The 49,026-nt window shown below is 55.5% G+C and carries 42 protein-coding genes; 33 read left to right on the top strand and 9 right to left on the bottom strand.

Going from position 1 to position 49,026, the window contains the following annotated elements:
* Positions 1-130: 130 nt before the first annotated feature.
* Positions 131-403, bottom strand: a complete 273-nt coding sequence (locus tag QGT73_RS07095; RefSeq protein WP_280121952.1) for a peptidoglycan recognition protein family protein — start codon at positions 401-403, stop codon at positions 131-133.
* A 209-nt stretch (positions 404-612) separates the two neighbouring features.
* On the opposite strand from QGT73_RS07095, the gene QGT73_RS07090 reads away from it, so the two are divergent.
* A complete protein-coding gene (locus QGT73_RS07090; RefSeq protein ID WP_280121953.1) occupies positions 613-2,607 on the top strand; it encodes a glycoside hydrolase family protein in 1,995 nt (664 codons plus the stop codon).
* A gap of 81 nt (positions 2,608-2,688) precedes the next feature.
* On the opposite strand, the gene QGT73_RS07085 is transcribed toward QGT73_RS07090, so the two are convergent.
* From QGT73_RS07085 to QGT73_RS07055, 7 genes are all read right to left on the bottom strand, one after another.
* Complete coding sequence (locus QGT73_RS07085) at positions 2,689-3,132, bottom strand: tellurite resistance TerB family protein (protein WP_123617314.1); 444 nt, start codon at positions 3,130-3,132, stop codon at positions 2,689-2,691.
* A 137-nt stretch (positions 3,133-3,269) separates the two neighbouring features.
* On the bottom strand, positions 3,270-4,280 hold the full coding sequence (locus QGT73_RS07080; RefSeq protein ID WP_280121951.1) for a 4-phosphoerythronate dehydrogenase: 1,011 nt from the start codon (positions 4,278-4,280) through the stop codon (positions 3,270-3,272).
* Positions 4,277-5,224: a hypothetical protein gene (locus QGT73_RS07075; protein ID WP_280121950.1), complete on the bottom strand. Its 948-nt coding sequence runs from the start codon at positions 5,222-5,224 to the stop codon at positions 4,277-4,279. The genes QGT73_RS07080 and QGT73_RS07075 overlap by 4 nt, the downstream gene beginning before the upstream one ends.
* The gene (purD, locus tag QGT73_RS07070) at positions 5,221-6,618 is read right to left on the bottom strand and encodes a phosphoribosylamine--glycine ligase (protein WP_280121949.1); all 1,398 of its coding nucleotides are present in this window, start codon (positions 6,616-6,618) and stop codon (positions 5,221-5,223) included. Before purD ends, QGT73_RS07075 begins: the two co-directional genes overlap by 4 nt.
* A gap of 100 nt (positions 6,619-6,718) precedes the next feature.
* Positions 6,719-8,317: a THUMP domain-containing class I SAM-dependent RNA methyltransferase gene (locus QGT73_RS07065; RefSeq protein ID WP_280121948.1), complete on the bottom strand. Its 1,599-nt coding sequence runs from the start codon at positions 8,315-8,317 to the stop codon at positions 6,719-6,721.
* 25 nt (positions 8,318-8,342) lie between these two features.
* A complete protein-coding gene (locus QGT73_RS07060; protein WP_280121947.1) occupies positions 8,343-9,287 on the bottom strand; it encodes a serine acetyltransferase in 945 nt (314 codons plus the stop codon).
* Positions 9,288-9,495: 208 nt separating this feature from the next.
* Positions 9,496-11,181 (bottom strand): tetratricopeptide repeat protein, encoded by a 1,686-nt coding sequence (locus QGT73_RS07055; RefSeq protein ID WP_280121946.1) that lies wholly within the window; start codon positions 11,179-11,181, stop codon positions 9,496-9,498.
* Positions 11,182-11,537: 356 nt separating this feature from the next.
* On the opposite strand from QGT73_RS07055, the gene speA reads away from it, so the two are divergent.
* The 28 genes from speA to QGT73_RS06915 all read left to right on the top strand — a co-directional run bounded on the left by speA (position 11,538) and on the right by QGT73_RS06915 (position 41,506).
* Entirely contained in the window at positions 11,538-13,439 is a 1,902-nt protein-coding gene (gene speA / locus QGT73_RS07050) for a biosynthetic arginine decarboxylase (RefSeq protein ID WP_280121945.1), read from the top strand.
* A 110-nt stretch (positions 13,440-13,549) separates the two neighbouring features.
* Positions 13,550-14,347, top strand: coding sequence for a tRNA pseudouridine(38-40) synthase TruA (gene truA, locus QGT73_RS07045; protein WP_341874109.1), 798 nt, complete (start codon positions 13,550-13,552; stop codon positions 14,345-14,347).
* 84 nt (positions 14,348-14,431) lie between these two features.
* Positions 14,432-15,100: a porin family protein gene (locus tag QGT73_RS07040; protein ID WP_280121943.1), complete on the top strand. Its 669-nt coding sequence runs from the start codon at positions 14,432-14,434 to the stop codon at positions 15,098-15,100.
* 228 nt (positions 15,101-15,328) lie between these two features.
* The gene (locus QGT73_RS07035; protein WP_123617323.1) at positions 15,329-15,697 is read left to right on the top strand and encodes an NADH-quinone oxidoreductase subunit A; all 369 of its coding nucleotides are present in this window, start codon (positions 15,329-15,331) and stop codon (positions 15,695-15,697) included.
* Positions 15,688-16,296 carry an NADH-quinone oxidoreductase subunit B gene (locus tag QGT73_RS07030; protein ID WP_280121942.1) on the top strand — a complete coding sequence of 203 codons (609 nt, stop codon included), beginning with the start codon at positions 15,688-15,690 and terminating at the stop codon, positions 16,294-16,296. The genes QGT73_RS07035 and QGT73_RS07030 overlap by 10 nt, the downstream gene beginning before the upstream one ends.
* A gap of 50 nt (positions 16,297-16,346) precedes the next feature.
* Positions 16,347-17,978, top strand: coding sequence for an NADH-quinone oxidoreductase subunit D-related protein (locus QGT73_RS07025; RefSeq protein WP_280121941.1), 1,632 nt, complete (start codon positions 16,347-16,349; stop codon positions 17,976-17,978).
* A 75-nt stretch (positions 17,979-18,053) separates the two neighbouring features.
* Positions 18,054-19,130 (top strand): NADH-quinone oxidoreductase subunit NuoH, encoded by a 1,077-nt coding sequence (gene nuoH / locus QGT73_RS07020; RefSeq protein WP_280121940.1) that lies wholly within the window; start codon positions 18,054-18,056, stop codon positions 19,128-19,130.
* 71 nt (positions 19,131-19,201) lie between these two features.
* Entirely contained in the window at positions 19,202-20,707 is a 1,506-nt protein-coding gene (gene atpD, locus QGT73_RS07015; protein ID WP_123617327.1) for a F0F1 ATP synthase subunit beta, read from the top strand.
* Positions 20,708-20,780: 73 nt separating this feature from the next.
* A complete protein-coding gene (locus QGT73_RS07010) occupies positions 20,781-21,014 on the top strand; it encodes a F0F1 ATP synthase subunit delta/epsilon (RefSeq protein WP_280121939.1) in 234 nt (77 codons plus the stop codon).
* Positions 21,015-21,024: 10 nt separating this feature from the next.
* Positions 21,025-22,137, top strand: a complete 1,113-nt coding sequence (gene atpB, locus QGT73_RS07005; RefSeq protein ID WP_280121938.1) for a F0F1 ATP synthase subunit A — start codon at positions 21,025-21,027, stop codon at positions 22,135-22,137.
* A gap of 65 nt (positions 22,138-22,202) precedes the next feature.
* Positions 22,203-22,451 (top strand): ATP synthase F0 subunit C, encoded by a 249-nt coding sequence (gene atpE, locus QGT73_RS07000; RefSeq protein ID WP_107033115.1) that lies wholly within the window; start codon positions 22,203-22,205, stop codon positions 22,449-22,451.
* Between the two features lie 22 nt (positions 22,452-22,473).
* Positions 22,474-22,971 carry a F0F1 ATP synthase subunit B gene (gene atpF, locus QGT73_RS06995; RefSeq protein WP_280121937.1) on the top strand — a complete coding sequence of 166 codons (498 nt, stop codon included), beginning with the start codon at positions 22,474-22,476 and terminating at the stop codon, positions 22,969-22,971.
* A gap of 44 nt (positions 22,972-23,015) precedes the next feature.
* Positions 23,016-23,561, top strand: a complete 546-nt coding sequence (gene atpH / locus QGT73_RS06990) for an ATP synthase F1 subunit delta (protein ID WP_123617331.1) — start codon at positions 23,016-23,018, stop codon at positions 23,559-23,561.
* A gap of 28 nt (positions 23,562-23,589) precedes the next feature.
* Entirely contained in the window at positions 23,590-25,158 is a 1,569-nt protein-coding gene (atpA, locus tag QGT73_RS06985; RefSeq protein WP_280121936.1) for a F0F1 ATP synthase subunit alpha, read from the top strand.
* 85 nt (positions 25,159-25,243) lie between these two features.
* Positions 25,244-26,128: an ATP synthase F1 subunit gamma gene (gene atpG, locus QGT73_RS06980; protein ID WP_280121935.1), complete on the top strand. Its 885-nt coding sequence runs from the start codon at positions 25,244-25,246 to the stop codon at positions 26,126-26,128.
* A 30-nt stretch (positions 26,129-26,158) separates the two neighbouring features.
* On the top strand, positions 26,159-26,893 hold the full coding sequence (locus QGT73_RS06975) for a NuoI/complex I 23 kDa subunit family protein (RefSeq protein ID WP_280121934.1): 735 nt from the start codon (positions 26,159-26,161) through the stop codon (positions 26,891-26,893).
* 32 nt (positions 26,894-26,925) lie between these two features.
* Positions 26,926-27,441 carry an NADH-quinone oxidoreductase subunit J family protein gene (locus QGT73_RS06970; RefSeq protein ID WP_123617335.1) on the top strand — a complete coding sequence of 172 codons (516 nt, stop codon included), beginning with the start codon at positions 26,926-26,928 and terminating at the stop codon, positions 27,439-27,441.
* 15 nt (positions 27,442-27,456) lie between these two features.
* A complete protein-coding gene (gene nuoK / locus QGT73_RS06965) occupies positions 27,457-27,768 on the top strand; it encodes an NADH-quinone oxidoreductase subunit NuoK (protein WP_123617336.1) in 312 nt (103 codons plus the stop codon).
* Between the two features lie 7 nt (positions 27,769-27,775).
* Positions 27,776-29,746, top strand: a complete 1,971-nt coding sequence (gene nuoL / locus QGT73_RS06960; protein ID WP_123617337.1) for an NADH-quinone oxidoreductase subunit L — start codon at positions 27,776-27,778, stop codon at positions 29,744-29,746.
* A 31-nt stretch (positions 29,747-29,777) separates the two neighbouring features.
* On the top strand, positions 29,778-31,283 hold the full coding sequence (locus QGT73_RS06955; protein ID WP_123617338.1) for a complex I subunit 4 family protein: 1,506 nt from the start codon (positions 29,778-29,780) through the stop codon (positions 31,281-31,283).
* A 17-nt stretch (positions 31,284-31,300) separates the two neighbouring features.
* A complete protein-coding gene (locus QGT73_RS06950; RefSeq protein WP_123617339.1) occupies positions 31,301-32,740 on the top strand; it encodes an NADH-quinone oxidoreductase subunit N in 1,440 nt (479 codons plus the stop codon).
* 147 nt (positions 32,741-32,887) lie between these two features.
* Positions 32,888-33,703, top strand: coding sequence for a glutamate racemase (murI, locus tag QGT73_RS06945; protein WP_280121933.1), 816 nt, complete (start codon positions 32,888-32,890; stop codon positions 33,701-33,703).
* Positions 33,704-33,778: 75 nt separating this feature from the next.
* On the top strand, positions 33,779-36,277 hold the full coding sequence (locus tag QGT73_RS06940) for a DUF4493 domain-containing protein (RefSeq protein WP_280121932.1): 2,499 nt from the start codon (positions 33,779-33,781) through the stop codon (positions 36,275-36,277).
* 19 nt (positions 36,278-36,296) lie between these two features.
* Complete coding sequence (locus QGT73_RS06935; protein WP_280121931.1) at positions 36,297-37,037, top strand: hypothetical protein; 741 nt, start codon at positions 36,297-36,299, stop codon at positions 37,035-37,037.
* Between the two features lie 23 nt (positions 37,038-37,060).
* Positions 37,061-38,215 carry a hypothetical protein gene (locus QGT73_RS06930; protein ID WP_280121930.1) on the top strand — a complete coding sequence of 385 codons (1,155 nt, stop codon included), beginning with the start codon at positions 37,061-37,063 and terminating at the stop codon, positions 38,213-38,215.
* The gene (locus tag QGT73_RS06925) at positions 38,202-39,791 is read left to right on the top strand and encodes a PCMD domain-containing protein (RefSeq protein ID WP_280121929.1); all 1,590 of its coding nucleotides are present in this window, start codon (positions 38,202-38,204) and stop codon (positions 39,789-39,791) included. Before QGT73_RS06930 ends, QGT73_RS06925 begins: the two co-directional genes overlap by 14 nt.
* A gap of 79 nt (positions 39,792-39,870) precedes the next feature.
* Positions 39,871-40,560: a lipocalin-like domain-containing protein gene (locus tag QGT73_RS06920; RefSeq protein WP_280121928.1), complete on the top strand. Its 690-nt coding sequence runs from the start codon at positions 39,871-39,873 to the stop codon at positions 40,558-40,560.
* Between the two features lie 10 nt (positions 40,561-40,570).
* On the top strand, positions 40,571-41,506 hold the full coding sequence (locus QGT73_RS06915) for a glycosyltransferase family 2 protein (protein ID WP_280121927.1): 936 nt from the start codon (positions 40,571-40,573) through the stop codon (positions 41,504-41,506).
* Here QGT73_RS06915 and QGT73_RS06910 read toward each other — a convergent pair.
* Entirely contained in the window at positions 41,500-42,303 is an 804-nt protein-coding gene (locus tag QGT73_RS06910) for a glycosyltransferase family 2 protein (RefSeq protein WP_280121926.1), read from the bottom strand. The two genes, QGT73_RS06915 and QGT73_RS06910, sit on opposite strands and share 7 nt — an antisense overlap.
* 110 nt (positions 42,304-42,413) lie before the next feature.
* Between QGT73_RS06910 and QGT73_RS06905 the strand changes: the two genes are divergently transcribed.
* The 4 genes from QGT73_RS06905 to QGT73_RS06890 all read left to right on the top strand — a co-directional run bounded on the left by QGT73_RS06905 (position 42,414) and on the right by QGT73_RS06890 (position 48,819).
* Complete coding sequence (locus QGT73_RS06905; protein WP_280121925.1) at positions 42,414-43,928, top strand: NAD(P)H-hydrate dehydratase; 1,515 nt, start codon at positions 42,414-42,416, stop codon at positions 43,926-43,928.
* A 44-nt stretch (positions 43,929-43,972) separates the two neighbouring features.
* On the top strand, positions 43,973-45,064 hold the full coding sequence (locus QGT73_RS06900) for a DUF4831 family protein (protein ID WP_280121924.1): 1,092 nt from the start codon (positions 43,973-43,975) through the stop codon (positions 45,062-45,064).
* Between the two features lie 243 nt (positions 45,065-45,307).
* The gene (locus QGT73_RS06895; RefSeq protein ID WP_280121923.1) at positions 45,308-46,393 is read left to right on the top strand and encodes a glycosyl hydrolase 53 family protein; all 1,086 of its coding nucleotides are present in this window, start codon (positions 45,308-45,310) and stop codon (positions 46,391-46,393) included.
* Positions 46,390-48,819 carry a glycoside hydrolase family 2 TIM barrel-domain containing protein gene (locus QGT73_RS06890; protein WP_280121922.1) on the top strand — a complete coding sequence of 810 codons (2,430 nt, stop codon included), beginning with the start codon at positions 46,390-46,392 and terminating at the stop codon, positions 48,817-48,819. Before QGT73_RS06895 ends, QGT73_RS06890 begins: the two co-directional genes overlap by 4 nt.
* Positions 48,820-49,026 lie beyond the last annotated feature (207 nt).

Raw genomic sequence — 49,026 nt, 5'->3', positions numbered from 1 at the left:
GCAGACCTGAAAATAATGCTCGCCGATGCATCTGAATCGCCGCCGGAAGAAACTGAAAACTGATAAGGGGGCTTGTCCTATACAAAAAGTTAGCCCAACTTCTATATTTCAAGAAGTTGGACTCGACTTTTTATGGTTTAGCGGACAGTAATAATATAATGTAGTGATAGCCTATGCCGTCAAAGCCGCGTTGGCGGTGCCAGCAGTCTATATCAGCTACGGTGACGTGTCGGCCGCGCGGGGTGGCGGTGCAGTGGATGATGAGGCGGGTGATGATGCGCATGGGGTGGAGCAGGGGGATTAAGGGTGAGAAAATAGGGTAGATCGGGAGATGTGTTGAGGTGTGTTGAGGTGTGTTGAGGTGTGTGGTGGGGTGTGTTGCCGGTGCAAAGTTACGGTGCATTTTCAGCCCAAAAGGTGCGATAATGTCACGAATATGAAAGAAAATGAGACATAATCCTCTGTGGCGTTGCGTCGGGAAATACATATGATATATGTGTAAATCACTCTTTGTCGGAGTTTGTCTAATTTTGTAACTGTGTAATATTCAGCAATTCAAAAGGATAAAATATGTACCAATCATGTGTAAAGCTATGTGCCGTCGCGGCACTTATGATGCCGTTGGCCGCCTCTGCCCGTCAAGCCACCGCCGTTGGCACCGGCAATCCTTATCTGCCGTTGTGGGAACACCTTCCCGACGGAGAACCGAGAGTGTTTGAAGACCCCGACTGTCTGGGTAAATACCGTGCCTATATAATAGGTTCGCACGATACGAGTTTTGACCGATATTGCGGCTCGGACATACGCATGTGGTCGGCTCCGGTCGATGACCTCACCGACTGGCGCGATGAGGGGGCGATATTCACCTACAGCGTTGGCGGAGAATGGGATATAATGTATGCCCCCGATCTTGTGGAAGTGCCCGACGGCAAGGGTGGCAAGGTGTATTATCTATATCCCCACAGCCGCGGGCCGCGCCGTGAGGCCATGGTGTGCAAGGGCTATCGTCCTGACGGTCCGTTTGTGCCGGTCAACCTCAATGCCGAGGGTACAGCCGTGACCGAGGGGAGTGTGCTGGGCTTTGACCCGTCGATATATATAGAGCATGTCACCGATCCGGCCGATCCTGACAGCAGGACCGGTTTCAGAGCCTATGGATTCTGGGGTTTCCAGCGTTCGCTTGCCGCAGAGCTTGACCAGAACACGATGTATTCAGTGCGTCCCGGCACCGAGACCATTCCCTATTTTATCCCCGCAAGCACCCATCAAGGCACTATACGTGACCCCGAGGGCACTGTGTATCCCGCTCTTATGAGCAATCAGAATCCGCTCGACTTCAACTTTTTCGAGGCCTCGTCGATACGTAAGGTCGGCAATAAGTATGTCATGATTTTCTCTGGCTTTTCAGGTCCGGAGTATGGTCTTGGCAACACCAACTCGACCCTTCGTTATGCCTATGGCGACAGTCCGTTGGGCCCGTGGCGCAGCGGAGGTGTGCTTGTCGACTCGCGCGGCGTGGTGGTCAACCGTGACGGCTCTGCGCTTCAGCTCACCAACGCCGGCCACAATACCCACGGCAGTCTTCAGGAAATCAATGGTCAATGGTATGTGTTCTATCACCGTCCTCCGCGCGGATTTGGCTTCGCACGCCAGGCGATGGTGGCTCCCGTCAACATTGTGTGTGACGAAAAGCCGGTGGCCGAGGGCGGACGTGTGGTCATCACTGGCTATGACCCGTATGCTCCCGATTGCACATGGACGGCCAAGGCTGCTGACGGCAGGGAATATACAGGCGCGGAGGTGACTTCGGAGGGTTTTCAGATATATGGTCTTGACCCTTATAAATATTATTCGGCCGGATATGCCTGCTATCTGTCAAACATCGGTGCGCAGACTGACTCGTGGGACATCTGGGACAACAGTATGCCCGTAGAGATGTCAGGCACTGACATCGTGGGTTTCAAGTATTTCGGATTTGGCGGACTCGACAGGGCCGAGAAGGGACTGAACCCGTTTAAAGGCACTGCCAAAGGCAACAAGACCAGGCTCAACCTTTTCCTTGCACCTGTCACCGACGAGGCTTTCAGCATAGATGTGATGCTCGACGGCCCGTGGGAGGGTGATGTGCTCGGCGGTCGGAAGATTGCCACTGTCAATGTTCCGGCCAAGTCGTCGGGCAAGACACGCCGCTTTACAGCCGATGTGTCGGATGTGGTGGACGGACTTGACAAAAAGCACGCCATATATCTTGTGGCCAATGCAGGCAAAGGCAGCAAAGTGTGTGTGCTCCACGGACTTGGTTTTACACGCAAGGGACAGACCATGAATCTCCCCGAGCCTCCCGGCGTGTCGATACGTGTCAACGGCAAGGAGATTGAACTCCCCTCGACCCCTGCGCGCATGACTGCCCTTAACGGCTATACAGGTTATAACAACTATGAGGTGTCATGCCGTATGCCCTCCGGAAAACGGCCCGAGGTGACCGCTTCGTCCGATAATCGCGCCGTCAAGGTGAAAGTGTCGCAGCCAGATTCATATCCCGGCACGGTCCGCGTCGATTTTGACTACAACGGTGTGGTCAAGACCTATCATGTGACGCTCAAATAGGGAGCCTGGCAGATATGCAAAAAATAAAGAGAGAGGCTGTGTGTGTGACACAGCCTCTCTCTTTATTTTTTGTATAGTCTCTTAAGCCTTGTTCTTGATGATGAGCACCTCGATGATTGAGATGGCGGTCTGCTCGGGGATTTCGAGCAGCTCGGCGAGCTGGTTGATGATCTCCTTCTCTTCGTCCTCTACTACGCCGTCGGCGAGAGCGATGTCAACCGCACAGGCAAAGGCTGTGAGCTTGAGGTCTTCGGGAAGGCCTGTAACCGAAGCCGCTACAAGTGCGCTGGCACCCTGGTTTTTGAGAATGCGGAAAAGTTTGTCGAACATCTTGTCGAAAGCGGGGCTTGAGAAGTTGTCATAGAGACGCAGACGACGGATGTATGATACGATGCCGTCCCACTCCGACTGAGCGATGCTGCCGTCAGCTCCGGCCATGGCGAGTGCTATACCTGCAAATGCTTCCTGTTTGGTGAGCATGTCCTCTTCGGGTACCTGCTTGAAGATTTTATCAAAAAGTCCCATTGTGTTTAGTGCGATTTGGTTTGATTATTGGTTAATGGAAAGATTAGGTAATGCAAATATAATAAATTTATTTTTAATGAAAACAAAAATGCGCGTAAATTTTACGCGCATCTATAATTTTTCAGCAATCACTGAGGTCACATGCCCGGCTCTTCGCGCAGGTGGTAGCTGTTGCGCAGCGACTCGAAGAGTGAGGGGGTGGCGCGGAGTGCACGGGTGTCGGCGAGTATGTCATATGAAATCGTGTCCTCACTTATGGTGTCGGGTACAGGTGATATGGCTGGGGCGTCGGCCTGTAGGGGCGACTCAAGGTTGAGGTAGGTCGACAGCATGTCGAGCACCATCTGTGTGGCGCGTATCTTGCCCTGACGCGAATAGCCTGCGATATGAGGGGTGGCTATCAGTGCCTGTGAGAGCAGGTGCGTGTCAATGTCGGGCTCACCCTCCCAGCAGTCGATGGCTACGGCTCCGATGAGGCCGCTGTCGAGCCCTTCGAGGAGTGCGCGGGTGTCGGTCACAGGGCCGCGGGCTGCGTTGAGCAGCAACGGCGAGCGTCGCAGCGAGGCGATGAAGTCGCGGTCGATGAGATGGTGAGTGGGGTGGGGGCCTGCGAGTGTGAGCGGGGTGTGGATGGAGATGGCGTCACATTCGCGTGCCAGGTCGGCAAGTGACGAGTATGTGTAACGGTCGGGAGCCGATGCCTGGAGAGGAGGGTCATTGACGAGTACACGCATGCCGAGCCCCTCGGCCCAGCGGATGAGTATTGAGCCGACGTTGCCCGCGCCGATGACTCCGAGAGTCACGTCGGCGAGTGGGGCGTTCGGGCCTATGTGGGTCCGGATGGCGGCAAGCACCCATTGGCCTACGGCCGGGGCGTTGCATCCGGGCGCGTTGGCCACGGTGATGCCGCGAGAGGCGCAGTAGGGGAGGTCGATGTGGTCGGTGCCGATGGTGGCTGTGCCGATGAAGCGACATGGTGAGCCGTCGAGCAGCGAGGCGTCACAGCGTGTGCGTGTGCGTGTGACCAGTATGTCGGTGTCGCACATTGTCTCGGACGTTATTTCCGAGCCCGGGAGCATGACCACGCGGCCAAGCGCGGAGAGAGGCTTTTCGATAAAAGGGATGTTGCGGTCAACTACGATTTTCATAATGCAGACCAGATGTAGAGAGCTGTGTAGGCAGCAAGGAGTACGAGTATCACTATATAGCCGCGTCGCGAGGCTGTGGCACGGAAGAAGTGTCCTATCTGGAAGGCCACGCAGGCATTGAGCAGAGTCACATAGTCGGGCAGCGCGGTGAAGTTGATCAGAGCGAGCACGCCCGTGTAGATGCCCAGCAGAGCGAGAAAGCCGTTGTAGGCGCGTGCCCTTGCGTTAAACCCGAGTATGCGCAGCAAAGCCGTGGAGCCGAACAGAAAGCCGGTGACCATCGTCAGTAACACCGTGCATAGAAACGGCCATCCGCCCGGGGCCTGGAGCAGCAGAGCCGGAGGTGTGAAGAAGATGTGGGGCAGACGCGGCAACGGCATGAGTCCGAGTCCGAATACTATCCATGCCGGGGTGATGAGGCCGATGAGCGCGGCGATGATTTTCTTGAACCGCAGGATGCGCATCTGCATCATGCCGGTCATGAAGAGCGGAAAGTAAAAGAGAAATTTCCAGTCGTAGAGTGTGCCGGCCCCGAGAAGACAGAATATCAGAAACACGCGCCTGTCGCTCACCCGCTCATTGTAGAGCGTGAAGAGTATCCACATGCACAGTATCATCACTGCAGCCAGCAGCGATGAGGTGCCCGCAAAGGCGGCTACTCCCGGGGTGGCGGCCGTGATAAAGAGGAAGTAGGCTGCGAAGAACACCGACAGCGTGCGCAGCAGTGTGAAGGTGCGGTTGATGGCTATCATGGCCACACCCGTGGCTGCGAGTATGGCAAAATTGAGCACGCAAGACAGCTCGGGGAATATCCCGAGCCATCCTGCGGGCGCAGTGAGTGAGGGGAGACACCTCCAGGTCATCCACGCCGAGAGGGCGGCAAGGATGCACGCCACTCCGCGCGAACGGAGTATGTTGGTGAAACGTGTCTCTTTTTTTGTCATTTCTTGATTTGGAGTATGGATTTGAGGTCGGCACCTATGTCGCGGCGGAAATATTTGCCCTCATAGTTGATGGCTGCGGCTCCGGCAAAAGAGCCTTTGAGAGCCTCGTCGATGTCGCTGCCGTAGGAGCTGCATGCGATGACGCGTCCGCCCGAGGTGAGGAGTGAGCCGTCGGGATTGAGTTTGGTGCCGGCGTGGAAAAGTATGGTGTCGCCACAGGCGTCGGTGCCGGTGATGACCTTGCCCTTGGCATAAGAGCCGGGATAGCCGCCCGAAACCACTACCACGGTGGTGGCATAGCGCGGGTCGATGGCCAGGGGCATGTCGCCGAGGTTGCCTGATGCTGCTGCCTGAAGGAGCGGGAGCAGATCGGAGGCGATGCGGAGCATCACTACCTCGGTCTCGGGGTCGCCCATGCGCACGTTATATTCGATTACCATCGGCTCGCCGCCTACCTCGATGAGTCCGAGGAAGATAAATCCGCGATAGGTGATGCCTTCGGCGATGAGTCCGTTGACGGTGGGGAGGATGATGCGCTCCTCGACCTTTTTCATGAAGGTCTCGTCGGCAAATGCCACGGGGCTTACCGCGCCCATGCCGCCGGTGTTGGGACCTGTGTCACCTTCGCCGATGCGTTTGTAGTCCTTGGCCACGGGGAGTATGCGGTAGCCGCCGTTGCCGTCGGTGAGCACGAACACCGAGCATTCGATGCCTTTGAGGAACTCTTCGATTACTACGGTGGCCGATGACTGTCCAAACATGCCCGAGAGCATCTCGCGGAGCGACTGCTTGGCTTCGTCGAGCGAGTCGATGATGAGCACGCCCTTGCCGGCAGCCAGGCCGTCGGCTTTGAGCACGTAGGGCGGGCGGAGCTCTTCGAGGAAACGTTCGCCTTCCTCGACAGTCTCGGCAGTGAAGCTGCGGTAGCGTGCGGTGGGGATGTTGTGGCGCACCATGAACTGCTTGGCAAAGTCTTTGCTGCCTTCAAGTGCCGCGCCGGCCTTGGAGGGACCTACGATGAGGGGCGCGCCTTCGCGTCCGGCAAAGTAGTCATATATGCCGGCTACGAGCGGGTCTTCGTTGCCGACCACAATCATGTCGACACCGTTCTCCTTGACAAAGGCGTCGATGGCCTCGAAGTCGAGCGGCGAGAGGCTGACATTTTCGCCATACGCGCCTGTGCCGCCGTTGCCGGGGGCTATGAAGAGTCGACGCAGCATGGGGCTTTGGGCTATCTTCCAGGCCAGGGCGCATTCGCGGCCGCCTGAACCGAGTAGAAGTACTGTGACGGGTGAAGTCTTTTCCTGAAGTGTCTCGCCCGCGTTGAAGGGGCTTTTTTCGGGTTGTGTGCTCACGGGGTATCTTAGGGTATTGAGGGTTGTTTGTATACTCATGTTTTAGAGAGTTTAGAGTTTATAGAGTTTAGAGTTTATGCATAGATCGGTTGTCACAAAATCTAACGATAAACTTTAAACTATAAACTATATAAACTTTTTATTCATCGTTAGATGAATCGGGACGTTTCCAGCGGCGGCGGGTGCGCATGAACGGGCCTTCGGACGGTGGGATAGAGGGCATCTTGGGTGTCTCGCCGAGGCTCTTGAGAGCATGGACGTTGCGGCGGCGTGCGAGCAGTTCCTCGGCCTCCGACTGGTGGTGTGAGCCCATGCGGCGTTCGCCGTCGCGGGCAGTCTCTTCCTTAAATTTACGTCTGCGCTCCTCGTTGCGGGCAAATCCGCCCGATTTCGGACGATATTTCTCGCTCAGCGGTGTGTCTTTGGGCAGGCCGCGGCGTGAGTCGCCTCTCTTGCCGCCCATGCCTTTCTCGCGGGCATCGCGGGTCCATTCGGCATCTGACTTGCGGGCAAATTTTTTGTTTTTGGGTTCGCGGGCCGGGCGGTCGCCCTTGATGGTGCCGCCGGCGGCGCGAAATTCGCTCTTGGAGCCTTCGAAGCTCACATATTCGCGCAGCTCGCAGTCAAGCCCACCGTTCTGGAGCTGTTCGCGCAGCGAGGGTGTGAGGCCGATGTGGGCCAGGCAGTCCTCGTTGGATGATATTACCCATGCGTGATAGCCGCAGAATACTTTCTTGAGCTTGGTGCCGATGGTGCGGTAGAGGTTTTCGATATCCTCGGGATTGATGCGCTCGCCATAGGGCGGGTTGGTGACCATTACGCCGGGTGTGCCTCCTGCGGGAGCCTCGTCCCAATGCTGGAGCGAGCGGACGCGCAGATTGATATACTCGTCCACGCCTGCCGAGAGGATGTTGCGTTCGGCTATGTCGATGGCTTTGGGTGATATGTCGGAGCCATAGATTTTGAAATCATACTCGCGGGGCTCGTCGGTCTCGCCCTCGTGGAGCACGCTGTCAAAGAGCTCGGGATCCCAGTCGCGCCACTGGGTGAAAGGCCATGTCTCGCGATAGGAGCCGGGCTTGATGTCGGCTGCTATCATCGCGGCCTCAATGAGAAATGTGCCCGAACCGCACATGGGGTCGACAAACGGGGTCTCGCCGCGCCATCCGCTCTTGAGGATGATGCCGGCCGCGAGCACTTCGCTGATGGGGGCGTCGGTCTGTGCCACACGCCATCCGCGCTTGTGGAGCGATTCGCCCGATGAGTTGAGCGAGAGGGTGACGCGGGTGCCGTCGATGTGCACATTGAGCATCACGTCGGCGTCGTTGAGGCGCACGCCGGGACGCTTGTCGGCTCCGAAGCGGTCTTTGAACCAGTCGACTATGGCGTCCTTGACGCGATAGGTGACGAAGCGCGAGTGGGTAAACTCGTTGGAGTGGCTTGTGGTGTCGATTGAGAAGGTCTTTCCGAGCGTGAGCACACTGCCCCAGTCATATTCCTTGACCATCTCGTAGAGCGAGTCGGGGTCGGTGGCTATGAATTTGTAGATGGGGCGCAGGATACTCAGTGCTGTACGGCAACACAGGTTGGCGCGATACATCATGGCGAGGTCGCCTTCAAACGACACCATGCGGCATCCCGGCTGAACGTTTTCGGCTCCGAGCGTGCGGAGCTCTTCGGCAAGGACATCTTCGAGACCCTTGAGGGTCTTGGCTACCATTTCAAATTTTTGTGACATAGACGTATATTGATGACTGGGTGTTTTAATTGTCGTGAGAGTTGGTTGAGGAGGGGTCGAGAGAACGAAAGTTGTCGGCGCGCGGCTGTACGAGTTTCTCGCCGGGCGACACGTCGCGCGTCACCCATAGGTTGCCGCCGATAACGGCACCGTCGCCTATGGTGACGCGGCCGAGTATGGTGGAGTTGGAGTATATCACCACGTCGTTGCCGATGATGGGGTGGCGTGGGATGCCTTTGACCGGGTTGTTGGAGTCGTCGGTTACAAAACTTCGGGCCCCGAGAGTCACGCCCTGATAGAGCTTGACGTTGTTGCCGATGATGGCAGTGGCTCCGATGACCACACCTGTGCCGTGGTCGATGACAAAAGAGTGGCCTATGGATGCACCCGGATGTATGTCGATGCCGGTGTCGGAGTGGGCCAGTTCGGAAATCATGCGTGGGATTACGGGAACTCCGAGCTTGAGCAGGGCATGGGCTATGCGGTGGCTGATGGTAGCGCGTATGCCGGGATAGCAGATGAGTACTTCGTGGGTCGATGTCGCCGCCGGGTCGCCGAGATAGGTGGCGTCGATGTCGGTATCGAGCATGCGGCGAAGTTCGGGCAGGGAGTCGATAAAGCTGTCGGCCGCCTCGGCGGCGCGCCGGTGGAGTTCCGGAAGGATTGTGTCGCAGTCAGTGTCGGCAAAGCAGAGCCCGGCAGCAATCTGGTGGACGAGCAGGTTACGCAACTCGTGGCATGCTAATGTGAGCATGGAGCGCATCACTGAGGGCGATTCGATAGTGTCGTTGAAAAATCCCGGGAAGAGCAGTCCTGACGACAGCTCTACAATGCGTTTGACCGAGATATTGGAGAGCACCGGCTCACCCTCGTGGCGACGCTCGGGACATGCGTGGTGCATGTCGGTATGACTGCACAGGCGGTCCACTATTTCGTCTATCCGTGTACGTGAGAGGGCGGGGTGTTCCATAATTTTAAATTTTGCATGAGGCGAAGAGGTTGTTTTAAAAACAATCTCTTAGAGAGTTTTCGTGTGCAAAGTTACGATTTTTACACGGGATTTTGTGCATGTTTGGAGATACAAAAGGACAAAAGTTACAAAAGAAGCATAAGTTAACAGTTAAAACTTATGCTTCTTTTGTAACTTTTGTCCTTATATAATTAAGGTGGGGGAAGTCTTAGAGAGCGTTAGAGATGTTGAAGCGTGCAAACTCGAGGTCGTTGGCAGCCTGAGAGGCCATGTTCTTGTCGAGTTTTACAGCCTGACGGAGATTAGAGGTCACCATCTGCTCGTTGCCGGTGCGTGCGCCGAGGACAGCCATCAGGTAGTAGGTTGTGGCGTCGGGGGCGTTGATAGCGGCGAGAGTGCTCTTGGCCTTGCTGTAGTCCTTGTTGAGAATCTGGGCGAGGGCGGCATTGTTGCTCTTGTCGTCTCCGAAAGCCTTAACGGCAGCCTTAACGTCGCCCTGCTTGAGATAGAGGAGACCGAGGGCGGGGTTGAGGTCGTTGAGGCCGGCAGCCTTGCCAAACGAGTTGTTGGCGGCGCGGAGGTCGTTGTTGACGAGAGCTACGAGGCCCTGGTTCATCTGCGACTCGGGAGCGTTGCCGTCAAGACGGGCAGCTTTCTTGAAGCTGGCCATGGCTGCGTCATAGTCGCCCTGCTGATACTGTACCTTGCCGAGATTGTTGAAGCCGCGGAAGTCGTTGGGGAAGAGACGGGTCGCAGCGGCATAGATAGCTTTCTTGCGGTTGAGGTCGTTGGTGAGGGTTGCGGTGTAGAGGAGCTCGTCGACGGTGAGTGTCGAGGGGTCGGTGTCGTAAGCCTTGTTGAGCTCTTCGTCGCTCTTGCCGATAACGTTTACGCTGGCAGTGATGCGAGAGTAGCGGAGCTGGGGCAGGATTTCGTCGGCAAGCTGGTCAAATACGCTCGAAAGGTTGCGGATTTCGCGCTCGCGCTGCTCGGGGTCCTTGTACATCGAGAGGACGCTGAGGATGAGGTCCTTGTCCTGGATGTTGCTGGCGGCTACGAGCTTCTGGAAACCTTCCCAGTCTTCGGGGGTGAAGTTGGCGGTGAGTTCGCCAAACTCGGTCACCTTGTCCTTCTTGAGAGCGTCGGAGAGGTATTTAGAGGTGTTCTTTTCGCGGTTTTCGGCCAGACGGGTGTTGAAGTCGAGGCTACCCTCGGGCGAAGCGTATGACTGGATGTTGATTTCCTCGATCTGACGAGATTCGTCGCCGGAAGCGGCGCGCAGGTCGCGGTGGAGGCGGAGCACTTCGTCGCTCTCAAGCTCGCTCTTGCGGAGGTTGGCCTGGTTGATGAGGAAGTGGATGTCGGCAGAGTATTTTTCGTTGATGATGCGCTGGAACTTGTCGTTGGCAGTGGCGGGAGTAAGAGTTCCGGCATTGGCGAGAGCGGCGGTGGCCACTACGCCGTCGGCAACCTTGACGCGGGGAAGCACATACTGCTTGCCTTTCTGGTCGACGGTGAAGTTGAGGTAGAGCTCTGACTTCTGCATGCCGGGCTGATAGAGATAGTTGACAGGAATGGTGACGGTGCCGCCGTTTTCATAAGAAATCACGGGGTTGTTGCCGCGCACTTTCTCGCCCTGATAGGTCATGGTTGAGGCCATCTCCTCAGTGGTGCCGTAAACGAGCACTGGTGTCACTGATACGGTGGCGTTCTTGACAAAGAACTTGGCCGGGATGTGGCCGGTGACTGTGGCGGGTACATGGGTGCCAACCACTTCGAGGGGGTTGGGGTTGGTGGTGAAATAGTCGGCTGCGAACTGGTTCATCTTCTTGTTACATCCTGTAAGGAGAACGGTCGAACCAACAACGAGCATCAGCCCTGAAAGCTTGTTCATAAGAATTAATGTATGAATGGTTTATGATAATTAGATTTCCCTTTTGTGAAAAGCGCATTAAAAGCCAATGGCAAAGTTAATATCTATATGTGAGTATTGCAAGAGTGAATTGTTAACATTACACAAAATTAAGAGATGCATGTAAGTTATGACACGTCGTGACATAGCTTTCAGACCGGGCAGGGCAGGAGGTCTTGTCCAAAACCGCCCAAAACCGGGCGAGGTTGGTGATTTTGTGGGTAAATTGTGGGTGGATTATTATGAAAATGTGTAACTTTGCCTGTTGATTGCGTCGGTCTGCATTGTCCGGACGCAAGTCAACGTATTATCTAATCTTTAATACCCGTTTTCAGCCGATGAGAAGATGGCGCATTGAGGACAGCGCGGAGCTGTACAACATTAATGGATGGGGACGACAGTATTTCTCCATCAATTCCAAGGGCAACGTGGCCGTGACACCCCGTGAGGGGTATGCCTCCGTAGATTTGCGTGAGGTTATGGACGAGCTGCAGGTGAGAGACATTACGTCGCCCGTGCTCCTGCGTTTCCCCGATATTCTCGACAACCGTATCGAGAAGATTTCAAAGTGTTTCGCGATAGCGTCGAAGCAATATAACTATAAGGGCCAGAATTATATAATCTATCCCATCAAGGTCAATCAGATGCGTCCCGTGGTGGAGGAGATAGTGACTCATGGGGAGAAGTTCAATATCGGCCTCGAGGCCGGCTCGAAGCCCGAGCTGCATGCCGTGCTTGCCACCAATATCAAGGAGAACGCTCTCATTATCTGTAACGGATATAAGGATAAGACCTATATCGAACTTGCTCTGCTGGCCCAGAAGATGGGCCGCCGCATATATATAGTGGTAGAGAAGCTCAACGAGCTGCGCATAATTTCGGAGGTGGCCAAGCGTATGAATCTACGGCCCAACGTGGGTCTGCGCATCAAGCTCGCGTCGTCGGGTTCGGGCAAATGGGAGACCAGCGGCGGTGACCAGTCGAAGTTTGGCCTTAACTCGGCTGAGCTCCTTGAGGCTCTCGACTATATGGATCGCAACAAAATGACCGACTGCCTGAAGCTGATACACTTTCACATAGGCAGTCAGATAACCAAAATCCGTTTTATCAAGAATGCCATCCGAGAGGCCACACAGTTCTATGTACAGTTGTGCCAGATGGGATTTGAGGTAGAGTTTATGGATATCGGCGGCGGTCTGGGCGTCGACTATGACGGCACCCGCAACTCGGCCTCGGGCTCGTCGATGAACTATTCCATCCAGGAGTATGCCAACGACGCTGTGTCGGCTATCGTGGACGCATGCGAGAAAAACGGTCTGAGGCAGCCCAATGTCATCAACGAGAGCGGTCGCTCGCTTACGGCCCATCACTCGGTGTTGGTGCTTGAGGTGCTCGAGACCACCCAGTTGCCAATATGGAAAGACAATAAGGAGATTTCGGAGGACGACCACGAGCTGATACGTGAGCTTTACAATATATGGGACCGTCTTGACCAGCAGAATATACTCGAAAGCTGGCACGATGCGTTGCAGATACGCGAGGAGGCTCTCGACCTGTTCAGCCTCGGACTTGTCGACCTGCGCACCCGCGCACAGATGGAGGAGCTGTTCTGGTCGATAGCGCGCGAGGTGGGCGACATAGCCCACGGCATGCGCCATGCTCCCGAAGAGCTGCGCAAGGTGTCAAAGATGATACCTGACAAATATTTCTGCAATTTCTCACTGTTTCAGTCGCTTACCGACTCATGGGCGATTGACCAGGTGTTTCCCATAATCCCCCTCTCGCGCCTTGACGAGAAGCCTTCGCGCACGTGTACTGTGCAGGACATCACCTGTGACAGCGACGGCAAGATAGCTTATTACATATCGCCCTCGGGCACTACGGTCGGGTCGCTGCCCGTGCATCCCGTGAAGCCCGGCGAGCCTTATTATCTCGGCGTGTTTCTTGTCGGGGCCTATCAGGAGATACTCGGCGACATGCACAACCTGTTTGGCGACACTAATGCCGTGCATATCTCGGTCTACAAGGACCGTTATGAGATAGACCGTATAATCGACGGTGAGACTGTGGCCGATGTGCTCGATTATGTGCAGTTCAATCCCAAGAAACTGGTGCGCAATGTCGAGGCCTGGGTGACCGCCTCGATGAAGGAGGGCAAGATTTCGCCCGAGGAGGGCCGCGAGTTCCTGAGCAACTACCGCTCGGGTCTCTACGGATATACTTATATCGAAAAAGACTAAAATTCAATTAGTAATTAGCAATTAGTAATTAGTAATTTTTTTGAGGCAATTGCCTCTGATTGTAATTGCTAATTGCTAATTACTAATTACTAATTGCTAATTGCTAATTGATTGTGAGGTATTTCATGCGTCTCAGCTATCGTGGGGAGCCTTATCACGGCTGGCAGTCACAGCCGGGGGCGGTCACGGTGCAGGAGATTATAGAGGGCGCGCTGTCAAAGGTGATGCGACGCCCGATGAAGATAGTCGGTGCGGGACGCACCGATGCGGGTGTGAATGCCCGCATGATGGTGGCACATTTTGATGTTGACGATGAGATAGCCGACACGGTGAGGCTCGTAGGATCGCTCAATGCCATGGTGGGACGCGATATAGCCATACATGAGATATATCAGGTAGATTCCGGTCTGCATGCCCGGTTTGACGCTACCTCGCGCACCTATCACTATTATGCCGTCGGTGAGAAATCGGCTTTTTTCTATCCCCTCAGTTGGAAGGCTCCGGCCGGGCTTGACTATGAGGCCATGAACCGTGCGGCCGCGCTGCTGACTGGTACAGACGATTTTACCTCGTTTGCCAAACTCCACACCGATGCAAAGACTAATATCTGTCGTGTGACGCATGCCGCGTGGCACCGCATCGATGCATTTGGCGGCGAAGGGTGGGTGTTTGTGATTACGGCCGACCGTTTTCTGCGCAATATGGTGAGGGCGGTGGTCGGTACGCTTGTCGAGGTAGGGCGAGGAAAGATTACGGTCGACGATTTTGCCCGTATCATAGAGCGTCGCAACCGCTGCGCGGCCGGCACATCCATGCCCCCTCAGGCATTGTATCTCTGGGAAGTGACCTATCCGGGCGAGACGCCTTGTACGGCCAATTTCAGCGAAAATCAGGCCAATGGAATTTAACAACTATTAACCACCTGCGGGCTTGTCCAATCATTGGCAGTGAGTAACTTTGTTGTAGCATTATCAATGATAAAACATCACGTTATGAAAAAGACCATTATCGCTATTCTCGTGCTGCTGTTGGCCATGGGTGCAAGCGCGCAGTCGCTGCTGTGGGACAGTGCGGAGCCTGTGAAGACTGTGACAGTCGGAGCCCGTCTGGGCTGGAACTTCGCTTCCATGGCCGGGAAAGGAAGCGGTTATTATGACGGCCGCAAGGGTGTGGCTCTAGGGGCTGCCGTGGATGTCAATCTCATCAAAAGCTTCTCAATAAACACAGGCTTGTATTTTACCATGAAGGGCGCGTCGATGAATGATGTGGAGGCTCAGGTAGGAGACATGCTCGGCATGAAAGCCAAAGCCACATGGGCTGTCAACTTTCTCGAGTTGCCGGTGTATGCGTCCTATCATCTGAGATTTACCCCCGACTCAGATCTGCAGATATTTTTCGGACCGTATTTCAGCTATGGCGTCTATGGCAAGTATGGCATGAAGATGCGCGACATGGAGGGCTATGCCCAGGAAAAAGTGAAGCTGTTCAGCAAATCGCAGGGCTATCACCGCTGGCAGTCAGGCATAGGCCTGGGTGCGTCCTATACGTTTGACCACCATTATGTGGTCGGGCTGCAATATCAGTGGGGCATCAGGGATGTGGCCGAGCTGATGGACAATCAGTGGAATCTGTTTCAGCTCTCGATCGGCTATAATTTCTGACAAGCCGTCAGTCGTTTTACGCCGTGCATCCGCATGGCGGTAAGGCCATGAAAAAATTTTAGGAAAAATAGAAAAATACCATGCGTTAAAAAGGTGTCAAATTGAAGAAATTTTTCTATATTTGCACAGCCGAAAGTGTGCCGTGCACTGACTGAGGAGTCTCGGTTGTGTGCAAACGGCACAAACACAGCGCAATAACTATCGACGAAAAACGATTTAACTCATAATATGATAGCATTAGCAATTCAAAATGCAACCTTAGCGGTGGTCGCTCTATGCACGGGCGTCGCCCTGGTAGCTGTCGCTCTATGGCTCGCCGGGCTTATATCGCCCAAGTCGTTCAATCCGCAGAAAGGCGAGGCTTACGAATGTGGTATCCCAACCCGAGGCGAGTCAATGGCTCAATTCAAGGTGGGATATTATCTTTTTGCCATTCTCTTCCTGATGTTTGACGTCGAGACAGTGTTTCTTTATCCGTGGGCCGTACGTGTTCACGAACTGGGCACACAGGGTCTGACAGCTATCGCAGTATTTTTCGGAATTATAGTGCTGGGTCTCGTGTATGCCTGGCGGAAAGGAGCTCTTGAATGGAAGTAACTACGCAAGGCATGCCCTATGAGGCATGGAAAGACAATGAGTATATCGAGAAGCTCGTGAAGGAGCTTCAGAAGAGCGGCACCAACGTGATTGTGGGCTCGCTCGACAAACTTATCAACTGGGGGCGGTCTAACTCTATCTGGCCTCTTACCTTCGCCACCAGTTGCTGCGGTATAGAGTTCGTGTCGCTCGGAGCGGCGCGTTACGACATGGCGCGTTTTGGCTGGGAAGTAGCGCGAGCCTCGCCCCGTCAGGCCGACTTCATGATGGTGGCCGGCACGATTGTCCACCGTATGGCACCCGTATTCCGCCGTCTGTATGACCAGTTGGCCGAGCCCAAATATGTGATAGCATGCGGCAGTTGCGCCATCTCGGGCGGCCCCTTCAAGAAGAGCTATCATGTGGCTATGGGCATCGAGGACATAGTGCCTGTCGATGTGTTTGTGCCCGGATGCCCTCCGCGTCCCGAAGCCATGATATATGGCATCATGCAGCTCTCGCGTAAGATTAAGGTGGAGAAATTCTTCGGCGGTGTCAACCGTCAGGAGAAACAGCAGGAGTTTCTTGCCGCGCACCCGGTGCCCGGAGTCAACGACTGATAAAAATCCCTCCCCACTATTTGTAGAATCATTATTACACCTTATATATAATGGCTAACATCCAGGAAAAGATTTCCAAGCTGTTTCCCCAGGTCACTTTCGAGCAGACCGACATCCTCGAGATGACAGTGCCCGACGCACAGTGGCATGACGTGGCCGCCACGCTGCGCCATGACGCGGAGCTGTCGTTTGATTTCCTCGTGACCATCGTAGGTATGGACTGGAAGGAAAACGGCATGGGCTGTATCTATGAGCTCATCTCCACCGCAAGCAATGAGCGCGTGTCGGTCAAAGTGATGGCCACAGGCGACCGTGAGATGCCTCTCATCCACTCGGTGCACGACCTCTGGGCTATTGCCACCATCTATGAGCGCGAGGTCTATGACTTCTTCGGCATAATCTTCGTCAACAATCCCGACATGCGCCGTCTCTTCCTCAATATCGACTGGAAGGGTTTCCCTCTGCGCAAGGATTACAACGACGACCCCAATATCAACCCCGTATCAATCGAGAACGAGCGTCAGACCGACTTTACCGACATGTGGGTGGAGCGCGACGGCAAGATTGTAAAGGAGCAGCGTCGCATATTCGAGCCTGATGACTTTGTGGTCAACATAGGCCCGCAGCACCCCGCCACACATGGTGTGCTCCGTTTCCGCACGGCTGTCGACGGTGAGATTATCAAGAAAATCGACATCTATCTGGGCTATATCCACCGCGGAGTCGAGAAGATATGCGAGGTGGACACCTATCCGCAGACACTCCATTTCATGGACCGTCTCGATTATTTCTCGGCCCATCCCTATCATCACTGTCTGTGCATGCTCATCGAGGAGGCCGCCGGTATCCAGATATCGCGCCGCGCACAGGTGATACGTGTGCTCATGGACGAGATCTCTCGCATCGCCTCCCACTGCCTCTTTATCGGCACCTACTGCATGGACCTCGGTGCGACCACCATGCTCTTCTACACCCTGCGTGTGCGCGAGCAGATACTCGACATCATGGAGAAGACATGCGGCGCACGCATGACTTTCAACTATGACTGCATCGGCGGTGTAATGCAGGATCTCCATCCCGACTTCGTGGGCGACGTGCATGCCCTGCTCGATGTGCTCCCCGCCAACATCAAGGAATACAATAAGATATTTACCGGCAACGTCATTGCCCGCGACCGTATGGAGGACGTGGGTGTGCTCAGCCGCGAGGATGCCATATCCTGGGCTGTCACCGGCCCCAACGGACGTGGCTCGGGTTGGGCGTGCGACGTGCGCAAGCTCCATCCTTACAGCATCTATTCCGAGCTTGACTTCGACGAAGTGGTGCGTGAGGAGGGCGACTCGATGGCCCGTTTCAAGGTGCGTATGGACGAGATGGTGCAGAGCGCGCGCATCATCGCCCAGCTCATCGACAATATACCCGACGGAGAGTATTGCGTGAAGGTGCCCAAGGTGCTCAAGCTCCCCGTAGGCCACTGGTTCAAGATGGTCGAGGGATGCCGAGGCACATTCGGCGTATATCTCGAGAGCGACGGTGGCACGATGCCCTATCGTCTGAAGATTGCTCCTCCGTGTCTGCCCGCCGCGGCTGTGGTCGACCACATCACCCGCGGTCAGAAGATTGCCGACCTTATCACCATCGGCGGCTCGATGGACTACATCGTGCCCGACATCGACCGGTAATCCGTCACACCACCACACTATCCCCCCACCGATAAATCGTCACTATCACAATAATCCAATCACATAAGTAACAGTATGCAAGACTTATCAGTAGCAACTGCCTGGATTCATTCCTTGCTGCTCGGTTATATGCCCGAGTGGGCTGCGGTCACACTCGAGTGTCTGCTCATAGGAGTGGGGCTGATGCTCCTCTATGCGGTCCTCGCCCTTTTCTATATCCTCTTCGAACGCAAGGTCTGCGCCTATTTCCAGTGTCGTCTCGGCCCTAACCGCGTAGGTCCCTGGGGACTGCTCCAGAGCGTGGCCGATATGTTCAAGATACTCATCAAGGAGCTTATCTCACTCAACCATATCGACAAGTTTCTTTTTGCGCTTGCTCCCTATCTGGTCATCATCGCCTCGATGCTCGCGTTTGCGGTGCTCCCGTGGGGCAACGGCCTTCAGATAATCAACTTCAATGTGGGCATCTTCTTCCTGTTGGCTGTGTCGTCGATAGGAGTGCTCGGTATTCTGCTGGCCGGATGGTCGTCCAACAACAAGTTCACGCTTATCGGCGCACTCCGTTCGGGCGCGCAGATGGTGAGTTATGAACTTTCGATGGGCCTGTGTGTTGTGACTATGGTAGTGATAGCCGGTTCGATGAACGTCACCGACATCGTGATGGCCCAGGAACACCTGTGGTTCATCTTCTCGGGACACATCCCCGCCATCATCGCTTTTGTGATATTCATGATAGCAGGTACGGCCGAGACCAACCGTGGCCCGTTTGACCTTCCCGAAGCCGAGAGCGAGCTGACGGCCGGTTACCACACCGAGTATTCAGGTATCCACTTCGGTTTCTTCTATCTTGCCGAGTATCTCAATCTTTTCATCGTGTCGGGCGTGGCCGCACTCCTCTTCTTCGGAGGCTGGATGCCGCTCCATATTCCCGGCCTCGACGCTTTCAACCAAGTGATGGACTATATCCCCTCGGTGGTATGGTTTATCGGCAAGGCAATCGCGCTGTCGTTTATCATCATATGGTTCAAGTGGACATTCCCCCGTCTGCGTATCGACCAGCTCCTTACGCTCGAGTGGAAATATCTGCTCCCCATCAATCTCTTCAACCTTGTGCTGATGGTGATTGTGGTGACTTACAGCCTCTACCTCTAAAAACATAAGAAATCCTTAAAAATACTATGTCGCGTCCGTCATGACGGCGCACTTAATACCCCCTAATCGCGATGAGTGAAAAATATGGCAAAATCGTCCAGGTGATAGGACCTGTGGTCGACGTGATGTTTGAAGGCGATGACAACATCATCCCTCCCATCTACACCGCTCTCAAAGTAGTGCGTCCCGACGGCTCGGAGCTGATACTCGAAGTGGAGCAGCACATCGGTGAAAAGACCGTGCGCTGCGTGGCTATGGAGAGTACCGACGGTCTGCAGCGCGGAGCGCGTGTTGACAATCTCGAGCGACCCATCGCGGTACCCACCGGCGAGCAGGTGAAAGGCCGCCTGCTCAACGTCATCGGTGATGCCATCGACCGTCTGCCTCAGCTTGACCGCAAGGACCTCCGTCCCATCCATCAGCCGGCTCCCGAGTTTGAGGACCTCACCATCGGCACCGAGATACTCTACACCGGCATCAAGGTCATCGACTTGCTCGAGCCTTACAGCAAGGGTGGCAAGATCGGTCTGTTCGGCGGTGCAGGTGTGGGCAAGACAGTGCTCATCATGGAGCTCATCAACAACATCGCCAAGGGACATAACGGATTCTCGGTATTCACCGGTGTGGGCGAGCGTACCCGCGAGGGTAACGACCTGCTCCGCGAGATGATCGAGAGCGGCGTTGTGAAGTATGGCAAGAAGTTTGAGGAAGGCATGGAGAAAGGCGAGTGGAATCTTGCCGATGTCGACATGGATCAGGTGAAGGATTCACAGGCCACCCTCGTGTTCGGTCAGATGAACGAGCCCCCGGGCGCACGTCTGCGTGTGGCACTCTCGGGTCTGACAGTCGCCGAGCAGTTCCGCGACCAGGACGGCGGCGGTAAGGACATCCTCCTTTTTATCGACAACATATTCCGTTTCACCCAGGCAGGTTCGGAGGTGTCGGCTCTTCTCGGCCGTATGCCCTCGGCTGTAGGCTATCAGCCCACGCTTGCCTCTGAGATGGGTGCTCTTCAGGAGCGTATCACTTCGACCAAAAACGGTTCGATTACCTCGGTACAGGCCATCTATGTGCCGGCCGACGACTTGACCGACCCCGCTCCGGCTACCACCTTCAGCTTCCTCGATGCCACTACCGTGCTCTCGCGTAAGATTACCGAGCTCGGCATCTATCCGGCCGTTGATCCTCTCGAGTCGACATCGCGTATCCTCGACCCCAATATCATCGGCGAAGACCACTATAACACAGCCCAGGCTGTGAAGCAGTTGCTTCAGAAATATAACGAGCTTCAGGACATCATCGCCATCCTCGGTGTCGATGAGCTCAGCGACGAGGACAAGCTCGTCGTGGCCCGAGCACGCCGTGCGCAGCGATTCCTCTCCCAGCCGTTCCACGTGGCCGAGCAGTTCACCGGTCTGCCGGGTGTGATGGTGCCTCTCAGCGAGACCATCCGCGGCTTCAAGATGATTCTTGCCGGCGAGGTCGACGACCTGCCCGAACAGGCATTCCTCAACGTCGGCACCATCGACGACGCCATAGCCAAGGGTAAGAAACTTCTTGCCGAGGCCGGTGCCTGAGACGACTGCCCCGACTCGTCAGCAACGATAGCCACTCCTCATAAGCATATCACTATTACAATAATCCAAGCCGATGACACTCAAGATAATTTCAGCCGACGACATCCTGTTTCAAGGTGACGCCTCCGTGGTGCACCTGCCAGGGACTATGGGAGCCTTCACCGTGCTCCCCGGCCATGCATCGCTAATCTCCACCCTCACCCCCGGCACCGTGCGCTACACCTCGGGCGGCACAGAGCAGCGGGTGGATATACAGGGCGGCATAGCCGATGTCGACAGCGACGTAGTGTCAGTATGCATATATTAACTTACCGGCGATGAAAAATATCTTCACAACCATAGCACTCGCGCTCATCGCTCTCCTGGCTCCGGCCATGGCCCTCGCTTCGGGCCACGACACCGATGGGTCAAAGGAGGAGGGCATTGACGCCCAAGGCATCATATTCGAGCATCTTGGCGACGGATATGGATGGGAGGTGCCCTTCAATCATCACAAGCGCATCCCTCTCCCCGTCATCGTATGGGGTTCGGACGGCCTGCACGTGTTCTCATCCTCGCGTGTGACGGGCGGTGAAGTGTATCGCGACGGAGACGCCGAGTTTAAGATTGCCGGCAAGGACAGCCCCTACAAGGGTAAGGTCGTAGAGATCGTCGGCGGTCAGGAAGTCAAGCCCGCTGTGGACATCTCCATTACCAAAAATGTGTGTGGAGTCTTTATCGCGGTGCTCCTGTGCATATGGTGTATACTTTCCGTAGCCCGCTGGCACCGTACACAAGGCATGAAAGGCCCGCGCAAGATGGTGGGCGCGATAGAGTTTGTGATTCTCTTCATATATGACGGAGTCATCAAGCCCACGCTCAAGAACAAGGCTCAGCGTTTCGCCCCTTATCTGCTCACGGTGTTCTTCTTCATCCTCATCATGAACCTCCTGGGCCTCATAGTGATATTTCCGGGCGGAGCCAATCTGACAGGCAATATAGCCGTGACGCTTGTGCTCGCCATACTTACATTCTTTATCACCAATATCTTCGCCACCAAACATTACTGGAAAGAGATATTCAATCCCGAGGTGCCCTGGTGGCTCAAATGGCCTCTTCCCATCATGCCGATAATCGAAATCTTCGGCGTGTTCACCAAGCCGGCGGCTCTCACCGTGCGTCTTTTCGCCAACATGATGGGCGGTCACATGATAGTGATAGTGCTCACCCTGCTTATCTTCATCTTCGCGGCCATGGGTCCGGTGGTGACCGGCGCGACCGCCGTGGTGTCGGTGATATTCTCGGTGTTCATGCTTTGTATCGATGTGCTCGTGAGTTTTATCCAGGCCTATGTGTTCACCATGCTCTCGACCCTCTTTATCGCACTCGGTCAGGAGGAAGGACACCATGATAAGCATGAGGAGAAAGCCGTAGTGCCCCACAATCCGTAAACTCTCGCCTCAACAGTCAGCAATAATAATCTCTAAAAAATAAACCCCCAAAAAATTCTAAAGTTATGTTAGCAATGATTTTAGCAGCAATCGAAGGAACACTTGGCATCGGTGTATGCATCGGTGCGGCAATCGCAGCTATCGGTGCAGGTATCGGCATCGGCAAAATCGGCGGCTCAGCCATGGAGGCAATCGCCCGTCAGCCCGAATCGACCGGTGACATCCGAAGCAACATGATTGTGATCGCGGCTCTTATCGAGGGTGTTGCCCTCTTTGCCGTTATCGTGTGTATCCTCGCAATGTTCGTAGGCTAATCCACAGGTCAACTACAACGCTATGGAACTATTCACGCCTGATTTCGGCCTGATATTCTGGATGTTCGTATCGTTTGCCATCCTCTTCGTCATCCTGTGGCGATGGGGCTGGCCCGCGATTATGAAAGGAGTGTCCGACCGTGCCGACCTCATCGACAAGGGTGTGGAGTATGCTCAAAGTGCCAAACAACAGCTTGACCATGCCCGCGAAGAGGCGGATAAATACATAGCAGATGCCCGTCGCCAGCAGGCCGAGATGCTGCGCGAGGCCGACAAGATGAAGACTCAGATCATCGAGGAAGCCCGTGCCGCAGCCCAATCGGAGGCCAAAAAAGTGATGGTCAGCGCGAAACAGTCAATCGAACAGGAGCGCAAAGCAGCTCAGGAGCAATTTCGTAACGAAGTCTCCACCTTCGCTCTCGACATCGCCCAGAAGGTGGTGCGCAATCAGATGAAGGAGGAGAAAGCTCAGGAGAAACTTGTCAACTCGCTGCTCGACGAAATCGAGAAACAAAACTGAGGCCTCTATACCTCTACTCTCACCACCCCCACCAATCTTAAGCAATGAACCAAGGTCTCATCCCAAACCGTTACGCCAAAGCTCTCTATGAGTATGCCGCCGAGAGCGGCAGCGACAAGCGAGTGTTTGACCTCATGCAGAAGCTCGCCGAGGCGTTTGCCTCAGAGCCTGAGCTTACCAAGGCCGTGAGCAACCCGTTTGTGTCGCGTCGCGACAAGATACAGTTGCTCGACACGGCCTCGGGTGTGGCCGCCGGCGATGATGTCATGGAGCGTTTCATGACACTGCTCGCCGACAACAACCGCCTCGACATGGCGCGTGACATAGCCCTGGCTTATCTTAAGATGTACCGCCTGAAGCACAACATACGTCTTGTCACCGTCACCTCGGCCGCCCCGATGGCCCCGGCCGACGAGGACAGACTCAGGAAGCTCATACAGCGGCACCTCGGCTCGGCTCAGATGGAGTACAGACATCTCATCGACCCCGACCTTATAGGCGGGTTTGTAGTCAGCATCGACAACGAAAAGCTCGACGCATCCGTTGCCAATGAACTCAAGCAGCTACGCCTCAAACTTTTAAGTAAATAATCCCACATTATTACAATCAGTCTTACCAATGATTAACCCAAGCGAGATTTCTCAGGTACTGAAGCAACAGTTGGAGAACGTCAACTCTAAGGTGTCGTTTGAAGAAACCGGCATCGTCCTCGAAGTGGGAGATGGCGTGGCCCACGTGTATGGCCTCGACAACGTATGTGCCAACGAGCTCGTAGAGTTCGAAAACGGCGTCAAGGGCGTGGCCCTCAACCTCGAGGAGAGCAACGTCGGCGTGATACTCCTTAACAACGTCAATAAGGTCACCGAAAACATGACCGTGAAGCGCACCGGTGAAATTGCTTCAATCAACGTCGGCGACGGCGTGTTTGGGCGCGTCATCAATGTGCTCGGCCAGCCCATCGACGGGCGCGGACCTATCGAGGGCGAGCTGCTCCCCATGCCCCTCGAGCGCAAGGCCCCCGGCGTAATTTTCCGTCAGCCTGTGAAGCAGCCTCTCCAGACCGGTCTCAAGGCCATCGACTCGATGGTGCCTATAGGCCGCGGTCAGCGCGAGCTTATCATCGGCGACCGTCAGATCGGTAAGACTGCCGTGGCAATCGACACCGTAATCAATCAGCGCAAGAATTTTGAGGAAGGCAAGCCCGTCTACTGTATCTACGTGGCCATCGGTCAGAAGGCCTCGTCGGTAGCCGCCACTGTCGAGACCCTGCGCCAGCACGGCGCGCTCGACTACACCGTGGTCGTGGCCGCCACAGCCTCCGACTCGGCGTCCATGCGCTACTACGCACCCTTTGCGGGCGTGGCCATCGGCGAGTATATCCGCGACACCGGCCGCGACGCCCTCATCATCTATGACGACCTCTCCAAGCAGGCCGTGGCCTATCGTGAGATTTCACTCGTGCTCAAGCGTCCTTCGGGCCGCGAGGCTTATCCGGGCGACATCTTCTATCTCCACAGCCGTCTGCTCGAGCGCGCCGCCAAGATTATCGACAACCAGCAGGTGGCCGAGAATATGAACGACCTGCCCGAGTCGCTCAAAGGCAAGGTCAAGGGCGGAGGCTCGCTCACCGCGCTTCCCATCATCGAGACTCAGGCCGGTGACGTGTCGGCTTACATCCCCACCAACGTTATCTCCATCACCGACGGTCAGATATTCCTCGAGACCGCACTCTTCAACCGTGGCATCCGTCCCGCCATCAACGTGGGTATCTCGGTGTCGCGTGTGGGCGGTAGCGCGCAGATCAAGTCGATGAAGAAGGTGGCAGGTACGCTCAAGATTGACCAGGCACAGTTCCGCGAGCTTGAGTCGTTCACCAAATTTGGCGGCGACATCGATGCCGTGACAGCCCGCGTCATCGACAAGGGCCGCAAGAACGAGCGTCTGCTCATCCAGCCCCAGTATTCGCCTATGGCAGTCGAGGATGAAGTGGCCGTGATATATTGCGGCACACGCGGTCTGCTCGAGAAGGTGCCTGTCAACAAGGTGGCCGAGTTTGAGAAAAACTTCCTCCAGCTCATGCACGCCAAGTATCCCCAGGATATGGATGCCATACGCGCCGGCAAACTCGACGAAGACATCGAAGCCCACCTCACCGCAGCCGCGACCGAGATAGCAGGGTCTTTCTAAAAGTTTGGATTCTAAACTTCCGGACTCTAAACTTTAAACTTTTAAAAACATCACCACCGTCACAATCAATCCATAACTCCATCCAATGGCAACACTACGCGAACTCAAAGGACGCATCGGCTCAGTGGCCTCCAGTGAGAAAATCACCGGAGCCATGAAGATGATATCCTCGGCCAAGATGCACCGTGCCGAGGCCGACCTGCGGAAGCAATTGCCCTACCGCGGGCAGATAGAGTCCATAATCGGCAATCTGCTGAGTGCCGACGCCGAGTTCTCGTCGCCGCTCACCGAGCCTCGCGAGGTAAAGCGTGTGGGTATAGTGGTGCTCGGATCGGACGACGGATTGTGCGGAGGCTACAACATCAACATCTTCAAGGAACTGCTCGCCCGACTTAAAGAGTGTCGCGCCGAGTATGGCGAAGGGGTCGACTTCACCATCTTCACCATCGGCCGCAAGATACACAAGGCCGTGGCCAAGCTCGACGACCCCCACATCACCGTGGCTTACTCGGAGGAAGTCAATTCCAAGAGCGGCTATGAGGTCATCAAGGCCTTTGCCGGACGTCTCGGAGAGCAATTTCTCTCGGGCGGGATTGACACTGTCAAGCTCCTCTACATGAACTTTCAGAGTGTGAGCCGTCAGCGTCTGCGCTATGAGCAATATCTGCCCGTCGATGCCTCGACCTTCTCGGCCGAAGGGGTCAAGACACAGTGCCGTCCCTACATCTTCGAGCCTGACGCAGCCTCGATATTCCGCTCGGTGCTGCCGATGTTTCTGCTCTCGGTGATGCAGGAAGTATTTACCGAAAACCGCGCCTCCGAACAGGCCGCCCGCATCATGGCCATGCAGAGCGCGAATGATAATGCAAAGAACCTGCTCGAGCAGTTGCAGCTTGAATACAACAAGCTGCGCCAGCAGAGCATAACCACCGAGCTGCTCGACATCATAGGCGGCCAGGTGAAAAATTAGCAACATATATAATAATACCAATCCTTAAACATGGGTAGTGTAAAAGACTATTTCTCCAATCTCGGGTCGGGCATCGCAAGTCTCATCAAGGGAATGTCGGTGACCGGCAAGGAATTTGTCACCCCAAAGATTACCGAAGAGTATCCCGACAACCGCGACAACCTTCCCGTGGCCGACCGCTTCCGCGCCGTGCTGCGGCTGAAGTATGACGACCAGGGCGACCACAAGTGTATAGCTTGCGGCACCTGTGAGCGCGTGTGTCCCAACGGGACAATCTCTCTTGACATCAAGCAGGTAGAGACCTGGGACGGCAAGAAGAAAAAGAAGCTCGACAAGTACATGTATGACCTTGGCAGTTGCACGTTCTGCCAGCTCTGCGTCACCAACTGTCCGACCGACGCTCTCGATTTCAGCAACGATTTTGAGCAGGCTGTGTTCACACGCGGCAAGCTCGTAAAGAAACTCAATTATCTACCCGAGAAGGAGGAGCCCAAGCCCACACCCGAGCAGATAGCCAAGCTGCAGGCCGAGAAAGAGGCCAAGATAGCCGCCGCCAAGGCAGCCGCCGAGGCCAAGAAAGCCGCGGCAGCATCCGGAGCTCCCGCAGCCGAGGCCGATCCTCTGGCCGGAATCGAGCTTAACGACGCTCAGAAAAAGGCTCTCGCCGCAGCAGCCTCCGACCCCGAGAAGCTCGAGAAGATACGTGCCGCCATCATCAAGGCCGCTCAGCTCAAAGCCGCCAAAGCCGCTCAGGCCGGCGAATAAGCCTCCAATAGCTAAAATTATTATCACAGTATATGGAATCAGCAGGAAGTATAATTTTTTACTGGATAATCGCCTTGGCGATTGTCATCTTTTCGGTACTTACTGTCACCACGCGCAAGATACTCCGCGCGGCCACCTATCTGCTCTTTACCCTCTTTGCCACAGCCGCGCTTTACTTCAAGCTCGACTATGAATTTCTGGGCAGCGTGCAGATAGCCGTCTATGCCGGAGGTATAGTGGTGCTGTTTGTATTCTCGATACTCCTCACCACCCGTCCCGGCGACAACAGTGCCAAGCTCGAGTCAAACAAGCGTCTGCTCGGCATCCTCGGCGCGCTCGCAGCGGCCGGTGCGTGCGGATGGGCCTTGTGCTCGCGTTGCGCCGACATGTTTACATCGGCCCCCGCAATGTCCAACCCGACCATGCACGAGATCGGCACCGCCATGCTCGGCACGGGCCACGGTCAGTATCTGCTCCCCTTTGAGGCAGTCAGCGTGCTGCTCCTCGCATGTATAATAGGTGGCGTAGTGGTCGCCCGCAAACGTTAACCCCCCGATACGATTATGGATATAACACTTATATGGTATCTGGTCCCCGCCCTGGTGATGTTCTGCTGCGGGGTTTACGGCTTCCTTACCCGCCGCAACATGATAGCGATGCTCATTTCGCTCGAACTGATGCTCAACGCTGTCGATATTAACTTTGTCGTATTCAACCGTTATCTGTTCCCCGGCACCAATGACGGATGGATGTTCACGCTTTTCGGCATCGCCATCGCGGCCGCCGAGACAGCTCTCGCCATCGCCATTATCATCAACCTCTTCAGGGTGAGCAAAAACATCGACGTGGACGACGCAACCCAAATGAAACACTAATAGCGATATGGATATTACAATTCCTGTACTTATATTAGCCATCCCGCTCTGCATGTTCCTCATCCTGGGACTGCTGGGCATGAAGATGAGCCATAAGCTCGCCGGTACACTCGGCACTTTGGGCATGGGCACTGTGCTTGTCCTGTCATATTACACAGCGTTCACCTACTGGTTCTCAGGCGCGCCCGAGTTTATCGAGGGCACCACACGTCTGCAGTACACGGTGTTCAATCAGACATGGCTTCAGTTTACCCCCGCGCTTGCCATCAAGCTCGGATTTCTGCTCGACCCCATCTCGGCACTGATGCTTATAGTCATCCCCACCATCTCGTTTATGGTGCATGTCTATTCGCTCGGCTATATGCACGGTGAGAAGGGTTTCCAGCGTTACTATGCCTTCCTGTCGCTCTTCAGTTTCTCGATGCTCGGACTCGTTGTCGCTACCAACATCTTCCAGATGTACATCTTCTGGGAGCTTGTGGGCGCGTCGTCATTCCTGCTCATCGGATTCTTCTACACGCTTCCCTCGGCCGTCTCGGCTTGTAAGAAAGCGTTTATCGTCACCCGTTTCGCCGACCTCGGATTCCTTCTCGGTATCCTCATACTTTCGTTCTATACAGGTCATCTCGACTTCCTGCCCATGACTCAGGACCCCCAGGGCGTCTTCGCCTCGTTTGAGGGTGCTACATTCATGGGTGCCTCGGTGCTCACATGGGCCCTGGTGCTCATCTTCACCGGCGGTATGGGCAAGTCGGCCATGCTCCCGCTCCACATCTGGCTCCCCGACGCCATGGAGGGCCCGACCCCTGTGTCGGCACTCATCCACGCCGCCACCATGGTTGTGGCCGGTGTGTATCTCGTAGCCCGACTCTTCCCCCTCTACATGCTTGAGGACGCAGCACTGACATTCATCACTGTCGTAGGTGCCGTCACGGCATTCTATGCAGCGGTGGTTGCATGCACTCAGATTGACATCAAGCGTATCCTCGCATTCTCGACCATCTCGCAGATTGCGTTCATGATGGTATCGCTCGGTGTAGCCTCAAAGAACGGCGAGGCCATCCACGAAGGTCTCGGTTACATGGCCTCCATGTTCCACCTCTTCACCCACGCCATGTTCAAGGCCCTCCTATTCCTCGGAGCCGGATCGCTCATCCACGCTGTCCACTCCAACAACTACACAGCCATGGGCGGCCTCAGAAAATACATGCCTATAACCCACATCACATTCCTCATCGGCTGTCTTGCCATCGCAGGTATACCCCCGTTTGCCGGATTCTTCTCCAAGGACGAGATTCTTACCGCATGCTTTGCCAACAGCACCTTCTGGGGTGTGTGGATGATGATGGTCGCCGGCATGACCGCCTTCTACATGTTCCGCATGTACTTCCTCATCTTCTGGTGGGATACCCCCGACTATGAGGCCCGCGTCAAGGAGCAGGAAGCTCACGGCCACCATGCCTCTATGCCCCACGAGTCACCCCTGGCCATGGCATTCCCCCTCGTATTCCTTGCGATCGTGTCGACAGTGTGTGGCTTCACCCCCTTCGGCGAGCTTGTCACCTATGACGGACACGAGTATCACATCCATCTCGACTGGACCGTAGCCGGAATGAGTATCGCCGTGGCTGTCGTGGCTATCCTCTTTGCCGCTTCGCTCTATCTCAAGAAAAACGACAAGCCCACCCGCATGGCCGACTCTTGCCGCTGGCTCTGGACCGCAGCCCTGCACCGTTTCTATTGGGACGAGATTTATCTCTTCATCACACGCCGCATCATCTTTGACGGCATATGCAAGCCCATCGCATGGTTTGACCGCCACATCATCGACGGCACCATGGACGGATTTGCCTATGTCACCAATAAGGCTTCGGTGGCCATCAAGGGTCTCCAGAGCGGCAAGGTGCAGATGTATATATGGTGGTATCTCATCGGAGCCGTATTGCTCGGTCTCATAGCCGCAGTGTGCATCCTATGATAGTGTATTAAGTAGCAAATATAGTAACGATATGTTCTCAAATATATTAATCTATTTCGTGATCATCCCCTTGGTGATGCTCCTGGGGTTGTTCCTGTGCCGCGACATCAAGCAGATACGCGCCGTGGCTGTCACCGGCTCGGTCGCGCTCACTGCACTGTCGGTATGGCTTCTCATTGATTATCTCGGTCTGCGTGCCGCCGGCAATGACGCGCCCATGCTCTATCTCGGGTCGTGGGAGTGGTTCGCACCCCTCAATATCCATCTCGCAGTCGGAGTCGACGGCATCTCCATCGCCATGCTTCTGCTCACCGGTGTGATTATGATTACCGGCAGCTTCGCGTCGTGGGAGATACCTCAGCCCAAGGAGTTCTTCCTCTGGCTCATACTCCTCTCGACGGGTGTGTATGGATTCTTCATCTCGATTGACCTCTTCACGATGTTCATGTTCTATGAGGTGGCACTCATCCCCATGTACCTGCTCATCGGCGTGTGGGGCTCGGGCAACAAGAACTATTCGGCCATGAAGCTGACCCTTATGCTTATGGGCGGCTCGGCCTTCCTGATGCTCGGCCTTATCGGCATCTACTATCACTCTGCTCCCGCAGGACAGCCCCTTACATGGAATATCCTTGAGATTGTCAACAACGACTCAATCACCGTCGGCTGGCAGAAGTTCCTCTTCCCGATGACATTTGTCGGCTTCGGTGTGCTCGGTGCCATGTTCCCCTTCCACACATGGTCGCCCGACGGTCACGCCTCGGCCCCCACGGCTGTGTCGATGCTCCACGCAGGCGTGCTCATGAAGCTCGGCGGATATGGCTGCTTCCGTGTGGCCATCTACCTGATGCCCCAGGCAGCCCACGAGCTAGCATGGATATTCATCATCCTCACCGGCATCTCGGTAGTGTATGGTGCATTCAGCGCGTGTGTGCAGAACGACCTCAAGTATATCAACGCTTACTCCTCCGTGTCACACTGCGGCCTGGTGCTCTTTGCAATCCTCATGCTCAATACCACAGCCATGACGGGTGCCATCATGCAGATGCTCTCTCACGGTCTGATGACAGCCCTCTTCTTCGCGCTCATCGGTATGATATACGGACGTACCCACACTCGTGACATCCGCGAGATGGGCGGTATGATGCAGATACTTCCCTATCTCTCCGTCTGCTACGTGATAGCCGGTATGGCGTCGCTCGGTCTTCCCGGTCTCTCGGGATTCGTGGCCGAGATGACCATCTTTGTCGGCTCGTTCCAGCACACCGACCTCTTCCACCGCGTGTTCGTCATCCTGGCATGCAGCTCTATCGTGACCACCGCTGTCTACATCCTGCGTGTGGTAGGCAAGCTGCTCTACGGACCCGTCTATGATCAGCACCATATGTCACTCACCGACGCAAAGTGGTGGGAACGTCTTTCGACAGCCACACTCATCGTGTGTGTTGCCGGCATCGGCTGCTTCCCCAACTTCTTCGCCGACCTTATCAAGTTCACATTCAGCCCGCAGATTTTCTCTGTCCTTGGCTTGCACTAATATTTAGAATATAAGCAATGGATTATTCACAGTTTTTAGCACTGAAGCAGGAAATCGGACTGCTGGTAGTATTTCTGTTAGTATTCCTCTACGATACTTTCGCCCCGCGCAAGTCACAGGCTTCGCTCCCCGTCATCTCCACGCTGCTCATGCTCGTGTTTACCGTCTGGGGATTCTGCCCGCTTGTCAAGGCCGATGCGGTAGCGTTTGCAGGAATGTATGTCACCGACCCCGTAATGGTGGCCATCAAGAATATTCTTAATGTGGGTGTGGTCATCGTGCTCATCCAGTCGATCAAGTGGGCCAACTCGGAGTTTACCTCCGTGCGCCGCGGCGAGTTCTACGAACTGATATTGCTCACACTCCTGGGCATGTATTTCATGATTTCAAGCCGTCACTTCCTGATGTTCATCATCGGACTCGAGACCGCCTCGCTCCCACTCTGCGCCCTCGTCGCTTTCGACAAGAATCGCTATGAGAGCCATGAGGCAGCCATCAAATATGTGCTCACCGCCGTGTTCTCGTCAGCCATTCTTCTGATGGGTCTCTCGTATGTCTACGGCCTCACCGGTTCGCTCTACTATGCCGACATCGCCCTCTTCTGCCGCGCCAACATGGGCGTCATGATGATTGTGGCTCTCGCCTTTGTCATCGCAGGCTTCGGCTTCAAGATTTCGCTCGTGCCCTTCCACCTCTGGACCGCCGACGTATATCAGGGCGCACCCACCTCGGTGACCTCTTATCTCTCGGTCATCTCCAAGGGTTCGGCCGCCTTTGCCTTCCTTGTTGTGCTCACACAGGTGTTTGGCACACTCTACTCCGATGCCTGGGAGTGGATGCTCTACGCGCTCATCATACTCACCATCACCGTGGGTAACCTCTTCGCGATGCGTCAGGTCAACATGAAGCGTTTCCTTGCCTTCTCGTCAATCTCCCAGGCCGGCTACATAATGCTCGCCGTGATTGGCAACAATGCAATGGGAGTGTCGGCACTCATGTTTTACGTGCTCGTCTATGTGTTCTCCAACCTTGCCGCCTTCGGCGTCATCGGAGCCATCGAGAATGCTTCGGGCAAGTTGCTCATGACTGACTACAACGGCCTCTACAAGACTAACCCCCGCCTGGCTTTCACCATGATGCTTGCCATGTTCTCGCTCGCGGGTATTCCCCCGTTTGCCGGATTCTTCAGCAAGTTCTTCGTGTTCACCTCGGCTCTTAACGGCACCGAGTCAGTAGCCCTCTACGTGCTCGTGCTCATCGCGTTGATCAACACCATCATCTCGCTCTACTACTACCTGCTCGTAGTCAAGGCTATGTTTATCAACGACAGCGACGCCCCCATCGCCACATTCCGTTCGGCATGCTCCGAGCGTCTGGGCATGTGGATATGCGTAGCCGGCATCATCGGCCTCGGCATCGTCAGCTACTTCTACAACTATCTGCTCACCATCGGTTAATACACACCGTTGACAGGCAAATTATATCCATCACGGCATCTCCGGCATTAGAGTCACCACTCTATGGCGGAGATGCCTGATGAATTAGAGGGTGTAACAGTTATTAAATACACTCTTAAGGACAATCAATTAAAAGACTACAGACTTATGGGACCTATCGGAGTTTTTGACTCAGGTTATGGAGGCCTTACCATCCTCAAGGAGATACGTAAGGCACTCCCGCAGTATGATTACATATATCTCGGCGACAACGCGCGCGCCCCTTACGGCACGCGGTCGTTTGATGTGGTGTACGAATTTACGCTCCAGGCTGTCAAAGAGCTTTTTGCCCGCGGATGCGAGCTCGTGATACTGGCATGTAACACCGCCTCGGCCAAGGCCCTGCGCTCCATCCAGCAGAAAGACCTACCCGCCATCGACCCAGCCAAACGTGTGCTCGGCGTGATTATCCCCACAGTCGAAGCTCTCGGCAATGTCACCAAAAACGGTAATATCGGTGTACTCGGCACCCCGGGTACCATCTCGTCGGGAACGTATGACATAGAGATTGCCAAATTTTTCCCTTCCTTCCGCACCGTATCGGTGGCATGCCCCATGTGGGTCCCTCTGGTGGAGAATAAGGAATATGACTCGCCCGGAGCCGACTATTTCGTGAAGAAATATGTCGAGGAACTCTTTGCCGAGGAGCCCGATACCGATACTGTGGTGCTCGGATGCACCCACTATCCCCTCCTGCTCAAAAAAATCGAGGCACAGGTGGGTCGTCGAGCCAAGGTCATAACCCAGGGCGCGCTTGTGGCTGCAAGTCTGGCCGACTACATGAAGCGTCATCCCGAGATGGATGCCCGCTGTGCCAAAAGCGGCTCTGTGACATATTTTACCACCGAGCATCCCGACAAGTTTACCGACATGGCTGCTATCTTCATGGAAGAACCCGTCTCGGCGTCCCGTATCGAATTATAAGAGGTTGACAATAGTCTCCCTATTTTCCATTCTCCCCCTATCCGGCCGTCCGTTATGTTACGATTCATCACAAAAATGTTCTTTATAATCCTGCTCATGTGCGGGGTGGGAGCATGTACGTCTGAAAACGCAAGGCTTGGCACGCTGAGTGCCGGGCTTCTGTCAGTGACAATCGATGCTGATGACACCGTCGGCATGGCCGGTAGAGAAGGAAGCGTTATAGCCACAGGTTATGAGCCGGCCACAGGCTCTGTGTCGCTTACTATGACTTCACATGACGGAGAGTATTCCCATAGGTGGGAAGACGCTTCGCAGTTTCAGCAAGGACAGTTTTACATAGCCGGACTCTACATGCTTCAGGCCGGCAGCGGCAATCCTATTCACGAGGGCTTTGACCGTCCGGCTTTCTCGGGAAAAGTTGACGTGCAGGTCGACGAAGGCCTGCACACCGATGCCGTGTTGAAGCTCTCGCTTGCCAACGCCCTTGTCAGGGTGGCCTATACCGAGACCCTCCTCTCGGAGTTTGAGTCGGTCACGGCATCATTGCACACTCCCGGCGGACTATATCACGCCTATCCGTCCGATGAGACTCGCATGCTGTGTCTCAACCCCGGACTTACCGAAATCATTCTCGACATAACGCTCACTGACGGACGTAGCGTCACATTTGCCGCCTATACGGGACTTGACACACGCGAGGCCACACTCTACGACATTACCGTCGACTGTGACGCCACACCCCTGGGACCGGAGATTACGGTCGAGACTCCCGCCGGCTCTCACTCCACCCTCATGTCAGAGCGATTTATCAATGCCGAAGCCCCTCTGATGCGTCAGTCATGGACCGAGGGCGAAGTGCTTTATCTGCCCGAGGGCAACACCCCCTCTCAACCCTACAGCATAGAGATAGAGTCGGCCACGCCGCTGTCAACTCTCATGCTGTCCGTGCTCTCGCGTTCGCTTTACGAGCAAGGCATGCCTTACGAGACCGACCTCCTGCACCTCACACCCGCTCAGGCCGATGTGCTCCGTGAGCTCGGACTCACCTACAGCCTCACAGCCACCGGCGGAGTGATACGGTTTGACGGTCTGCTGGGCAATCTTGTGTATCTCGACGAAACGTCGGCCATGTCATCGTTTTCGGTCATGGCCACCTCGTCCGACGGACGCAGCTCGCAGCCCGTGTCGTTGTTTGTGCGCACATCGCCTGTCGACATCGAGGTCGTGAAGACCTATCCCGTCACCATGTGTATCGACATAGCCCATATCGAAGTGAGATGTGACGAGTCGGGATTCATGGACCATGTGGAGATAGAGACTCTATCGGCCGATGGTGACTGGACAAAGATAGAACCGCTCGCCATCGAACCGCTTGAGGGCGGGCTCTATTCACTCTCGTTTGGAGTGAGCGAAGGAAGTGAGCCGGTGAGCGCGCGCATCCTGTATTGCGACGAGATACGCTCTACATTCACTCTTTATCGTACCATGCCACCGTTCAGCATCGAGGTCGACCCGTTTGCCACAATGGCCGCGGTGAGGATAGTCTCGCCCGACGAATCGCTTCTGGAGACCATCACCTCCAAGGCCCGTATATACATCAACGGCAGCGAGGCCCCGATATATCATTCCGTCCCCGATAGCGGTATTCTTTCGGTCATAGGGCTTGCTCCTTCGACGGCCTACGAGTTCAAGGCCACACTGATGTCGGGCGTGGACAATCCCGAGTTTTCCCAGGCTGTGACTGTGGTCACCGAGGGCACGCCCCAGTTGCCCAACGCCGACTTTGAGGACCGGGCCGAGGGTGCGAAATACAAAAAGCTCCCTTCGGGCGGACGATATTCCCAGACTGTAGTGGAGATATTCAACTGGCAGCATTTCACCACCTTTGACCAGGAGGTGCCCAAGCATTGGGCCAATACCAATGCCAAGACATTTGCCATGTCGTCTGACAATCACAACACATGGTATATGCAGCCCTCCGTGGCTCTTACGCGCCTGAATGTATTCAGCCAGAGTTTTGCGGTCGAGCTTACGAGCGTGGCTTTTGACCCGCACGGCAAGTCGATACCCGACTATACCCAGACCGGCACCCCTTATCTCGATTATTCCCCCATAGTGCCCGACATAGCCTATCGCGCCGCCGGAAAACTATTTCTCGGCCGATATACTTTTGATCCGGCCACCGTGCAGGAGTCATATGTCGAGGGCCTGGAATGGAACTCGCGTCCCGCTTCGCTCAACGGATATTATTGCTATTATCCCGTGGAGACCGACCGTTCGGACTGCGGCCTTGTCACTGTCGAGGTGCTCGGTGCCGGAGAGGACGGTGAGACCGTGATAGCCTCAGGCTCACAGCGACTCACGTTGGCCATGAGCTACACGGCGTTCAGCGTGCCGCTCAACTATGAGAAATTCGGAGTCAAGGCCACGCGCATCAAAGTGATGTTTTCCTCATCGGCCCACGCCGGCACCATCGAGGAGGAGACCGCTCGCGTCCGTACTGTCTCCAATCCGATGTCGGCCACATCCGTAGGCAGTAAGCTCTGGATCGACAACATTACGCTTGCATACTGATAAAACCAATCATTCCACCATGTCAAAAAGGTTACTATACATACTCCCCATACTTCTGGCCATGCTTGCCGCTCCGCGTGCCGGAGCTCAGGCGGCTTTCAACCGAGGGCTTGAACAGATTTCGTTCATACCCGAGGGGCAATGGATTACGGGTGTGAACGTCAGCTATACCCAAAGCGATTATGACAACTACAAGTTTCTCATCATAGAGAATCTCGGCGGCGACACCTACAGCTTCAAGGTAAGCCCGATGCTGATGTATTGTTTCAAGGACAACCTTGCGGCAGGCGGACGCTTTGCCTACTCTCGCTCCCGCGCGCGTCTCAACAGTGCCGACCTGGTCATCGACTCCGAGACATCCTACGAGCCCGGCACACTCTACTCGCTGTCTCACAATTATTACGGCACGGCCTCGTTTCGCAACTACATATCACTCGGCCGCTCGATGCGCTTCGGCTTTTTCAACGAAGTGCAGCTCCAGATAGGAGGCGGACAGTCAAAGATAGTCAACGGCGAGGGTGAAGACCTCACCGGCACTTATTCGCGTAACTTCTCGCTTGACGTCGGACTCACTCCGGGCCTGATAATGTTTCTCAACAACTACTCGGCCATAGAGGTCAGTGTGGGCGTGCTCGGATTCTGCTACGACAAGACCCGGGCCACAACCGACCAGATATATGTGGCGGAGTATGCGAGAAAGCATGCCAACTTTAAGATCAACCTTTTCTCCATCTCCTTCGGAGTGGCGTTTTATCTCTAATCACCCCGTATAGACCATAAGCAATGACCCGACTTTCAACCCTCATCGCTCTATTCATTATGTCGCTTGCGGGGATAGCTCCGCTCAGCGGTCAGACTGCGACACCCGACGTCCCGGTGTCGACTGTCACCACTTCAAGTGTCACCACCTCCGAACTTCCGGCCGATGTCGACTCGGTAGTGACCACTATCGTCACCCGTGTGTATCGCGGAGGCCGTCCTGTGACTGTCAGTAAGCAACAGTCAGGCCAACTCTCCGTGCCGGCCGACAGCAGTCAGTCGGCGGGAGTGCAGGTAATTGTTCCCGATACACCGGCCGCCAAAGTGACTCCGGCGCAAGCCGACACGCTCGCGTCGCCCGTGATAGTCTATCGCGACTCGGTGCGCGGTCGTCCTGTCAACGAGCATGGCAAGATAGTGCTTGCCACCGTTGATCCACGTCTGCTCGACGAGCGAGTGGTGGTCGGGACCGACACTGTGCCCATCATACTCCCGACCCCCAATTACGGACGCTATGACCGCGGACTCTTCAACTTCCTGTTTATCCCGCAGGGCCAGTGGATGTTTGGACTGACAGCCTCTTACGGCGAATTTAACTCTGACGACGTGCAGATATTGTCGCTCATCAAGGATTTCAGCTTCAAGGGCAAGCTCTATTCCATACAGCCCACGGTGAGCTACTTTTTCCGCAGCAACCAGTCGATGGGTCTGAAGTTCAGCTACTCGCGAGGCATAGCCGACCTCGGCGGTCTCTCGGTCGACATTGACGATGACATGAGTTTTACGCTCAGCGACATAAGCTATTATTCTCAGAGCTATACGGCATCGGTGTTTTACCGCAATTATGTCGGTCTGGGCACGGAGAAACGTTTCGCCATATTCAATGAGATAGACCTTGCGTTCGGCAGCGGCTCGTCGCGCTTCAAGCGCAGCTATGACGGCGAGATGCGCGACACCAAGACGCTCACCTCCAAGTGGAGTCTGAATTTCTCACCCGGCGTGACCATGTTTATCATGGACAATGCCTGTTTTAATGTCTCGTTTGGAGTGTTCGGACTCCACGTGACTCACGACAAGCAGTATACCAATGGTGAAGACGAGGGCACCCGCACATCGTCGGGAGCCAACTTCCGTTTCAATCTGTTCAACATCAATTTTGGCTTAGGTGTCACGATTTAAATACATATCTCTGCATATATCGGCCATGCTCATAGCGGTGATGGCCATGACGGGATGTATCAAAAACAATATCCCGTATCCTCATATCAAGGTCAACTTCACCTCGTTTGAAGTGGAGTCGTCACAGCGCGACGCGGTGATTGACTCCATACGACGCACCGTCACGGTGTATCTTTCCGAAGAGGCCGACATAAACAACGTGGTGGTCAACGGATTCAGTCTCAATCCCGCCAACGGCGTGTGGGCCGACTCGGCCGCCTATCTCAACGGCATCGACATGTCGGCTCCGCTCACCACGGTGTTGTCGCTCTATCAGGATTATGTATGGACCATTTCGGCCGTGCAGAATATAGAGCGATACTTCACCGTCGAGCAGCAGGTAGGAGCCTCGGTAATCGATGTGCCCGGACGTCGCGTCGTGGTCTATGTGTCGCAGTCGGCTCCGATAGCAAGCCTGCTCGTCACATCGGTCAAACTCGGAGGTCCTGAAGCCGTGATGTCGCCCGACATAGCGGGCCGTCGCGTGGATTTCACCAAGCCTCTCACGGTCGATGTCACCGAGCATGGCCGCACGCTCGACTGGACCGTCTACGTGATACCTACCGAGGAGACTGTCACCACCGAGCGCGTCGACGCCTGGACTTGTGTGGCATGGCTCTACGGCTCGGCCGAGGAGGGCAAGGACAACGGTTTTGAATATCGCCGCAAGGACACCGATACGTGGACACGTATGGAGAAGTCGCAGATAACATTTGACGGCGGAGCCTTCACCGGCCGCCTCACGGGGCTTTCTCCGCTCACCGCTTATGTGGCCAGAGCCTACAGCGGCAGCGACTATGGTGCGGAGATTGAGTTTACCACACAGGGCACGGCCCAACTGCCCAACAGTGACTTCGAGAACTGGCGGCTCGACGGCAAGGTCTGGAATCCATGGCCGGAGGGCGGGCTTCAGTATTGGGACACCGGCAACAAGGGTGCCACTACTCTCGGCCCGAGCAACACTTATCCCTCCGACGACACTCCATCGGGCAAAGGCCGCTCGGCATGTCTCGAGACCAAGTTTGTGGGAGTAGGCATCATAGGCAAACTTGCCGCCGGCAACATCTTTGCGGGCCGGTATGTCCGCACCGACGGCACCAACGGTGTTCTCTCGTTCGGTCATCCGTGGGAGCTGCGACCCACGCGTCTGACAGGATGGTTTAAATATCATTCCGCCCCCATCTCCAATATCGGAGCAGGCACAGGCCTTGACAATCTCAAAGGCACCCCCGACAAAGGCATCGTGTGGATTGCACTCATTGACACCGACGAGCCCTTCGAGATACGCACCAATCCCGCCAACCGTCAGCTTTTCGACCCCGAAGGGCCCTATGTCGTGGCCTATGGCAAGGTGGAGTGGGACTCTGACGTGACGGAGTGGTCGCGCTTTGAACTGACGCTGGAATACACTTCGACCTCGCGGGTGCCGAAATACATTCTATGCACCGCTTCCGCCTCATGGCTGGGCGACTATTTCACCGGTGGCAACGGCTCGATGCTGATGATTGACGATTTCGAGCTGCATTTTGATTATTAACATTTGTTATTAAACGCTCTCTAAACCATTTTGCCCCGTCAGGGTCCAATTTACTGATTAAAACAATTTAATGACTTATATGAAACACTTATTCTCCACACTTGCTATTGCTGTCGTGATGCTATTCTCCTCGGCCTCGGCTTCGGCCCAGTCACTTTCCGACCTCCTCAAAGGCCTCGGCGGCCAGGGACAGTCGACATCTACAGAAAACACGTCCACACAGAAGAGCGGCGGCATCGGAGACATCCTTTCAGGAGTGGCCGGCGCACTCGGCCTCGGCAACTCCAAGGCCGGTATCGAGCAGTTGGCCGGCACATGGGCCTATGCGGGTCCGGCCGTAAGTTTCAAGAGCGACAATCTGCTCCTCAAGGCGGGCGGCGCGGCTGCGGCTACTACTGTCGAGAAGAAACTCGAGCCTTATTACAGCAAAGTCGGTCTCACCAAACTGGTTATTACCATCAATAACGACTCGACATTCACTTTCAAGGCCAACCGCGCCACACTTAACGGCACAATCGACCGCAATGACGATGCCGGCACATATGTATTCCATTTCCAGGCCTTCCAGAAAGTCAACATCGGCTCCATGGAGGCTTTCATACAGCTCACCGGCAACAATATGGAACTGACATTTGACGTCTCCAAGCTCATGACCATCATGCAGCGCGTCAGTGCCCTGTCAGGCAGCTCCACACTCAAGGGTGCCTCGGCTCTGCTCGAGCAGTATGACGGCATGACCGCAGGTTTTGATCTCAAGAGGTCCAAATGACGTATAGACAATGATTTCGGTCATAATACCGGCCTATAATGCGCAAGCCTATCTCTGGGAGTGTCTGGAGAGTGTGCTTGCGCAGTCTTTTTCCGACTGGGAGGCTATAATTGTCGATGACGGCTCTACCGACTCGACCTGTGAGATAGGCTTATGTTTCACGGCCCGTGACAGCCGTTTTCGTCTTATCTCCACCCCCAACGGCGGCCTGTCGTCGGCCCGAAATACAGGCATAGCCGAAGCCCGCGGCCAATGGTTCACATATCTTGACAGCGACGATACTCTCTATCCCGACGCTCTTGCCAGACTTATGGCTGCGGCAACTGAGAATGTCGACATCGTTGTGGCCGGTTTGAGCCGTGACAGGGATTCCGCGGTCGTGACTGACGGCAGCGTTGAGATAATCTCGGGGCTGACAGCTCTGGAGCGAGGCCTGTATCAGCGTGGAGTCTCGACATCGGCATGTGCCAAACTGTTCAGTCGCAGGGTGGCGGACGGCATAGCGTTTCCCGACGGGCTCTATTACGAAGATTTGCTCTATTGCGTCGAGACACTGCGCCGGTCGGCACGGGTGGCGGTGATTGGCGATGTCGTGTACTATTACCGCGACAATCCGTCAAGTTTCATCAACACATTCTCCCCGCGTCGTCTTGACGTGTTGCGTGTCACGGCCCGGGTCGAGGAGTTGCTCGAGGGGGATGAGGAGTTGCAGCGTGCGGCGCGCGACCGCAGGCTGAGTGCCTGTTTCAATATCTATGGACTGCTTGCCGTGCATGACCGCGACGGGCGTTACAGCGACGTAGGCTGCCGATGCTGGACGCTCATAAAGGACTATCGCCGCGACAGTCTCTTCAATCCGCGCGTGCGTCTTAAAAACAAGTTGGGCATACTGGTCAGCTATATGGGCCGGAGAGTTTTCGGCCGCCTTGCCGGGATGGTCTACTGATAGCGGCTTATCGCATCATTCATCCGTCTTCGTTCCTCATCGCGCAGCCATCCCCACTTGTTGAAATAGCGTATCATATTGGTGACATGTATCCACAGCATGCGCGGTGAGTGATATGACGCCGCCCGATGGTGGTGTGTAATGGTGACTCCCGGCCAGTAGAGTGTGCGGTAGTGGCGGTGGATGCGGCGCGTAAGGTCGATGTCCTCGGGATACATGAAGAAACGCTCGTCAAACAGTCCCGCAGCCCTCAGAGCATCCTTGCGCAGAAACATGAAGCTCCCCTGATGATAGGGGATGTCCCAGGTCATGGTGTCGTCAAGATGTTTCAGCAGATACTTCTCGCGCATGGCCTTGAAAAACCGCTTGGGGAGAAATCTCCTTATGAACACGTCGGCGGGTGAGGGAAGACGCCGGCATGTGTATTGCTTCGTCCCGTCCGAGTCTGTCATGCGGGGCTGAAGAGTGCCCGCGTCGGGGTGGGCGAGCATATAACGGTGTATGTCGGATATGGCCTGCGGCTCAAACTCCAGGTCACTGTTCATCACCAGATGAAACTCACAGTCGTCTCGGTCGAGCTCGCGACGCAGAGCTATATTGTGGCCGGCCCCGTAGCCCGTGTTGTCGTTGGCTATGTAGATAATGGCCGGGTGAGATACGGCCCACTCTTCGATGAGCCGGTCGCGGCTGTTGTCTATGACATAGATGCGCGCCACCTCGCGGCAGTCAAGTGACCTGAGGCATGTGTCGAGTTCGCTGAGCGGAGTGTGATATGTGACGATTGAAACGCTTACCATGCGTTTTTACAACGTTTTTTGATACAATTTTATTGCGATTTGACGTGTGAGTCGGAATTGTTTTGTATTTTTGCGTGGGGGAAAATGCCCCCGGTAAAAACAGCCTATCTATGAAGATTTTTAATACGGAAAATATACGCAAGATTGACCGCATCACCATCGAGGAAGAGGGCGTAAGCTCTCAGGAACTGATACGCCGTGTCGCCGAAGGGGTGGCCGGCGAGATTATAGGCCGCTGGAGCCCGTCGACCCCGGTAGTGATATTCGCCGGCTCGGGCAACAACGGTGCCGATGCCCTCGTGGTGGGACGCCTCCTGCTTGAAGCGGGATTCTATCCGCGCATATTGCTGTTTAACTTCAAAGGCAACTCGCTCTCGCGCGACTGCGATATGGCCAAACGCGAGCTTCTCGCCACAGGCTATAACGGACTGATGGAGATTATCGACCGTGCCGAACTCCCCTCGCTCACACCCGACCATCTCGTTATCGACGGTCTTTTCGGCTCGGGTCTGCGCGACCCGCTCGAGGGCGGATTCATGATGCTGGCCCGCAACATCAGCGAGTCGGGTGCCACGGTCATATCCATCGACGTCCCCTCGGGCATGTTTGGCGAATGGAATGCCCGCGTAATAGGCCGCAATGTGGTTCACGCCACTCTCACGATGGCCATTCAGTTTCCGCGTCTGTCGTTTTTCCTCGGTGACAACGCCGAGCTTGTGGGCAAATGGAAGGTTATCGACATAGGTCTGAGCAACCGCGCCATCATGGAGACCCCGACAAAGTATTTCTACGTGGAGCGTGACGAGGTGCGCGCTGTGCTAAAGCCGCGCAAACCCTTTTCGTCCAAGTCCGATTATGGCCACGCGCTGCTCTTTGCCGGATGTTACGGCATGGCAGGCGCGGCCGTTATGGCAGCCCGTGGCGCGCTGCGCAGTGGAGTGGGCAAACTGACCGTCCACAGTGCCCGTGCCGCCTTCCCGGTGATTCAGAGCCAGGTGCCCGAAGCCCTTTTCTCGGCCGACCGTCACGAAAATGTCATCTCCGACATGTCGGCCCGCTTCAACTGTTCGGCCATAGGCGTAGGCCCGGGCATAGGTACCAACGACGCCACCCGCGGAGCCTTCGAGACACTCGTCAAGAGCTATAAGCGTCCGCTCGTCATCGATGCCGATGCCCTTAACGCCATTGCCAAAAATCAGACAATTCTCGACCATATAGCCCCCGGCTCGATACTCACTCCTCATGCCGGAGAGTTTGACCGCATCTTCGGCACCCAGACCTCCGATGAGGGACGTCTGCTCAAAGCCGTCGAGGTGTCACACCGCTATAAACTGCTGATTGTGCTCAAGGGCCGCTACACTGCCATAGTGCGTCCCGACGGCAAAGTGTTTTTCAACTCGTCGGGCACTCCAGCCATGGCCACAGCCGGTAGCGGCGACGTGCTGACGGGCATCATTACCTCGCTTCTGGCACAGGGTTACAAGCCCGAGACGGCATCGGTGGCCGGTGTGTATATCCACGGACTGGCCGGCGAGATGGCTGCCGAGACCCAGGGCGAATATGGCACCACAGCCATGGACATAGCCTCATGCGTCGGACGTGCCGTCAAGGCTATCATGGAGTGAAGGAAACGTTTAGAGTTGAAAGTTTAGAGTATATATAGACCATCATGAAAAGTCAGATAATAGCCCTTATGCTCGGTGCATGCGCTGTCGCCGGCACTTCGGCCCAGACCACCAGCAAACTCACCGCCTCCAAGGCCAACGAGTACGGATTGATCTACACGCTGCCGCTCACCTCGTTTGAGGTGACAATCGCAGCCGAGAAGACCGTCAGGACTCCGGGCGAATTTTATCAGTATGCCAAGAAGTATCTCAACACCGATCCCATACTCGCTCCCTCCGTGTCGTGGCGCATCACCGACGCCGTAATCGAGCAGACCGCCTATCCTGATGTCAACGAGCGTTATCTCGTCACGCTCAAGGGAGGCAACGGAGTGTTTATCACTGTCAATGACTCTAATTATCCCATAGCAGTCAACGATGACAGCTCCGACGGCTCGATTGAACCGATTGACAGACCTCAGGCCGTAGAGGCTCAGCCCACCATACTTGAGCGGCCCGTGGCCCGTCAGGCCGTGACGCCCGAGATGATTCAGAGCAAATCGTCGGCCAAGCGCGCCGAGCTTGCTGCTGCCAAGATATATGAGCTCCGCACCAACCGCAATGAGATTATCTCCGGCCAGGCCGATGCGATGCCATCTGACGGCGCGGCCATGAAGCTGGCACTCGAGCAGATAGCGGCTCAGGAAGAGGCTTTGACCGCCATGTTTATCGGCACCGTTCAGACTTCGGTCGAGGTACGTACCTATCGTTTCGAGGTGCCTGTCGACGGTGCGCCGGAGCGTACGGTGGTGGCGCGACTGTCGGCTGTCGACGGACTCGTGTCGGCCGACGATCTTTCGGGCGCGCCGATATATGTGACCGTCACCCCGCAGACACGCGGCGAGCTGCCTCTGAATGAAAAAGGTATCGCCAAGACCTTCCCCAAAGGCGGCGTGGCCTATCGTATCCCCGGCACAGCCCGCGTCGACGTGACATATGACGGCGAGACGCTTGCCGACGGCACCTATGAGGTAGCGCAGTATGGCGTGGTGTTCGGTCTCGACCCCGCGCTCTTCACTTCCAAGAAATCACCCGCCTATCTCCGCTTCAATCCTCTCACCGGCTCAATCCGCGAGCTCGGCACCATCAGCGAATAATCCGGGAGCATTGTAAAACTGCTAATTGATGGAAAACGAAAATTCGGCGATTCTGGACCGCTGACGTTGACTGCAATCAGCTCGCAAAATGTTATAATTGTATAAATCAAGTCTCTGCGTCTGGCCGAGGCTTGATTTTTTTGTTGTTAATTGCTATCTTTGTATAGCAGTCGGTCACGTGGAGCCGGCTGCGGCAATCCAATCGTGAGATTATATCCTTTTATCATTACGCAAACAATCCTGATGAATATATCCAAACGAATCCTGTTGGGGTTGACGGCCATGTGTTGTTGCGGCCTGAGCCTGCTGGCGTCGTGTGGTGGAGATGAGGTGACACAATTGTCGCCCGAGCCACCGACGAGCGAGACGGAGCGGCGGTTTGTGACTGGTGCAGATGTAAGCTGGCTCACGCAACTCGAAAAGGAGGGCCGTAAGTTCTATACCCGTTCGGGCGAAGAGAAGGAGTGTATGCGTCTGCTCCGTGACGACTGTGGTGTCGGGGCGATACGTCTGCGCGTATGGCTCGACCCGGCTGACGGCTGGAACGGCACCGATGATGTGTTGCTCAAGGCCCGCCGGGCCCGCGACCTCGGTCTCGACCTGATGATTGACTTCCATTTCCGTGACACATGGGCCGATCCCGGTCTGCAGGACGTGCCGGCCCAATGGGTGTCGCTCGGCATCGACGGTCTCAGAGAGGCTGTCGCAATGCATGTCACCGATCTGCTCGGCCGTCTCAAGGCCGAGGGTATCGCTCCCAAGTGGGTGCAGATAGGCAACGAGACTCCCGATGGCATGCTCTTTCCGCTCGGCAAAGCTTCGGAGCATCCCGAAAATTTCGCCTCGCTCGTCACTGCCGGATATGACGCCGTGAAATCGGTGTTTCCCGAGGCCGCGGTCATAGTGCATGTGGACAACGGTCATAACCAAGAGCGGTTTACGTGGCTTTTTGACATTCTCAAGGCCAATGATGCCCGATATGACATGATAGGCATGTCGCTATATCCGTGGCCGGCCGGTGACTGGATGAGATATGCCTCCGCCTGTCTTGACAATGCCCGCGCTCTCACCGCGCGTTACGGCAAACCTGTGATGATATGTGAGGTCGGCATGCCCTATGACGAGCCCGACATGGCGTGTGACCTGCTGACGTATCTTTGCGACAACGGCCGTGACAAGGGCATAGTCGAAGGCGTCTTCTATTGGGAACCCGAGGCTCCGGCCGGATATAACGGCGGGTATGACAAGGGGTGTTTTGACAACGGCCGCCCCACACGTGCCCTCGATGCGTTTAAAAGTATCTCTAAAATATCTGATAAGGAACAATGAATACAACTGTAAAAATATTTTCAGCCGCGCTGCTCGGTTCGTTAGGACTGACGGTCATGGCGCAGCGCAATGTCGACACTCTCAATGACGGCTGGCGGTTTGCCAAAGGCGCGCCCGACGAGGCCAGGGAGTGGCAGAGTGTGCGAGTGCCCCACGACTGGGCCATCTACGGACCTTTCTCGCGCGACAACGACCTGCAGGTGGTGGCCGTGAAGCAGAACGGCGAGACCGAGGAGACGGTCAAGACCGGCCGCACGGGTGGACTCCCCTTCATAGGCAAGGGCACGTATCGCACCACATTTGAGGTGCCTGACACAGCCGGTCGCTCGGTGACTCTCGTGTTTGACGGAGCCATGAGCAACGCCCGCGTCAAGGTCAACGGCCGCGAGGTGGCTTTCTGGCCCTATGGCTACAACTCGTTTTATGTCAATGTCGACGATGCCGTGGTGCTGGGCGACAATGAACTTGAGGTGGCGTTGGAAAACTATGAGAAGGCTTCGCGCTGGTATCCCGGTGCCGGCCTCTACCGCAACGTGCATGTGGTCAATACCGACCGGGTCCACATACCCGTTTGGGGCACCTATGTCACAACTCCCAAGGTGAGCCGCGATTATGCGTCGGTCAACCTCGAGATGAAGATTGACGGTGCGGCCAAGGGCGAAAAGGTTGAGGTAAACACTGTGGTGCTCGACCTGCAGGGCCGCAAGGTGGCCGAGGATGTCTCGACCTATCATGCCCACGGGCAGAAATTCGCCCAGAATTTTCTCGTCAATAATCCCGAGCTGTGGAGCCCCGACTCACCGTCGCTCTACACTGCCCGCACCACTCTTAGTGTCGGAGGCCGTGAGGTGGACAGCTATGACACGCGTTTCGGCATACGTTCGCTCGAATATGTGCCCGAGAAGGGATTTTTCCTCAATGGCGAGGTGACAAAGTTTAAGGGCGTGTGCAACCACCACGACCTCGGCCCGCTCGGCGCGGCAGTCAACCGCTCGGCCCTGCGCCATCAGATAGAACTGCTCAAGAATATGGGTGTCAACGCCATACGCACATCCCACAACATGCCCGCTCCCGAGCTCGTGGAGCTGTGTGACGAGATGGGCGTCATGCTCATGATTGAGCCGTTTGACGACTGGGGATTCCGACCCAAGTCGCCCAACGGTTACGGCTCGGTCTTTGCCGACTGGGCTGAGAAGGATATTACCAACATGGTGGAGCATTACCGCAATTCGCCCTCGGTGGTGATGTGGTCGATAGGCAACGAGGTACCCTCGCAGTGGGGACCCGGTGGGGTAGGGGAGCTGACCATGCTTCAGGACCTCGTGCACAGTCTCGACCCGACACGCCCCGTGACCTGCGGAATGGACCAGATACGGTCGGTGCTCGACAACGGTTTTGCCGCCGCGCTCGACATACCCGGCTTCAACTACAAGCCTCAGTATTACGACAAGGCCTATGCCAAGCTGCCTCAGAAACTCATCCTCGGCTCCGAAACCGCATCTACCGTCTCGTCGCGTGGAGTCTACCATTTCCCCGTTGAGTTTGGCGAGCATCACGTGGTGATGCACCCCGACAACCAGTCCAACAGTTATGACAACGAGTCGTGCACGTGGTCCAACACGCCCGACATTGACTTTGCCATGGACGATGACCGTGACTGGGTGATGGGCCAGTTTGTCTGGACAGGCTTTGACTATCTCGGCGAGCCGTCGCCCTACGACACCGATGCCTGGCCAAGTCACAGCTCTGTATTCGGCATCATCGACCTTGCCTCGCTCCCCAAAGACCGTTACTATCTCTACCGCTCGAAATGGAACGAGCGCGACACCACCCTTCACATTCTTCCCCACTGGAACTGGCCCGGACGCGAGGGTAAGGTAACGCCGGTCTTTGTCTACACCAATTTTCCCAAAGCCGAGCTCTTTATCAACGGCAAGAGCCAAGGCATGCGCGAAAAGAATGATTCCACCTGTCAGACCCGTTATCGCCTCATGTGGATGGACACCCGCTATGAGCCGGGCGAGGTCAGGGTTGTGGCCTATGACGCCAATGGCAACCGTGCTGCCGAGCGCGTGATACGCACGGCCGGCAAGCCTCATCATCTTGTGGTGACCCCTAACCGCCATACACTCTCGGCCGATGGCGACGACTTGGTATATTTCACCGTGCAGGTGGCCGATAAGGATGGCAATATAGTCCCGACCGACTCGAGAATGGTAAAATTTTCAGTAACGGGAGCCGGCACTTTCGAGGCCACAGCCAACGGCGACCCCACATGCGTGCTGCCTTTCCAGAATCCCAAGATGAAACTGTTTAGCGGCGCGGCCACAGCCATAGCCCGCAGCGGCAAGACTCCCGGCTCGCTGATATTCAAGGCCACAGCCCCCGGCGTAAAACCCGCCACTGTCACTGTCGACGTGCAGTAGACGTTGGGGGAGATACAAAAGGACACAAGTCTCATAAGAAACGGCTCAAGCCGAAATTCCGGTGCATGTAATTTTCAGAAAATTGTTAAATTTGCGGTATGAAAACATCGGAAGCATTCTGGATGTTCTTGCCCCAGGGGCTGGACGAACTGTTTGAGATGGTGCGCTTCGAACGTACAGAACAGGCATATGACATATGGCTTGATG

Source organism: Duncaniella muricolitica (genome assembly GCF_910574735.1).
Classification (GTDB): Bacteria; Bacteroidota; Bacteroidia; order Bacteroidales; family Muribaculaceae; genus Duncaniella; species Duncaniella muricolitica.
The sequence above is the reverse complement of the archived record's forward strand: the minus strand, read 5'-3'. Positions and strand labels throughout refer to the sequence as shown.

Bases quoted from the DNA above. Each gene is read 5' to 3' on its own strand.
- QGT73_RS07085 (WP_123617314.1), bottom strand. From the start codon at position 3,132: ATGGGACTTTTTGATAAAATCTTCAAGCAGGTACCCGAAGAGGACATG.
- QGT73_RS07095 (WP_280121952.1), bottom strand. From the start codon at position 403: ATGCACCGTAACTTTGCACCGGCAACACACCCCACCACACACCTCAAC.
- murI (WP_280121933.1), top strand. From the start codon at position 32,888: ATGGGACCTATCGGAGTTTTTGACTCAGGTTATGGAGGCCTTACCATC.
- QGT73_RS07055 (WP_280121946.1), bottom strand. From the start codon at position 11,181: ATGAACAAGCTTTCAGGGCTGATGCTCGTTGTTGGTTCGACCGTTCTC.
- QGT73_RS06905 (WP_280121925.1), top strand. From the start codon at position 42,414: ATGAAGATTTTTAATACGGAAAATATACGCAAGATTGACCGCATCACC.
- QGT73_RS07065 (WP_280121948.1), bottom strand. From the start codon at position 8,317: ATGTCACAAAAATTTGAAATGGTAGCCAAGACCCTCAAGGGTCTCGAA.
- atpB (WP_280121938.1), top strand. From the start codon at position 21,025: ATGAAAAATATCTTCACAACCATAGCACTCGCGCTCATCGCTCTCCTG.
- purD (WP_280121949.1), bottom strand. From the start codon at position 6,618: ATGAGTATACAAACAACCCTCAATACCCTAAGATACCCCGTGAGCACA.
- QGT73_RS06970 (WP_123617335.1), top strand. From the start codon at position 26,926: ATGGAATCAGCAGGAAGTATAATTTTTTACTGGATAATCGCCTTGGCG.
- QGT73_RS06930 (WP_280121930.1), top strand. From the start codon at position 37,061: ATGACCCGACTTTCAACCCTCATCGCTCTATTCATTATGTCGCTTGCG.
- atpE (WP_107033115.1), top strand. From the start codon at position 22,203: ATGTTAGCAATGATTTTAGCAGCAATCGAAGGAACACTTGGCATCGGT.
- QGT73_RS06975 (WP_280121934.1), top strand. From the start codon at position 26,159: ATGGGTAGTGTAAAAGACTATTTCTCCAATCTCGGGTCGGGCATCGCA.
- QGT73_RS06895 (WP_280121923.1), top strand. From the start codon at position 45,308: ATGAATATATCCAAACGAATCCTGTTGGGGTTGACGGCCATGTGTTGT.
- QGT73_RS06940 (WP_280121932.1), top strand. From the start codon at position 33,779: ATGTTCTTTATAATCCTGCTCATGTGCGGGGTGGGAGCATGTACGTCT.
- QGT73_RS07030 (WP_280121942.1), top strand. From the start codon at position 15,688: ATGGAAGTAACTACGCAAGGCATGCCCTATGAGGCATGGAAAGACAAT.
- QGT73_RS07010 (WP_280121939.1), top strand. From the start codon at position 20,781: ATGACACTCAAGATAATTTCAGCCGACGACATCCTGTTTCAAGGTGAC.
- atpD (WP_123617327.1), top strand. From the start codon at position 19,202: ATGAGTGAAAAATATGGCAAAATCGTCCAGGTGATAGGACCTGTGGTC.
- QGT73_RS06920 (WP_280121928.1), top strand. From the start codon at position 39,871: ATGAAACACTTATTCTCCACACTTGCTATTGCTGTCGTGATGCTATTC.
- QGT73_RS06955 (WP_123617338.1), top strand. From the start codon at position 29,778: ATGTTCTCAAATATATTAATCTATTTCGTGATCATCCCCTTGGTGATG.
- QGT73_RS07075 (WP_280121950.1), bottom strand. From the start codon at position 5,224: ATGACAAAAAAAGAGACACGTTTCACCAACATACTCCGTTCGCGCGGA.
- nuoL (WP_123617337.1), top strand. From the start codon at position 27,776: ATGGATATTACAATTCCTGTACTTATATTAGCCATCCCGCTCTGCATG.
- atpA (WP_280121936.1), top strand. From the start codon at position 23,590: ATGATTAACCCAAGCGAGATTTCTCAGGTACTGAAGCAACAGTTGGAG.
- QGT73_RS06935 (WP_280121931.1), top strand. From the start codon at position 36,297: ATGTCAAAAAGGTTACTATACATACTCCCCATACTTCTGGCCATGCTT.
- QGT73_RS06900 (WP_280121924.1), top strand. From the start codon at position 43,973: ATGAAAAGTCAGATAATAGCCCTTATGCTCGGTGCATGCGCTGTCGCC.
- QGT73_RS07060 (WP_280121947.1), bottom strand. From the start codon at position 9,287: ATGGAACACCCCGCCCTCTCACGTACACGGATAGACGAAATAGTGGAC.
- nuoK (WP_123617336.1), top strand. From the start codon at position 27,457: ATGGATATAACACTTATATGGTATCTGGTCCCCGCCCTGGTGATGTTC.
- atpH (WP_123617331.1), top strand. From the start codon at position 23,016: ATGAACCAAGGTCTCATCCCAAACCGTTACGCCAAAGCTCTCTATGAG.
- atpG (WP_280121935.1), top strand. From the start codon at position 25,244: ATGGCAACACTACGCGAACTCAAAGGACGCATCGGCTCAGTGGCCTCC.
- speA (WP_280121945.1), top strand. From the start codon at position 11,538: ATGAGAAGATGGCGCATTGAGGACAGCGCGGAGCTGTACAACATTAAT.
- QGT73_RS07080 (WP_280121951.1), bottom strand. From the start codon at position 4,280: ATGAAAATCGTAGTTGACCGCAACATCCCTTTTATCGAAAAGCCTCTC.
- nuoH (WP_280121940.1), top strand. From the start codon at position 18,054: ATGCAAGACTTATCAGTAGCAACTGCCTGGATTCATTCCTTGCTGCTC.
- QGT73_RS07035 (WP_123617323.1), top strand. From the start codon at position 15,329: ATGATAGCATTAGCAATTCAAAATGCAACCTTAGCGGTGGTCGCTCTA.
- QGT73_RS07040 (WP_280121943.1), top strand. From the start codon at position 14,432: ATGAAAAAGACCATTATCGCTATTCTCGTGCTGCTGTTGGCCATGGGT.
- QGT73_RS06915 (WP_280121927.1), top strand. From the start codon at position 40,571: ATGATTTCGGTCATAATACCGGCCTATAATGCGCAAGCCTATCTCTGG.
- QGT73_RS06890 (WP_280121922.1), top strand. From the start codon at position 46,390: ATGAATACAACTGTAAAAATATTTTCAGCCGCGCTGCTCGGTTCGTTA.
- QGT73_RS07025 (WP_280121941.1), top strand. From the start codon at position 16,347: ATGGCTAACATCCAGGAAAAGATTTCCAAGCTGTTTCCCCAGGTCACT.
- QGT73_RS06910 (WP_280121926.1), bottom strand. From the start codon at position 42,303: ATGGTAAGCGTTTCAATCGTCACATATCACACTCCGCTCAGCGAACTC.
- QGT73_RS06950 (WP_123617339.1), top strand. From the start codon at position 31,301: ATGGATTATTCACAGTTTTTAGCACTGAAGCAGGAAATCGGACTGCTG.
- atpF (WP_280121937.1), top strand. From the start codon at position 22,474: ATGGAACTATTCACGCCTGATTTCGGCCTGATATTCTGGATGTTCGTA.
- QGT73_RS07090 (WP_280121953.1), top strand. From the start codon at position 613: ATGATGCCGTTGGCCGCCTCTGCCCGTCAAGCCACCGCCGTTGGCACC.